The 57,671-nt window shown below is 70.4% G+C and carries 51 protein-coding genes and 2 pseudogenes (1 of these 53 running past the window's edge); 40 read left to right on the forward strand and 13 right to left on the reverse strand.

Annotation, left to right across the window (positions count from 1 at the left end):
• Positions 1–94 precede the first annotated feature (94 nt).
• The 3 genes and pseudogenes from ACWEQL_RS00005 to ACWEQL_RS00015 all read left to right on the forward strand — a co-directional run.
• Positions 95–949, forward strand: a pseudogene (locus ACWEQL_RS00005) (IS701 family transposase); the annotation flags it as partial.
• Between the two features lie 493 nt (positions 950–1,442).
• Entirely contained in the window at positions 1,443–2,087 is a 645-nt protein-coding gene (locus ACWEQL_RS00010; protein WP_452147801.1) for a hypothetical protein, read from the forward strand.
• 971 nt (positions 2,088–3,058) lie between these two features.
• Positions 3,059–4,381 carry an IS4 family transposase gene (locus tag ACWEQL_RS00015; protein WP_452147802.1) on the forward strand — a complete coding sequence of 441 codons (1,323 nt, stop codon included), beginning with the start codon at positions 3,059–3,061 and terminating at the stop codon, positions 4,379–4,381.
• A gap of 574 nt (positions 4,382–4,955) precedes the next feature.
• On the opposite strand, the gene ACWEQL_RS00020 is transcribed toward ACWEQL_RS00015, so the two are convergent.
• The 4 genes from ACWEQL_RS00020 to ACWEQL_RS00035 form a co-directional block, all read right to left on the reverse strand.
• A complete protein-coding gene (locus ACWEQL_RS00020; protein ID WP_452147803.1) occupies positions 4,956–5,912 on the reverse strand; it encodes a hypothetical protein in 957 nt (318 codons plus the stop codon).
• 14 nt (positions 5,913–5,926) lie between these two features.
• Positions 5,927–8,014: a hypothetical protein gene (locus ACWEQL_RS00025; RefSeq protein ID WP_452147804.1), complete on the reverse strand. Its 2,088-nt coding sequence runs from the start codon at positions 8,012–8,014 to the stop codon at positions 5,927–5,929.
• Positions 8,015–8,383: 369 nt separating this feature from the next.
• Positions 8,384–9,289 (reverse strand): phosphotransferase family protein, encoded by a 906-nt coding sequence (locus ACWEQL_RS00030; RefSeq protein WP_452147805.1) that lies wholly within the window; start codon positions 9,287–9,289, stop codon positions 8,384–8,386.
• Positions 9,290–9,322: 33 nt separating this feature from the next.
• The gene (locus ACWEQL_RS00035) at positions 9,323–10,498 is read right to left on the reverse strand and encodes an XRE family transcriptional regulator (protein ID WP_452147806.1); all 1,176 of its coding nucleotides are present in this window, start codon (positions 10,496–10,498) and stop codon (positions 9,323–9,325) included.
• A gap of 435 nt (positions 10,499–10,933) precedes the next feature.
• Between ACWEQL_RS00035 and ACWEQL_RS00040 the strand changes: the two genes are divergently transcribed.
• Positions 10,934–11,458, forward strand: a complete 525-nt coding sequence (locus tag ACWEQL_RS00040) for an ATP-binding protein (RefSeq protein WP_452147807.1) — start codon at positions 10,934–10,936, stop codon at positions 11,456–11,458.
• Positions 11,459–11,583: 125 nt separating this feature from the next.
• Here the strand turns inward: ACWEQL_RS00040 and ACWEQL_RS00045 are convergent, their stop codons facing one another.
• Positions 11,584–12,069, reverse strand: coding sequence for an SAM-dependent methyltransferase (locus ACWEQL_RS00045; RefSeq protein WP_452147808.1), 486 nt, complete (start codon positions 12,067–12,069; stop codon positions 11,584–11,586).
• A 72-nt stretch (positions 12,070–12,141) separates the two neighbouring features.
• Positions 12,142–13,521 carry a Tat pathway signal protein gene (locus ACWEQL_RS00050; protein WP_452147809.1) on the reverse strand — a complete coding sequence of 460 codons (1,380 nt, stop codon included), beginning with the start codon at positions 13,519–13,521 and terminating at the stop codon, positions 12,142–12,144.
• 260 nt (positions 13,522–13,781) lie between these two features.
• On the opposite strand from ACWEQL_RS00050, the gene ACWEQL_RS00055 reads away from it, so the two are divergent.
• The 12 genes and pseudogenes from ACWEQL_RS00055 (at position 13,782) to ACWEQL_RS00110 (ending at position 23,902) form a co-directional block, all read left to right on the forward strand.
• Entirely contained in the window at positions 13,782–14,312 is a 531-nt protein-coding gene (locus tag ACWEQL_RS00055) for a hypothetical protein (protein WP_452147810.1), read from the forward strand.
• Positions 14,309–15,259, forward strand: a complete 951-nt coding sequence (locus ACWEQL_RS00060) for an ATP-binding protein (RefSeq protein ID WP_452147811.1) — start codon at positions 14,309–14,311, stop codon at positions 15,257–15,259. The genes ACWEQL_RS00055 and ACWEQL_RS00060 overlap by 4 nt, the downstream gene beginning before the upstream one ends.
• A 23-nt stretch (positions 15,260–15,282) precedes the next feature.
• On the forward strand, positions 15,283–15,675 hold the full coding sequence (locus ACWEQL_RS00065) for a roadblock/LC7 domain-containing protein (protein ID WP_452147812.1): 393 nt from the start codon (positions 15,283–15,285) through the stop codon (positions 15,673–15,675).
• 489 nt (positions 15,676–16,164) lie between these two features.
• Positions 16,165–16,359 (forward strand): annotated as a pseudogene (locus ACWEQL_RS00070) (DUF5999 family protein); the annotation flags it as partial.
• Positions 16,356–17,261, forward strand: a complete 906-nt coding sequence (locus ACWEQL_RS00075; protein ID WP_452147813.1) for an SAM-dependent methyltransferase — start codon at positions 16,356–16,358, stop codon at positions 17,259–17,261. The pseudogene ACWEQL_RS00070 and the gene ACWEQL_RS00075, both read left to right, overlap by 4 nt.
• Complete coding sequence (locus ACWEQL_RS00080) at positions 17,258–17,911, forward strand: hypothetical protein (RefSeq protein WP_452147814.1); 654 nt, start codon at positions 17,258–17,260, stop codon at positions 17,909–17,911. Before ACWEQL_RS00075 ends, ACWEQL_RS00080 begins: the two co-directional genes overlap by 4 nt.
• 114 nt (positions 17,912–18,025) lie before the next feature.
• Positions 18,026–19,948, forward strand: a complete 1,923-nt coding sequence (locus ACWEQL_RS00085) for a glycoside hydrolase family 15 protein (RefSeq protein ID WP_452147815.1) — start codon at positions 18,026–18,028, stop codon at positions 19,946–19,948.
• Positions 19,949–20,300: 352 nt separating this feature from the next.
• Positions 20,301–20,498, forward strand: coding sequence for a hypothetical protein (locus ACWEQL_RS00090; RefSeq protein WP_452147816.1), 198 nt, complete (start codon positions 20,301–20,303; stop codon positions 20,496–20,498).
• Complete coding sequence (locus tag ACWEQL_RS00095) at positions 20,495–20,623, forward strand: hypothetical protein (protein ID WP_452147817.1); 129 nt, start codon at positions 20,495–20,497, stop codon at positions 20,621–20,623. The genes ACWEQL_RS00090 and ACWEQL_RS00095 overlap by 4 nt, the downstream gene beginning before the upstream one ends.
• Before the next feature lie 26 nt (positions 20,624–20,649).
• Positions 20,650–21,147: a helix-turn-helix transcriptional regulator gene (locus tag ACWEQL_RS00100; protein ID WP_452147818.1), complete on the forward strand. Its 498-nt coding sequence runs from the start codon at positions 20,650–20,652 to the stop codon at positions 21,145–21,147.
• 288 nt (positions 21,148–21,435) lie between these two features.
• The gene (locus ACWEQL_RS00105) at positions 21,436–22,425 is read left to right on the forward strand and encodes a hypothetical protein (protein ID WP_452147819.1); all 990 of its coding nucleotides are present in this window, start codon (positions 21,436–21,438) and stop codon (positions 22,423–22,425) included.
• Positions 22,426–22,882: 457 nt separating this feature from the next.
• Entirely contained in the window at positions 22,883–23,902 is a 1,020-nt protein-coding gene (locus ACWEQL_RS00110; protein WP_452147820.1) for a sporulation protein, read from the forward strand.
• A gap of 26 nt (positions 23,903–23,928) precedes the next feature.
• On the opposite strand, the gene ACWEQL_RS00115 is transcribed toward ACWEQL_RS00110, so the two are convergent.
• The 6 genes from ACWEQL_RS00115 to ACWEQL_RS00140 form a co-directional block, all read right to left on the reverse strand.
• Entirely contained in the window at positions 23,929–25,296 is a 1,368-nt protein-coding gene (locus ACWEQL_RS00115; RefSeq protein WP_452147821.1) for a tetratricopeptide repeat protein, read from the reverse strand.
• A 166-nt stretch (positions 25,297–25,462) separates the two neighbouring features.
• Positions 25,463–26,359 carry a glycosyltransferase family 2 protein gene (locus ACWEQL_RS00120; RefSeq protein WP_452147822.1) on the reverse strand — a complete coding sequence of 299 codons (897 nt, stop codon included), beginning with the start codon at positions 26,357–26,359 and terminating at the stop codon, positions 25,463–25,465.
• 154 nt (positions 26,360–26,513) lie between these two features.
• Entirely contained in the window at positions 26,514–27,026 is a 513-nt protein-coding gene (locus ACWEQL_RS00125) for an HD domain-containing protein (RefSeq protein WP_452147920.1), read from the reverse strand.
• Positions 26,957–27,115 carry a hypothetical protein gene (locus ACWEQL_RS00130; RefSeq protein ID WP_452147823.1) on the reverse strand — a complete coding sequence of 53 codons (159 nt, stop codon included), beginning with the start codon at positions 27,113–27,115 and terminating at the stop codon, positions 26,957–26,959. Before ACWEQL_RS00130 ends, ACWEQL_RS00125 begins: the two co-directional genes overlap by 70 nt.
• Before the next feature lie 22 nt (positions 27,116–27,137).
• Entirely contained in the window at positions 27,138–27,284 is a 147-nt protein-coding gene (locus tag ACWEQL_RS00135) for a hypothetical protein (protein ID WP_452147824.1), read from the reverse strand.
• 533 nt (positions 27,285–27,817) lie between these two features.
• Complete coding sequence (locus ACWEQL_RS00140; RefSeq protein WP_452147825.1) at positions 27,818–28,069, reverse strand: hypothetical protein; 252 nt, start codon at positions 28,067–28,069, stop codon at positions 27,818–27,820.
• A 205-nt stretch (positions 28,070–28,274) separates the two neighbouring features.
• Here ACWEQL_RS00140 and ACWEQL_RS00145 point away from each other — a divergent pair, with 205 nt between their 5' ends.
• From ACWEQL_RS00145 to ACWEQL_RS00175, 7 genes are all read left to right on the forward strand, one after another.
• Positions 28,275–29,534: a methyltransferase domain-containing protein gene (locus ACWEQL_RS00145; protein WP_452147826.1), complete on the forward strand. Its 1,260-nt coding sequence runs from the start codon at positions 28,275–28,277 to the stop codon at positions 29,532–29,534.
• A gap of 131 nt (positions 29,535–29,665) precedes the next feature.
• Positions 29,666–30,382, forward strand: a complete 717-nt coding sequence (locus tag ACWEQL_RS00150) for a uracil-DNA glycosylase family protein (RefSeq protein WP_452147827.1) — start codon at positions 29,666–29,668, stop codon at positions 30,380–30,382.
• An 86-nt stretch (positions 30,383–30,468) separates the two neighbouring features.
• Positions 30,469–31,248, forward strand: a complete 780-nt coding sequence (locus ACWEQL_RS00155; protein ID WP_452147828.1) for a nucleoside 2-deoxyribosyltransferase — start codon at positions 30,469–30,471, stop codon at positions 31,246–31,248.
• A 168-nt stretch (positions 31,249–31,416) separates the two neighbouring features.
• Positions 31,417–33,201: an AMP-binding protein gene (locus tag ACWEQL_RS00160; RefSeq protein WP_452147829.1), complete on the forward strand. Its 1,785-nt coding sequence runs from the start codon at positions 31,417–31,419 to the stop codon at positions 33,199–33,201.
• A complete protein-coding gene (locus ACWEQL_RS00165; protein ID WP_452147830.1) occupies positions 33,198–34,334 on the forward strand; it encodes a beta-ketoacyl synthase N-terminal-like domain-containing protein in 1,137 nt (378 codons plus the stop codon). The genes ACWEQL_RS00160 and ACWEQL_RS00165 overlap by 4 nt, the downstream gene beginning before the upstream one ends.
• Positions 34,331–35,344, forward strand: coding sequence for a beta-ketoacyl synthase N-terminal-like domain-containing protein (locus ACWEQL_RS00170; protein ID WP_452147831.1), 1,014 nt, complete (start codon positions 34,331–34,333; stop codon positions 35,342–35,344). The genes ACWEQL_RS00165 and ACWEQL_RS00170 overlap by 4 nt, the downstream gene beginning before the upstream one ends.
• Positions 35,341–36,342: a thioesterase domain-containing protein gene (locus ACWEQL_RS00175; protein WP_452147832.1), complete on the forward strand. Its 1,002-nt coding sequence runs from the start codon at positions 35,341–35,343 to the stop codon at positions 36,340–36,342. Before ACWEQL_RS00170 ends, ACWEQL_RS00175 begins: the two co-directional genes overlap by 4 nt.
• Positions 36,343–36,416: 74 nt before the next feature.
• On the opposite strand, the gene ACWEQL_RS00180 is transcribed toward ACWEQL_RS00175, so the two are convergent.
• Positions 36,417–36,806, reverse strand: coding sequence for a hypothetical protein (locus ACWEQL_RS00180; protein ID WP_452147921.1), 390 nt, complete (start codon positions 36,804–36,806; stop codon positions 36,417–36,419).
• A gap of 628 nt (positions 36,807–37,434) precedes the next feature.
• Here ACWEQL_RS00180 and ACWEQL_RS00185 point away from each other — a divergent pair.
• The 17 genes from ACWEQL_RS00185 to ACWEQL_RS00265 all read left to right on the forward strand — a co-directional run.
• Complete coding sequence (locus ACWEQL_RS00185) at positions 37,435–38,556, forward strand: phosphotransferase enzyme family protein (protein WP_452147833.1); 1,122 nt, start codon at positions 37,435–37,437, stop codon at positions 38,554–38,556.
• Positions 38,557–39,457: 901 nt separating this feature from the next.
• Positions 39,458–39,616: a hypothetical protein gene (locus tag ACWEQL_RS00190; protein ID WP_452147834.1), complete on the forward strand. Its 159-nt coding sequence runs from the start codon at positions 39,458–39,460 to the stop codon at positions 39,614–39,616.
• Positions 39,613–40,509, forward strand: coding sequence for an aminoglycoside phosphotransferase family protein (locus ACWEQL_RS00195; protein WP_452147835.1), 897 nt, complete (start codon positions 39,613–39,615; stop codon positions 40,507–40,509). Before ACWEQL_RS00190 ends, ACWEQL_RS00195 begins: the two co-directional genes overlap by 4 nt.
• A 46-nt stretch (positions 40,510–40,555) precedes the next feature.
• Positions 40,556–41,104 (forward strand): NUDIX hydrolase, encoded by a 549-nt coding sequence (locus ACWEQL_RS00200; RefSeq protein ID WP_452147836.1) that lies wholly within the window; start codon positions 40,556–40,558, stop codon positions 41,102–41,104.
• 40 nt (positions 41,105–41,144) lie between these two features.
• Positions 41,145–42,341 carry a hypothetical protein gene (locus ACWEQL_RS00205; protein ID WP_452147837.1) on the forward strand — a complete coding sequence of 399 codons (1,197 nt, stop codon included), beginning with the start codon at positions 41,145–41,147 and terminating at the stop codon, positions 42,339–42,341.
• Positions 42,342–42,401: 60 nt separating this feature from the next.
• A complete protein-coding gene (locus tag ACWEQL_RS00210) occupies positions 42,402–44,417 on the forward strand; it encodes an ATP-binding cassette domain-containing protein (protein ID WP_452147838.1) in 2,016 nt (671 codons plus the stop codon).
• The gene (locus tag ACWEQL_RS00215) at positions 44,414–44,992 is read left to right on the forward strand and encodes an AAA family ATPase (protein ID WP_452147839.1); all 579 of its coding nucleotides are present in this window, start codon (positions 44,414–44,416) and stop codon (positions 44,990–44,992) included. The genes ACWEQL_RS00210 and ACWEQL_RS00215 overlap by 4 nt, the downstream gene beginning before the upstream one ends.
• Positions 44,989–45,210, forward strand: a complete 222-nt coding sequence (locus ACWEQL_RS00220; protein ID WP_452147840.1) for a hypothetical protein — start codon at positions 44,989–44,991, stop codon at positions 45,208–45,210. Before ACWEQL_RS00215 ends, ACWEQL_RS00220 begins: the two co-directional genes overlap by 4 nt.
• Positions 45,211–45,279: 69 nt before the next feature.
• Entirely contained in the window at positions 45,280–45,525 is a 246-nt protein-coding gene (locus ACWEQL_RS00225) for a hypothetical protein (RefSeq protein ID WP_452147841.1), read from the forward strand.
• An 84-nt stretch (positions 45,526–45,609) separates the two neighbouring features.
• Entirely contained in the window at positions 45,610–47,064 is a 1,455-nt protein-coding gene (locus ACWEQL_RS00230; RefSeq protein ID WP_452147842.1) for a site-specific integrase, read from the forward strand.
• 68 nt (positions 47,065–47,132) lie between these two features.
• The gene (locus ACWEQL_RS00235; protein ID WP_452147843.1) at positions 47,133–49,001 is read left to right on the forward strand and encodes a hypothetical protein; all 1,869 of its coding nucleotides are present in this window, start codon (positions 47,133–47,135) and stop codon (positions 48,999–49,001) included.
• Positions 48,998–51,310 (forward strand): hypothetical protein, encoded by a 2,313-nt coding sequence (locus ACWEQL_RS00240; protein ID WP_452147844.1) that lies wholly within the window; start codon positions 48,998–49,000, stop codon positions 51,308–51,310. Before ACWEQL_RS00235 ends, ACWEQL_RS00240 begins: the two co-directional genes overlap by 4 nt.
• The gene (locus ACWEQL_RS00245) at positions 51,310–51,726 is read left to right on the forward strand and encodes a hypothetical protein (RefSeq protein ID WP_452147845.1); all 417 of its coding nucleotides are present in this window, start codon (positions 51,310–51,312) and stop codon (positions 51,724–51,726) included. The genes ACWEQL_RS00240 and ACWEQL_RS00245 overlap by 1 nt, the downstream gene beginning before the upstream one ends.
• Before the next feature lie 398 nt (positions 51,727–52,124).
• Complete coding sequence (locus tag ACWEQL_RS00250) at positions 52,125–54,332, forward strand: hypothetical protein (RefSeq protein ID WP_452147846.1); 2,208 nt, start codon at positions 52,125–52,127, stop codon at positions 54,330–54,332.
• On the forward strand, positions 54,332–55,471 hold the full coding sequence (locus ACWEQL_RS00255; protein WP_452147847.1) for a hypothetical protein: 1,140 nt from the start codon (positions 54,332–54,334) through the stop codon (positions 55,469–55,471). The genes ACWEQL_RS00250 and ACWEQL_RS00255 overlap by 1 nt, the downstream gene beginning before the upstream one ends.
• 2 nt (positions 55,472–55,473) lie before the next feature.
• Entirely contained in the window at positions 55,474–56,742 is a 1,269-nt protein-coding gene (locus ACWEQL_RS00260; protein WP_452147848.1) for a hypothetical protein, read from the forward strand.
• Positions 56,743–56,840: 98 nt separating this feature from the next.
• Positions 56,841–57,671: the 5' portion of a TRAFAC clade GTPase domain-containing protein gene (locus ACWEQL_RS00265; RefSeq protein WP_452147849.1), read on the forward strand. It continues 297 nt past the right edge of the window; 831 of the gene's 1,128 nt are visible here — the first part of the coding sequence; it begins with the start codon at positions 56,841–56,843; its stop codon lies off the right edge, out of view.

Here is a 57,671-nt window from a genome sequence, read left to right on the forward strand (position 1 = left end):
GATCGCCCGCCCGGACCCTCGAGCAGCTCCAAGCCCTTCTGCCCGAGTCCGCCGACAAGGGAGATCAAACCTGACAGTTATTCAGATACAAGCCCTGGGCAAGGTCGGCAACTGCCAGATCGGCGTCAGCGTCCACGCCCTGTCCGACACCGCCTCCTGTCCGTTGTCCTGGCGCCTGTTCCTGCCCGAGTCCTGGGACGGACCCGAGGCGGCCGCACGCAGGGCAGCCTGCCGGATTCCCGAGGACGAGCACCACCGGCCGAAATGGGCCTTGGCCCTGGACATGCTCGACGAACTCGCGGGCACGGGGCTGCGGCCGGCCGTGCTGGTCGCGGACACCGCCTACGGCGCCAACGCCGACTTCCGCCGCGGCCTGGAGGACCGCTTCCTGGCCTATGTGCTGCAGGCCAAGGGCGAGATGACCGCCTACGGTGAGGACGCCGAACCGCACCGGCCACCCTACGGGGGCCTGGGGCCGCGGCCGTTGCCGCGCTACCGCACCCGACCCGTCTCCTTGTGTGAGCACGTGCTGGCCGCCGGACGCGGCGCGGGGCGGAGCCTGACCTGGCGCAAGGGCTCGAAAGCGGCGATGAGCTCGCATTTCGTGCTCCTGCGGGTGCGCCTGGCCGGGCGGCGTCCCAAACCGGCCGCCGACGGCACGATCCCCCTCACCTGGCTGATCGCCCAGTGGCCCGAGGGCGAGGCGGAGCCGGTCAAGTACTGGATCTCGAACCTGCCCGCCGACATCCCCGCCAAGGACCTGGTCCGGCTGGCGAAGTCACGCTGGCGGATCGAGCACGACTACCGCGAGCTGAAGACCCGCCTCGGGCTGGACCACTTCGAGGGCCGCTCCTTCATCGGCTGGCACCGCCACGTCACCCTCGTCAGCGCCGCCCACCTCTTCCTCACCGAACAGCGCTCCCTCCCAAAAGCCCTGTCCAGGGCCTGACCTTCGGCCAGGCCCTGGAGCTCCTCCAACACCTCATCGCCACCTGGACCGGCCACTGCCCCACCTGCCGACAACCCCTCCCATGGCAGACCTACGACACCACCTAACAAAGCACTACTAGTGCGGGCAGACCCGCATGTGCTCTGACCTGCGACGGGGAGTTTGGCGGGGCGAAACTCACCGGCCTTGCGGGGCGGAACTCACCAGGCTTGCAGGGTGCGGTGCGCGGCTGCGCAGTCGGCGAACCGCCTGCGCGGTTGCGACTGCGCCGGTTGCAGTCGCACCGGCTGGCCTGCGACGGGAAGTTTCAGCGAAGCGAAACTGACCGGGTACCGGGGCGGAACGGCCGCGAGTTCGAACGGCCGCCGGTGCGGGCACGGGCAGGGTATGGGCGAGCGACGCACCAGGAGCCGGCCGCCCCGGCCGACGAGGCCGAGGCACGAGACTGACCGGGGAGCTGCGCACGGCGATCGAGGAGATCCGCTCCGCCGTCATGCTGCTCGCCCGCCGGGTGGGTGCGCGAGCTCGCGGCCCGGCACCGCCGGACGCTGGAGCGGGCCGCCGACGCCATCGAGCAGGCCACCAGCCGGGCGGCGACGGCCGGCTCGTCGAGGAACTCGCGCACGACCTGGCGGCCGACACCCTCACCCACAGCGCGGGCACCGACGGCGCCCTGCCGCAGCTGGCGACGGGCGAGCGGATCGCGCTGATCGCGGTCTGCGCGCTCGCCGCAGCCATGCCCGGCACGGTGCTGAACGACCTGACGCGCGAGCTGCCCGCCCTCGCCGACACGATGGACGCCGCCGTCCAAGCCAGCCGCACCGCCCACCCGGACACCGGCGAACTGGGCGACAACCCGGCCGCCGACGCCGTCGAGCGGGCCGCGGGGCGGGAGGTCGTCCCGGGCGGCGGGGGGCAACTGGACGAGGAGCTGGCGTACGACCTCAGCGCCGACGTCGTCACCGGCAGCGTGGTCGCCGATGGGCTGCCGGGGCTGTCGATGGGCGAGCGGATCGCGCTGGTCGCGGTCTGCGCGCTCGCCGCCTCGGTGCTGGGCGAGCTGGAGCGCGAGCTGCCCGTCCTCGCCTCGACGATGCAGGCCGCCACCGACGCGGGCATCGCGGCGGGCCCGCAGTAAGGTCCGCCACGGTGCCCGGCTGGCAGCAGCGGACACTCAGCGGATTGCTAGGGTGATCGCCAGTCAGGGGCGGCTAAATTATGGGGGATCCGTGAGCTCGCAGTATGGAAGTGACCGACCGCACGGTGAGCCGCAACCTCTGCCCGCTCCGCCCGGTGCGCTCGTCCCTCACCAGCCGAAGTGGGCATGGTGGGTGGTGGGGATCGCGATCCCACTGGCGGGCATCCTCGTCACAGTGCTCGCGAGCCGTCCGGGAACCAGTCCCACTGCTGCGTCTCCCGCTGCCGCAGCATCCTCGACGAACACACGGACGGCTTCAAGCGGCCAACCCCCGCCATCGGCCATCGGGTCGGCGCAACCCAGCCCGACCCAGCCGGCGCGGGTGCTCTTCGGGCCGGGAGAGGTGGTGGTGGATCCCTCAGACAGTAGTTGGAGCAGCGGAAACATCGAATTGGACTCCGCGCCGCCCTTCGGAGTGCCTGGCCCTGGGTCAGACGTGTCCATCGGGTTCACTACTGGTACCCCGTCCCTCACCAACTGGAGTTCCGGCCCGACGATCGCCCCGTGGCCCGGTGACGGCCCGGATCCTGACGAGAGCCAGTGCGCCGAGCAGGTTCGCAAGCACGGCACCTACAACGGCGGTTCGATGCCGAGAGGTGCCCGATTCTGCGCCCAGACCCGGGAAGGACGAATTGCCTTCCTCCGCGTCACAGTGAGCCCAATCGGCCGCGCCCCTCTCCACCTCCGAATCACTGTGTGGGACCTGCCACAAGGCTGAGCCAGTTAGCAACAAGCGCGGCAGCCCGGGACGCCCTGCAGGGTCGTTTCAAAGTCAATGCCGGGAAGATAGGGCCGTGAGCAGGCTGTCAAGCCGTTGGGGGAAGTTGATGTAGGGCGGTGGGTCTTGGCGTAGGACGGGAGTTGACCAAGATGCCCTACCTGCGGGAGCTGTGTTGCCCACTCAATCTGACGTGCCCACCTGCGCCGAATCCGGCCGAGGCGCGTTCGCGGCCGGGCATCTCGGCGAGCTGACGCAGATCATCACACCGGCTGTGGTCGACGAGGTGTTGAGGGCGACGCGTCGGGTGGAGAAGCGGGTCCGCAAGCTGCCGTCGCGGGTGGTGATGTACTTCGTGCTGGCCATGGCGCTTTTTCCTCGCGAGGGGTACCGCGGCGTGTGGGCCTTGCTGGTCGCGGGCCTGGCAGGGGAGGTCTGCGATCCCTCCGCCGCCGCGTTGCGCCAGGCCAGCCGCCGGATAGGGCCTGAACCGCTCGCCCTGCTATTCGACCAGCTCAAGGGCTGTACGGCCTCAGCGGAGACCCTCGGCGCGTGGTGGCGCGGGCTGCGAACGGTGGCCTGGGACGGGACCACCCTCGAGGTGGCCGACAGCCCGGCCAACGCCGCGTCCTTCGGCTACTACCAGGCCCGTCGAGCATCGACGTATCTGCTGGTTCGGCTCACCGCCCTGGTCGAATGCGGGACCCGGGCTCTGGTGGATGTGGTCACAGGGCCTGTCACCGACAGTGAGAAGAGCCAGGCCCAGCAACTCTGCGGGGTACTGCGACCGGGCATGCTGCACCTGGTCGATCGCGGCTCCGACGGCTTGGAGCTGATGCGACAGGCCGTCGGCACGGGGGCGCATCTGCTGTGGCGGATCAACGCCGGCCGCATCCTGCCCGCCATCCACGTGCTCGACGACGGAAGCTGGCTGTCCATGGTCTCCACGCCCACCGGCCGCAACCAGCTGGTGCGCTGGGTTGACCGCGACCGACGTCGCGGGATGCCTCCCCAGGTCCATGGTGTCGCCGTTCGGGTCATCGAATCCGACATCACCGTGACCGACCGGGCCACGGGAACCTCGCGCACCAGCCGCTTGCGCCTGGTGACCACACTTCTGGACCACCACCGTTACCCGGCAAGCGAGTTGGCTGCCCTGTATCACGAGCGATGGGGGGTCGAGACTGCCTATTACGGGTTGAAGGTCACCGCGCTCGGCTCGGGAACCGTCCTGCGCTCCCATCACCCGCGCGATGTATTCCAAGAGCTGCTCGGACTGTTCATCGTGTTTCAGGCCGCTCGGCGCACTGCGGCGCAGACCGCCACGGCGGCCGGTCTCGACCCGGACCGGATTTCACTGACCGTCACACTCCGTACCGCTCGCCACACCGTGATCAACGCCGACCTGCGCTCCACGCGGAGGTCGGCGCGACACCACGCATCACCGCTGCCACCCTCAACCCCCGAGCTCTGGGGCCCAAGCAGCGGCGTCCCCGGATCCTTCCCCGCCGCGTGAAACGCAGCCAGTCCAAGTTCGCCTACAACGAGACCAGGAACGACAAGGTGCTACAGAGAGCAATGACTACGATCACTGTCGCCCCCTGCCTCGGCCCTTGACAGTCTGCTCACGGCCCTATCTTCCCGGCATTGAGTTCAAAGACGTCCTGTGCGAGGCCCTCGCGCGCGGCGAACTGATCCCCGCGCCATAGCGCACGGCGCCGCACAGGCACGCCCCGTTCTACTCTGGCAAGCCGAGCAGCCGAAGCAGGAGGCCGAGGCCCTCTCGAGGACGGCTGGCCGGGACCAGCCCGGCCCGACCAACCGCCACCTCGCCAGCGCGCCGGGCAGCGGCCGCGCCCGCCGCTGCGGCAGATGCCCGAGGGCGTGATCGATGTGGAGTCCGGGCAACCGTTCGATGAGGTGAGGGCCGGGTGGGATGTGAGTGACCCCCTCGAGCCGGTACGGCCTGAGGAGGCCGCGTGATGCACGGGTGTCCGGCCGCGGCGCGGCCATGGTCCCCGGGGGCCGGGCCCGGCGTAGCGCGGGCACCCGCGCCACGCATCGTGCCGCCCCGTCGACGATCCTCTGTTTCAGATCAAGGGGAAAGGGCGTTCGGAGACCTTGGGCCAGTCCTTCGCGTGAAACGTCGGGGGCTGGTCCTTGCCGGGCCGGGGCGGGTTGAGGGTGCGCACCGTGGCGCAGTCCGGGCTGAGGGTCATCGTGACTTTCCTACCGGTCAGGGTGATGGCGTCGCGGCCGATAGCCACGGCGCCCTTCGTCGGTGCGCGCATGAGACGGTCGAGGACACGGTGCAGGGCCTCGCACCGGTGCTCCACGGGTACGTTGCGGAAGTACGGGCTGTTCAGCGCTTCGGCATGGAACACGACGTGGGGCAGGCGGGCTACGTGGCGGATCCGGGCCTCGTTGGTGATCGGCCGCCGGCGTACGGGCTCGGGAGCCGGGTTGCCGCGCCGGTCGTAGTAGCCGTCCGGCAGCAGCGGCCACGTCGGCACGGGCAGGGCCGCCGCCCGTCGGGCCGCAGCCTCCTGTTCCTGCACACGCATCCTTTGCTCGTGCGCCACACGCCGCTGCTGCTGCGCCAGTTCGTTCGCCGCACGGCGCTGCTGCCGTTCCTGTTCGCGGCGCCGCCGGTCGGCCAGGTCGCGGCGGAGGTCCTCGAGCGGCACATGGGCGTCGTCGAACCAGGAGTGGCCCGGGCTGCTGTAGCCGAGGACGTGCCTGGTGGCCAGGTCCAGGAGGAATGAGTACGCGACTTCCCCGTCGGCCTTGGGGCTGCGGGCCCGCACGATCCCGCCCGCGTCGCGGGCGAGGCGTCCGACCTGGAGGAAGCGTTCCAGGAGCCGGCGGACCTCGGCGACGGCGGTTACCTCGGAGACGGTGTGCGCGGCCATGTACTCCCGCTGGGCGTGCCGCGTGACGGTTACAGTGCGGGCGAACTCCTCCGCGTCCTGCTGGGAAAGGACCTCGAGCGGCTGCCATGTCCCGGGCGAGGAGCTGGCGTTCGGGGCGGGGGTGAAATCGTCCATGCCTGGCACCCCTGTCAACCGGTCGGTGCGGCGAGCCGCAGCTGGCGGACGACCACATGGGCAAGCCTGTTCGCAGCAACCGCGGCAGGCCCCGACCGGTGGCTGATCAGCTCAGGCGAGTCGAAGAGCCGGCCGAGCTCACTAAGCCGCGGCCATAGGGCCAGGTCGACAAACCCGTCAGGCAGGGCGTTTCGCACCTCGACAGTCCTGTGGTGCGGGAAGGCCCCGTCGGGACCGGAGAGGGCGAGCACACAGTTGGTGTCCGGCCGGGTGCGTACCGCGTGGGCGAGGGCGGCTGCGATCTCCTCGGCGGGCCGAGGGTGATGCCGCTGCTCGATCAGGTCGGACCAGCCGCTGACGAGGTCGTCCCCGGCTTCCCGGGCCGCCACCCAGACAGCGAGCTTGTCCTGGCACAGCCCGGAGCCCCAGCGGGTCACGGCATCGTCCGCGACCTCGTCCAGCAGGCCAGCGAGGGATCTGTCCGCCCGGGAGGTCAGCTCCTCGTGGATCTCCGCGAGTGGGCGGGTCAGCCACTCGTCGACGACGGCCGTCCACAGATCGCCGTGACGTCGAAGACCCTCCTCGGCGAGGAACTCGACAAACGCCCGCTGACGTTCGCGGCCCCGCAGGTCCGTGGGGTCGGGGAACTCCCGCTGCAGGTTCTCGTTGACGGAGGTGCTCTCCTCCCAGGCCTCCGACCACCAGGACTCGACGTCCTCGGCATCGGACCGGTCGTAGGGCAGGTCCTCGACCTCAGGCGCTTCGTTGCCGTCGCCCTCGGTCACGAAGTAGGCCCAGTCCCACGCGAACTCCACGTTCAAGACGTTGAGCAGGCGCTGCCGGTCGGTGGTCGCCGTGGGCGCGCGATGGAAGTAGCCGGTTGCGCGTGCATCCATCCAGTCGAAGAACCGGACCTCCTCGGGCCGCAGGTCCACCTGCTCGGTGTGCCCCCACATCGAGGGCCGGTACTCGTCGAGCAGGACCGCAACGTCGGCCGACGACGTGAGAAGGCGGTGCTGGAACACGTGGCCCGCATCCACCACAACAACATCGAACTCGCGGCGAGCGGCGGTGATCTGCTGCTCTGCGATCTCCCGGGTCAAGGACCCGAGCATGATCGGCTGCCTGAGCACTCCCCCCGGCAACTCCGTCCACGTCCCCGGCTGCGGCGGCTGCACGCGGAGGACGGCGAACACGCCCACCGGGTCGTCTCCGGCGAGAACCACGACCCTCACACCCGAGCGCGCGAGGGCCCCGGCCAGAGCGAGCACCATGGTGGTGCAGCCCCTGCCTCCCTTCCCATCGCCCGCGGTCACGGCGACAACACCGCGCACCTGCTCCCCGCTGTCAGGGACCACCGGCCGCGGTGCCAACCGGTCGGAGCGAGGCCCGCTCAGCTCCTCCTGCGTCGGCGGACGCAACCGCCACGCAGGAGCGCCGCCCTGGAACAGACCGGCCCGGCGCAGCGCGCAGCTCCACAGCGCTTCGTCACCGTGCAGCTGCGCCGTGAGCGCGCGCCAGGCGGCGACCTCGGACGGATGCTGGTGGTCGAGGTCCCACAGCGGGGTCAGGCCCGCCTGCTGGACGGCGTGCGTGGCGGCGGCGAGGTCCTCCCGGGCAGCGGCCACGCTGGCGCGGCGGCTGGGAAGCACGTCCAGGGCGGCGTGCTCGCCCGGGCGCCTCAGCCACAGGTAGGGGCTGGCCCGGTCGATGAACGCCCGCAGCCCGGGCACTCCGGCAACGGTGCCCTCGGTGGTCAGGCTCGGCAGCAGACGTGCCAGCACCTGCCCGTGGAGTCCGGCGGCCGGCAGGAGCAGCAGCTCGTCCAGTCCGGGGGTGGTGCCGGCCAGGCCGAAGAGGACCGTGCCCGGGGTGGGCAGAAGGTCGGACGCGGGCCGGGCGAGGGTGAGGAGTACAGCGGCTTCCAGGCGGATCTGCTGCGGATCGTCGGCCTCTGGGACGAGGCCCTGAAAGAGACCGTTGCGGCGGAGCCAGTTCAAGGCCTGGGTGTACGACTCACCGGTGTACCGGCCGCGCAGAGCGGCGGTGGTGTTCTTGGGCATGAGAGTTCCCGACTGCGGCACGACGCCCCGGACCAGCATGCCGCGCAGGCGTGGTGGTCATCGCACTGACGAAGCGTTCGCCTCTTTCCGTCGCGGGAGCGCAAGCGGGTCCGGGCCGCGGTGCGCAGACGGGGGCAGCAGTGGCTGCCGACCCTCAGGGTACACGCATCCGCCTCTGAGTCCGGAGACATCAGCGAAGACGCCCGCATGCCCATCCGCCGCGGCACGAACCCATCGCGCCGTTCACGGACATCGTCGACGCCGTCCGCACGTTGCCGCCTGCGCACCACCCGCCTCCAGGCTCGGGGAGCAGCAGCTGTGGTTGCCACAGCCCTACCGGCGGGCCAGAAGCAGTCGACGCCCGACCGGGACCGGGCGAACTTGGCCCAACGCTTGATAGTTTCCGTGTCAGAGGATGCTCCACAGCTGTTTGGTGTCACCGCGTGCGACCTGGCTGATGCGACGTCGGACCTCGTCGAGCGTTGTGCTGCCGGGGAGTGCCCGTTTGGCGTTGGTGGTGATCATTCTCAGTTCGCGCAGGGCGGCCAGGACCGGATAGCCGGGCCAGTCGGTGATGTCGAGGCCGTATTGGTTGGCGAATGCCTCGTAGTGTGCCTGGCCGTGTCCGAAGCGGCGGCAGTGGATCTCGATGGTGGTCAGGTCCCACTCCGGCTGGCCGAACGCTGCGGTGTCCCAGTCACACAGGACGGCCCGGCCGTCAGGGGTGTGCAGTGCATTTCGGTGCTGCGGGTCGCCCTGAATGACCGAGGGCTTGAGCAGGTAGGTGATGTCGCCGAGCTGATCCGCGAGGCCGTCGGTCATGCGGCTCAGGAGGTCAAGCTCCTTGTTGGTGAGCACTTCGGCGGCGGCCAGAGAGCGGCGGATGGCACCGACCGTGTCCACGGCCGGTAGGTGAACCGGCGGATTGGTCAGCTGGTGCAGGGCCCGCAGGGGGGCCGCGAGCTGCTCGGCGGCTACAGGGTGCTGAGGCTGGGGAAGGTAGGTCCAGATTGTGGCGAGGTGGCCATCGAGTTCCACCGGCTGGGGCACGGGGTGGAGGCCGACCGTTGGAAAATCCAGCTCAGTGAGCCAGGTGACCAGGGCGGTCGTCCGGCGGACTGCTGCGGACGGTGTGCCTAGTCGGGCGATCTTGAGGACGGCCCTGTCGGCGGGCAGATGGTAGACCGCGTTGGTGTGGCCGCGGAGCAGGACGGCGCCGTCGGGATCGAGGCCGGCCGTGTGGCAGACCTGCTCGAAGACGGAGGCGAGGTGTGTGGCCGTGTACCCGCCGGCGGAGACTGCGGTGGTAGACATGGTGGCCAGGGTTTCGTACGGCACAGGCCTGTGTCACGCCCGGCCGACGGGCAGAGCAAGGGCTTGCGCGAACTGCCTGGCAGGACGTCCCGCTTGGAGCTGTTCGGGCAGTATGTCGATGACGTCCTGGGCCCGGGCGCCGAGGATCGCGGTTCGGTGCGGTCCGGGTACCTCGCTGTAGGTGTGCGCGGCCAACTGCAGGGCATCGGTCGGGTTGCGCTCGGCCACCAGGCACATCGCCTCCTCGAGCCGCAGCAGCGCCGGGTCGATGCCGCCGTGCCCCTCCGGGTAGAGCGCAAGGGCTTGCTGCTGTGCGTGCCGGGCCTGGCTGGTCTCGCCGATCGCGGTGAGAGCACCGGACAGGTAGAGCCACAGACGCCGCTCCGGGAAAGCCCAGGCGTCGTTCTCCCGGCCGGGATGGCAGTGCTCGAACAGCTCATGGGCCAGGCGGATCGCCGCCTTCGCTCCGTCACGGTCTCCGAGACGGGCGAGCGCCCGGGCCTCTGCCGCGACGGCGAAGACCGAGGTTGGGCCAGGGCGGCCTCGGCTCAGCAGCCGGGCCTCCCTGGCCAGCTGTGCGGCCGCCGTCAGGGGACCGTAGTAGTAGGGGAGCATCGCCGCCTGCACACGGACCCGGGCACGAAGCTCCGGGTTGCCGGCGTCGTCAGCGGCCAGTCGGGCGGTGCCGTACCAGCGCTGGGCGTCGGGCAGTCGGCCGAGTTTCATCATCGCGTCAGCCACCAGCGTAGAGGCAACTGCCGTGAGCTCCGACAGGCGGCACTGCGCCGCGGCGGGCTGCCGCTCGACGGCCAGGGCCTGGATGTCCTCCAGGTCTCGCAACAGGAGCTGGATCATCTGCTCCGGCGGGGCGGTGACGTAGAGGCAGCGGGCACTCTGGAGCCGCTCATCGAGCAGGTCCAGCTCGCCAGGGCTGACCGTGGTGTCGGCAAGGGTGCGGTTGATCGCACGACGGGTACGCTCCGCAAGGTCGTGCATGGGGTCCCGCTGCGCCAGCCCGGCCGGTGGGGCTGACAGCCGGGCCTCCGCCGTGGGGCCTGCCAGGCCAAGGCCACTGGGCGTCGATTCGTAGAGCCGGCACAGCAGGCGAACGGTGTGCTCACGGGGACGTACACCGAGATCCTCCCACCCGCGCAGTAGTTCCTTGGTGCCCCGGAAAGGCTCCTGGCCGGCCTTCTCGGCGAGATCCACCAGGTGCCTGATGGCCTGCGGGCGGCTCCACCCTCTGGCCTGTCGGTGGGCGTGGAGGTTGCTGACCCCGCAGCACTGCCGCAGAGCGGCCACGAGAGCCAGCAGTCCTCCCCTGGAGACCTCCTGCGATTGCCGCAACCGCACTGCGCACTGCCGGCCGTGACCAGTCGTCATACCGGCATTGTGAGGGTCACCAGCACCCGATGCGCAGGCCGCGGAGAAGTTCCTTCCGAAACGGCGTGACTTCGCTGCCGAAAGTGAGTCGTGGCCTGGAAGCGGCACAACTTTCGGCCCAACTTCTGCCGTCCGGCCCGGCTTTGCCCGGTTGTCACGCTCTTCCGTCGCGACGAGTCTTGCCGAGCCCGAACAGGAGCAGGCCGCTCTCGGTCATCAGCTCCGGCGTTCGTGCCAGTCGGCATCTCGAAGGAGGACGGCGTGACACCCATCATCTCTGCCAGAGCAGGCGGCGCCTTGCTCGGCCGCGAATGCGCCGGTGATCGGCGTTCTGGCGGGGGCCGAGGCCGAACCGAAGTGCTCGCACTCGACCCCGACGAGCAGAACGTCCAGGGCGCTCGATCGTTTGCCGCAGAGGTTCTTGCGACCTGGCGCGTGAGCACCCGCATTGCAGAGTGTGTGCCGTTGGTGGTCAGCGAACTGGTCACCAACGCGATCCGCCACAGCCCCGAACGGCCGACCGATTTCAAGATCCAACTTCGGATCGCGTACAGGCCCGGTGTTCTCGCGATCGGGGTATCGGACCCGCACCCCGGCACGCCGGTGCTGCGCTCTGCAGGGCCCGCGGAGAGTCACGGACGGGGCCTGCGGTTGGTAGAGGCCTACTGCGACGAATGGACCGTGCTTCGCACCGCGGACGGCGGAAAGCAGGTCTGCGCCTTCTGGGCCCTGCCCGATCCCTCGTCGCCCGTGGGCCGCGACACGGCCACGCCGCTCGCAGACTGACTCCGCCCGTCCCCTTCTTCGATGATCGCCTTCAGCAAAGGGCAACGATGACCTCATCCCGCAGGCGGCTGCTCCCGGCGCCGTCTCGGACGGTCGCCCCCGCTCCCGTTCCGGGCACCGATCGTCTACTTGGGCCGATCGGCAGCGTCACACCAGTAGCTCGTGAGCATCTCGCCCGGCCAGGCGGGCTCCGTCACCTCACCGCGCGGCCCCATCTCGGTGAAGTACGGCGCAATGTCGATCACGGGCGTTCCATCCACGGCATCCAGATCGGTGACGTGAAGGTCCCGCCCGTCGACCCGCAGCAACCGCGGGTAGGAGATGGCCATCTGGTTCGGCCTGCGGTGATTGCGGTGGACGAAGGTGCCGGTAGCCGGCCACCGAGCGTCCCCACGCGGACTGCGGGCGTGGAGCTGAACGTCCTCCGGCGAGGCGAGGTGGAAACGCCAGGTGACCACCACGTGGGAGAACTGATCAAGACCCTGAACGGTCTCCAGGGGATAGTCCGCGTTCAGCCGGATGATCGACTCGACGCCGCCCTGGTAATCGTCGGCCACCTGGGGGTGGCCTCCGACCACGGTCGCGATCGGTGTGATCAGGATCGGCTGCACGGGGGTCTCCAATCTTGCCAGTCCCACGGGGCTGGGCCGGGCTTGTGCCAAGGGCTCTGTGCGGGGTCGTGGTCAGCCTACGGTGCGAAGGAACTCTGCTGCGCGGTGGTCCAGCTCGGCCGCGGCGCTGCCGCCACGTGCCCGGACCGGGGACAGGACCTGGCGCATCCGGACCACCGTGTCGCGGGCACGGCCGGACTGGATGCCTGCATCGGTCATCGTGTCCAGTGCCTGGTTCCAGGTGGCGCAGGCTGCATCGACGTGCCCTCGGCGGACTTGGACGTCGCCCATGTATCCGAGGGTTACGACGCGGGTGCGGGTTTGAGGAAGCGGCCGGCTGCGGACACTGTCAGCGAATTCGGCCTCAGCCGTCTTGAGGTCGCCCAGGTCTCGCAGGGTGCAGGCGGTCTCGTGGGCGAGGCTCGCACGGCTGAAGAAGCCGACTCGCCCGGGCTCGTCCTGGCCGCCGGTCGCATCGGCCCGGTCGAGATCCTTTTCGGCGCGGGTCAGCGCCGCCATGGCCTCCTGGCTGCGGCCAGCTGCGGCCAGGGCCCGCGCGTGGACGACGCCGAGGAGTGCGCGTTCCCTGGCGCTGGCGTGCCCGTAGCGGCGGGTGTCGACGGAGGCTTCGGCGTAGTTCAACGCCTGGCGGGGGTGGCCGAGGTCGACCGCCTGGTGGGCCTGGGCGCGCAGGATGTGCCCGGCCAGGGCGGGGTCGTCGGCTTCGGCGGCCAGCGCCAGGGCGACAGTGAAGCTGTGCTGGGCCAATGCGTGGGCTCCCGAGTCGAAGGTCATCCAACCGTCCATGTAGGTGAGTTCACCAGCGGCGGAGAGGAGCTCGCGGCGCAGCTGGTCGGTGGGGATGCGCGCGGCCAGGTAGGTGGCGACGTCCGTGTGCAGGTAGGCGCGCAGGGCGGCGCGGCCGGCACCTCCTCCGAGGCGCTGGTCGCGCGAGGAGAAGAAGATCATGGCCTCCCTGAGGCTTTCGACGTGCGCCGCGGTGATGACGAGCGACGAGACGGGGGTGCGGCGGCGGGCCTGTTCCGGGCGTTCCTGCCACCAGCGGGCCGGAGGAAGTACGCCGAGCGCGGAGTATCCGAGCATCTGGCGGCGGCTGATCATGCTGCTGTCCCCGAGATCTACGAGTGCGGAAACGGTGTCGACGTCCCAGCCTGTCACCGTGGTGTGCTCAGCGGGACCGGTGAGGCCGATCTCCGCCGGTGTGACCGGTCGCCCGAGTCCCCGGGCGAGCGTCTGGCACAAGATAGCCGGGGCCCGGCCGCTTGGCTTCACTCCGCGCAGCCACTGGGAGATGTGAGAGCGGGTCACCGACTGGAGCTCCTCGGCGCCCTCTTCGTGGGCGATGCGCCGCAGGTGGCCGGCCAGGCGGTCCTGGGACCAGCCCAATTCCTTGATGACGGCCTCGAGCCGTGTGTTGCGTGTCAGCGCCACGGTGCGCCCCTTGTACTCGAAACGATCTTTAGCGGCGTTAGCAGCATTCGCGCTCGCTGGGGGATTCCCACCAGCTGTGACAGGCGGTTTGCTCACAGTCATGACGATATTCCGCGTCACCGTACGGCGGGGCCGGATTTCTCGAGATTCGACGGTACCTGCTCGGGGCGCCGTCAGGCCCTTCTTCGGTTGGCCCGAGCGGGAGTTGACGGCCTCATGAACTGCCCACCGTGTCTGACACGCGCCACCCAGGAGGGACGATGACTGAGACGACTCGATCGCTGCGGCTGTCGGCGCCGCGCCCGGCAGACCGGCGGGCCACCGTGTACCGCCCTGCGTCGGCCGTTGCCGAGCTGGGGCCGGCCGCTCGGGCAGGCGGAGCCGTGCTGGCCCAGCCGGGCGTGGGGGACGCGGGTGCCGAGCCGACGCTTGGAGCGCTGCTCGCGGGCGAGTTTCTCCGCCTGGCCGCTCTGATCCACGCGGCGGAGGTCTCGGTGTCCGGGCGCGGCGGCTACATGTGGTGGGAGAAGGCCGCCGAGGCGGCTGACTCGGCGGTGGCCTTTCTGTGCGACGTCGTCGCTCGGCACGGATGGCCGGGGGCAGCGCTGATCGGGCCGGAGGCCTGCGAGGCGGTGCTGTTGATCACCTCCCGCGCGCGGCCTGACGCTCGGCGGCCGCTGGTCGTCGCCCTCTCGCGGGCCGTGTCCCTCGGGTCGGTGCCGGCGTGGCATCTGCAGCGACTCGGGGCCGTGGCCGAAAGCTGGTCGACCAGGTCGGAGGTGCCGGCATGACGCGCCTGGGACTGATGCGGGGCAGGCGTCAGCGACCTGCGGCGCCGGCCGACCGCGCCGTGGAACTGGAGGTCCCAGCTGTAGCAGGATCGGCGGTCGAGGAGTACGTCCGCACCGAGCTGCCCCACGCGCTGCGACTCGTCGAGGCCGGCAGTGCCGTCCCCCTGCTGGAGGACAGGCAACTGCGGCCCGGGACCGCCCTGGCGATCGGACAGCTGACCGCCGCGCTCAACCGGACACGGAGGGCGGCAGCCGAAGACGTCCTCCAGACCGTGCTTCCTCTGCTGGAGGTCCTGGCCGCCCAGTTGCCGCACGGTCCGGCCGGGGTCGCCCGCATCCAGGCCCTGCCACCGGGGACCGCTTTGATGCTGCGCCTGGCCACCCGGGCGGTGGTACTGGCCGGCGGACGCTGGCCGGGCCTGTGCCGCGAACCCGAGCCGATCGGCGACATCGCCGCTACCGCGCTCGCCGGGGTGCCGGGCGCCTCCCGGGTCCAGCTGGAAATCGGTGCCCCGTACCTAATCACCGCGCCCGCAGTGGAACCCCTCCTTGCCGCGACGGCCGAACTGGCCGACAACGCGCTGCGAGCCTGCGGCCCGGAGGCGCACAGTCCCGTGCTGGTGGCGACCGGCAGGATCGACAACGGCGTCCTCCCCGTGACGGTCGCCGACACCGGCCCAGGACTGAGCGCGACGGCACTGGCCAGCGCGCAAGCCGTCGCCCAACTGCGCCGCGGCGTATACACCGCGTCCCAGACCGCCCTCGGGCGCGGCCTGGGACTGCGCACCATCGCCGCCGCGGCCATCAGCGCGGACTTCCGTGTCGACATCCACTCAGTTCCCGGCCAGGGAACGACAGCCCGTCTCCTACTCCCGGCCCGTCTCCTGATCGACCCGACCGATCCCGCTGCGTACGCGGACCCGTACACCGCGGCCGCACCTCACTGACCCCAGGAAGGAACCGAACCACCATGACCACTCAGGTTGAAGTGCCTTCTCTTTCCAGCGCCGAGTTGCTTACCACCATCGAGCAAACCCCGGGCCTGCGCGCCCTTGTGCACGTCAGCTCGGACGGCATCCCGCTCGCTCACGCAGGCGACGCCTGCGGACACGACCTCGACAGCCTGGCCGCGCTGGCGAGCAGCCTGTACGCGCTTGGAAGAAGCGGCGGCGAGTTCGTCGGTCCCGGCGCGCTGCCCCAGACCATCCTCATCGACTACCCGCAGGGCCCGCTGGTGGTGGCCTCCGCGCCCGGGTCCGTGCTCGCCGGCCTGGGAGGGGAAGCAACGGACCCCGGAGACCTGGGCCTGGTCCTGACGAAGCTCGCGAGACGGCTCGACCTTCGGAATCCCGTCGTGGTCTAGCCGCTCGCGCCCCCGCCCCTCACCCGCTTCCCCACACCATCCCCCTCCCCGTCCTTACCAACCGCTTCCGGAGGTCCGATGCCGCACCTCACCACCCCGAACCCCACAAGCACCACTACAGCTCCGGTCATCGCCGTCCTCACCGGCCGCACGGGCAGCGGGCAGACCACGATGCAGATCCTGTCCTGCGGCGTGGCGGTATCCACGACCACCTACCCGGACGGGGCCTGGGTCGCCGTCCACGGTCCGGGCCACCCCGGCGCTGCCGTGCTGGTCGACCAGGCCCTGCCGAAGGGGTTACGGATGCCCGGCTACGTCCAGGTCGACGGGCGGCCCCTCCTGTCCGAGGACAGCGTCGACAGGCCGTGGACAGTGCGCGCCTGCACGAAAGGCAAGCTGGCGATCGTCACCCGCACACCCTCCGCCGACAGCGCCGTGCTTCGCGTCCAGCTCACCGTCCCCGCCGCCCAGGCCCGGGAGGAGGACCACTGCAGTCATGACCCGCGGTGCCCCGAGTCCTGCGCGTCGGATGCCCCGGCGGCCACCGCCGTGGCGTCCCACCCCGAACAGGGCTGGAGCCTGCTGTGCAACGGCACGCTGCTGTTCGAGGACAGCGGTGCCGTGCTGCCGGACGGCCGGATCCTTGAGCCCGCCAGGACAACCAGCCAGGAGCGTTCGACGTGACCAGGCCCGATCTTCCCCAAGCCCCCGCCAGGGGACGCCTGGCCGGCGGGGCGACGGTGCACATATCGGCGCCCGGCGCACAGACCAGGGGACCAGACGGGATCGCCCGCGGCGCGGTCGTGCTGCGGGATCCGGCGCAGCGATCTCGGCTTCGCCCGGACGTCGCCGCCTCGGCCCGGGTCTCCAACGCGTTCCTCGGCGGGAAGGACGCCTTCCCCGTCGACCGGGACGTCGTTCAGCGGCTGTGCGAGGCCGATCCCCACTGGGCCCGGGATGCGGCAGCATCCAGGGCGGTGCTGCTGGACCTGGTGGCGGCCGCTGCAGCCCGGGGCGTCGACCAGTTCGTGGATCTTGGCTGCGGCCTGACGACCGGTGCGGCCGGTAGCCCGCTCGCGCCGATCCACACCGTCATCCTGCCGATCCGCCCGTCTGCGCGGATCGTGTACGTGGACGCCGACCCGATGGTGATGACCCACGTCCGGGCGCTGCTCCACGCACCCGCCCCGGTGCAGATCCGCCACGTGCGCGCCGACCTGACCTCACCAACCGGCCTGCTGCGGGAACTGCGCCGGAACGCGGACCTGGACTGGCAGCGTCCCGTCACGGTCGTCCTCGCGGACGTCCTGCACGAGCTGTCCGACCCACAGGCCCGAACGCTGCTCGCCGCACTGCACCTGGTGCTACCGAAGGGCAGCGTGCTGCTGCTCAGCCATCGCGGCCACAGCGAAGCCGACCGGGATGCGCGGGTCGCCGACCTCCTCAGGCAGGCCCGGCTGCCGTGGCATCCACGCGGCCGCGACGCCGTCGACACCCTGCTTGTCGGCTGGGAGCGCCTGGCGCCGGCGGAGGGCGACGACACGGGCGGCATGTGCACGGTGGCGGTGTCCGGAGGGACGAGGTGACCGGCGCCCCGATCCTGACGGTTCCGCGTATCACCCGGTGGAGCGAGGAGGAGTACGACAACAATCTGACGGCCCGCACGGGCGCTGACGGACGGCCGGCCGGGATCGCCTACCCCCTCGAGCTGCCGTCCGACCGCGTGAACGGCGTGCTCGTCCTGCGGTGCACCGGCCAGGCCGCAGGGGTGCCGCGCTGGGACAGCCCCCACCCCGGCCGCCAGCACCACCTGATGCTGCACCTCAGGTGCCGGGTGTGCGGGGAGCCGGCGGACCGCACCGAGGCAGGCGGGCTGTGGCTCCTCCCACGCCCCACGACCCCCGGCGGCCGCCCGCGCACCCTCGATGCCGCCTGGCCGGAGGGCGCCGTCGTCGAACACCCGCCCATGTGCGCCCCACACGCCCTGTCCTCACCCGCCCACTGCCGGGCCCTGGACGGCGCACTGCTGGTACGGGTCCGCGAGGCCCCCGTGTGGGGATTCGCCGGACTCCGGTTCCCCTCACACCCGAACGGGCCCGCGCCCGCACGCGGCCACTTCGAGGTGGGTGACCCGGCCCTTCCCTGGGTCGTCGCGACCCACCTCCTGCGCACCCTCACCGGCTGCACCCCGCTGACCGCAGAGGACCTTCGCGCCGAACTCGCCAGCCGCCGCTGACCCCGCACGGCTGCGCAATCCCCGCGGCCCCGGCCGCTGCCGTCCGGGCCGCCGACCCCCTCTTCCGGCCCCGGGCCGCTCCCACCCACCCACCCGAACGGAACAGCCACCATCGTGCCGAACACCTTCGCACCGCCCGTCCCTGCGCCGAGTACCCCGCTGGAAGAACTCGTCCCCCTGAGCGACAACAAGACCGCCGTCCTGCTGAGCACGAGCGGGACCGTCGAGTACGGCGCCGACGCGATCGGCGGCACCCTCCACTTTGCCCGGCTACTGGGTGACCAGCGGCACGGGCAGTGGAGCCTCGCGCCGGCCAGCGCGGGCCGGGCCGACCGCAGCCGATGGGACGGCGACAACCTCGTCCTCACCCAGGAGTGGGACACCCCGCACGGCACGGTGCGGATCATCTCCTTCATGCCGCCGCAGCCCCTCAACGGTGCTCCCAGCCGCCTCCACCAGATCGTCGAAGGCGTCACCGGCACCGTGGAAGTGCACTCCGTCTTCCACCCCCGATTCGAGGACGGGCGGCTGCCCGGCCACTCGGACACCCTCGAGCGCGGCGACGGCCGGCGCGCAGTGCGCCTGTCCGCCGGACCTGTCACCCTCCTCCTCGACGGCCCCGAGCACTACCTCGACGCCTTCGGCCGGTGGACGGCCCGGTTCACCGCCGCCGAAGGCGGGCGGACCGCACTGACACTGACCATCGACCACCCGACGCCCACCGCGGCCAACCCGCCGGACGCCGACACCGACCTGTACGTCACCCGACGTGACTGGCAGCGGTGGACCGCCGAACTCGCCTACGACGGCCCCTACCAGGAACCGGTGCGGCGCAGCGCCGTCCTGCTGCGGGCCCTGACGATCCGCGGCACTGGGGCTGTGGCGGCGGCGTTGACGCGCAGCGTGCCGGAGGACATCGGCGGGGGACGGAACTGGGACTACGAGGCGTGCTGGCTGAGGGATTCGGCGCTGACGATCCTGGCCCTGGTCCGGCTGGGCCTGCTGGAGGAGGCGGCGCGGTGGCGGCGCTGGCTGCTGCGTGCCATCGCCGGGGACGTGCAGAACCTGGCGATCATGTACCGGCTCGACGGTTCGCGGACGCTGACGGAGCGGGAGTTGGACTGGCTGCCCGGCTACGAGGGCTCCCGGCCGGTGCGGGCCGGCAACGCGGCCGCCGACCAGGTGCAGAACGACGTCTTCGGCGAGGTCATCGAGGCGCTGGTGGCGGCCGAGCGCGCGGGCCTGCCTGCGGACACGGACGTGGATGCCCTCATGGCGGCGCTCGGCGAGGAGATCGTGCGCATCTGGCGCAGGCCCGACGCGGGGATCTGGGAGGTCCGCGGGCCGCAGCGGCGCTTCACCCACTCTGCGCTGCTGTGCTGGCAGGGCCTGCACCTGCTGGTCGAATGGGCGCAGGACCGCGCGGCGGCCGGCGCCCCGCCCGTGAACACCTCGACGGTCGCCCGGTGGGTGGCCGAGCGGGACGCGATCAAGACCGACATCCTTCAGCACGCCTACAACCCCCAGGTGCGGGCGTTCACCCAGTACTACGGCGGCCGCGATCTGGACGCCGCGGTCCTGCTGATGGCCACCAGCGGCTTTCTGCCTCCCGACGACAAGCGGCTGATCGGCACGATCGACGCCGTCCAGCGGGACCTCACCGACGCCGCGGGGCTCGTCCGCCGCTACCTGCCGGACCCGAGCGGGCGGGTCGACGGGCTCACCGACGACGAGGGCGCCTTCCTCGCCTGCTCCTTCCACCTGGTCGAAGCGCTCGCCTACATCGGCCGCGCCGACGAGGCCCGCACCTTGTTCGAGCGGCTGCTCGCGCTGCGCGCCCCGCACGGCGTGCTCACCGAGATGTGGGACGCCCGGAACCGCCGACCGCTCGGGAACCTGCCGCAGGGCTTCCCGCTTTGGGCGTTGATCGGAGCCGCTCTCACGCTCTCCGCCGCCCCCAGCACGGGCGAGGGGATCACGCTGCCCCGTCAGCGCACGCAGGACACCGCCCAGGACGCCGTGGCAGCGGCCGCGTGAGCACCGCACACTGTTCCGACGGCGCCCCGGCGGCCGCAATGCCGCCCGCGCCGCTGCTCAACGCCACCGAGCTGGCACTGCTGCGATACGTGATCCTGCCCGGCGGCCGCCGCGCCCGCCTCGCCGTCACCGGGCTGAGCACTGCGGACATCAAGGACGCCGAAGACCGGGCGTGCTGCCTGGTCTGCGCGGCGAACCTGGTCCAGACCGGCGCGCTCGCCGCCGCCCACCGTCTACTGAGCGCCGACCAGGTAGGAATCGGGCAGCTCCTGCCCCAGCCCCTCTCGGCCCGCCGTACCGAGGCGCTCGTGCTCGCTGCCGGGGGCACACCGCCGCCCAGACCGCGAAGGCCATGGGCGTTGCGGAGCACACCGTCACCGCGTACTGGCGGGCCCGGGAACTCGGTGTCCGCACGCCGGGGCAGGCCGGCTACGCCGCCATCGCGGCCGGTCTGCTGACCCTCGACCGGATTCGCCCCACCTTCCCGGCCCTCACCCTCGCCGCCTACCTTGGCGGCGACCGGCCGGCTACGCCGAGGGAGAGCACGTGACCACCAACCTGACATCGCCCACCGGCGCGCACCCGCCGGTGCGGGCGGAACACATGCGGCACGTCCAGCACACCGCACCGGACAGCACCGCCCTGCCCTCCAGCTCGCGGGCGGTGAGGTCGTGACGCCCATCACCCAGGCTCCGGCTACCGTGGTCCTTCCAGTGCTGCCCGCCCTCGACGCGGACGACCTGCAGCTGGTGCGACTTGTCCTGACTCCCGGGCCGTTCAAGGCCCGGGCGCGAGCGGTCGGCATCCCCATGGCGCGGATCAACGGCGCGCCGGGCCGCGTGTGCGACCTCCTCGGCGCAACGCACCTGCCGCAGGCTGGCGCGATCGCCGCCGCGTACTGCCTGTTCACCAGTGCCGACCTCGGCCTGCCCGAGCTGCGCGGCCCGTTGCACCTCGCCCCCCGGAAGCGGGCCGCAATGGAGCTGCTCATCTCGGGGCTCGAGGACTTCCAGATCGCCGAGCAGCTCCAGCTGTCATCCGACACGGTCCGCGGCTACCTCACCGACGCCGTGACCGATCTCGCCTGCCCGCGCCGGCCCCAGGCCGCGTTCACCGCGATCGCCTCCGGCACCCTATCCCTGTCGGCGATCTCCCCGCTCTACCCGGACGTGCGCCTGCCCCTCGGATCGGTCCGGTGACCGCCAACTTGATGCCAGCCCGGCCCAGCGGGGGCGACGTTGCGCATTACCGCGTCCCTGAGCGGGGGCCTGGACGGACCGAGATGTGCAACCGCCTCGGCACCAGCGAGAGCACGCTTCGCACCCACGTGTAGCGGCTCAGACGAAGCTCCGAGCCCACACACACAGCTGGAAGTCGTCAGCAAAGCAACAGCTCACGACCCTTTTCCTAAGCCCCAGCCCTGTGACCAACGCGCCGGCCACCACCATACGGCGCGGCCTTCCCCCTGCTCGATGAAGGATGATTCCTTGCCCACCCGTACCACCGCCGACACCGACCGGTGTCACTCCTTCGAGACCGTCGTGGTCCTCACCGCCCCGGACGGCCGGGTTGCTCTGCGCCCGGCCGGAGAGCACCTCGAACCGTTCGGCACGACCGTGAGCAGCGGGGAGAGCCCGCACGACGCGGCCGTGCGCGCGCTGCTCGGACCGGATGGACCCCGGGCGGTGCCCGGCCGGCTGCTGGCCGTCGACTGGACCGCTCCCGCCCCCGCGGGCACGGGACGTGCGGAGATCGCCCACCTCTACGAGGCGGAGTCGACCGCCGCCCGAACAACCGAACTGGAAGCGGGCGGCCAGGTGCGGTTCATTGCGCCGGGCGACCTGGGCGTCCTTGACCCGCAGTGGGCCCGCCGGCTGCTGGCCGCCCTGCACGCCCGCGTGGAGAACACCGTCACCGAGCTTGACCACGGCAGGCCCCGCCATCCTGGTGTGCTCGACCGCTACCGCATCCTGGCCAGCCGCACCCAAGCCGCAGAGGGCAAATGGATGACCGGCGAGCGTTGGGACGGGACACCGACACACGTCCGGGGCTGGCTGTTCGCGCCGGACGGCCGGGTCCTGCTGCTCCACGACCCGGCCACCGGCCGAACCGACCTGCCCGGCGGAGCAGGGGGAGAGGATCCGACGATGGCGCTGGGCGCGGTAGCCGCGGCCACAGCCCACGCGACGCTCAGCCAGGACCGCGAGGTCGTCGGGCACCACCTTCTAGGCGACGAAGCGACGGCCAGCGTGGCGGCACGGCTGCGGGTCCTCGGCCCGCTGGTGCCGGCGCCGTGCGCGCCGCTGCCGATCCGACTGCTGGCCACTCCTATCCAGGCCCAGGAGCTGATGCCACATGCAGCGATTACGCGCTCCGAACTGCAGGCCGTTTTGCACCTGGCTCACGCGGAGTTCGAGCTTCCTACCGCGGATCGCCGACCGGTCACCGAGGTCGCCGTAACCGGCGGCGTCCTGTGAAGCGCGGCACCACTGTACTGGCGGCCCCCAACCGCGAGGGCTGCGACGAGGCGACCCGGAGGAGAGTCGGGAAACGCATCACCTATCGAATCACGGCCGGTTAGGGCATTCCATGGCATCCCAGCGATCTACGCCGAACACGCGGCTCGGCGCGCTCGTCGTCGAGTGCGAGGTCTCCCACAGGGAGCTCGCGCGCAGGGTAAACGAGCTGGGTGCGGCTGCCGGACGACGAACCTCGTACACCCACACCCACGTCGCTGCGTGGCTGGGCGGCGCGACACCGCGGCGGGCGGCGCAGGAGTGCATCGTCGAGGTGCTCGGCAACCTCCTCGGCCGGACCGTCACCCTTTCGGATGCCGGTTGGGGCGTCCCGCCGGTTTCGGGGACGGACAGCGGGTTGGATTTCCCCCACGACCGCGAGGCCGCCCTTGCGGGCGCCGTGAACTGCTGGAGAAATGTGGACCGTCGCGACCTGTTGCTGACGGCGGGAGCGTCCTTCACCACGTCGGCCTTCCGCTGGCTGGCCGACCCGGCCGACGAGCCGGCCGCCCGCGCCGGAACGGTGCGTGTCGGTCCGGCGGACGTGGAGCGCCTGTGGACGGCGGCCGCCGAGGCACAGGCGGCGGACTCCCGCTTCGGGGGCGGTGCTTGGCGCCGCAGCCAGGTCATGGACTGCCTGCGGGGAGCCGGACCGCTCCTCGACGGCGCCTACTCGGCTTCGACGGGGCAGGCTCTGCACACGGCGCTGGCCGAACTGTCCAGGGTGGCCGGCTGGGCGGCCATGGACGCCGGGGACCGCGCCGCCTCCGACCGGCTGCTGATCCAGGCGCTGCGGATGGCCCGCGCGGCCGGCGACGTGGAGATGGGCTGCTACGTCCTGGCGACGATGTCCCTCTCCGCGTATCTGGCCGGCCGGTGTGCGCAGGCCGCGGAGATGGCGTCCGCCGCCTATGCCCGTGGCCGCGGGCACGCGGCCCCGAGGGTTCTGGCGTTCTGCAAGCTGGCAGAGGCCCGGGCGCTGGCCAAGCAGGGCGACGGGCCCGGTGCGGGAGCGGCCCTGGCCCTGTGCGAGAGCCTGCTGTCGGGGCTCCGGCCCGGGTCTCACGACCCCGGGTGGATCTCGTACATGACCCCCGCGCGGATGGCCACCGACGCTGTCGAGGTGCATCGGGACTTGGGCCTGACCCGGGCGGCGATGGTGTGGGCCGAGCGGGCGGGGGCGATGCCGGTGCAGCGCTTCACCCGGGCGGTCGGCATCAGGCGCGCCGTACTGGCCGGCGTCCACCTGATCGACGGGGACCTCGAACCCGCGCTCGCGGACGCTCACGGTGCGGTGGACATCCTGGGTGGGGTTCGCTCGCCCCGTGCCCATGCCTACCTGCACGACGTGGTGGGCCGGCTCGGCCGGTGGCGGGACGAGCCCGCGGTGCGCGAGGTCGTCCACCGGGTCCGTACCGAACTACCTCCGGCCGTCTGACCGTTCGCTCCAGTGGCCGGGCCGCTCTACGAGGTTGCGGCCAGGCGGGTGACGCGGTGTGCGGCGTCGGCTGCGCCGCGGATCCTGCACCGCGCATACATCGCCAACTGCGGTCGCATGCTAGCAAGTTCGCGGCTGGTGCGGTGGGAGGCCACGCCGTCCATCAGGTCGAGACTGCGGGTGAGGAGGTCGACGGCCTCCTCGTGGCGATCCTGTGCTGCGACCGCGCGGGCGATGTTGGCGAGGGTCAGCGCGCGGGTGCGGCGGTAGGCGTGGTCGGTGCGGTCCGCCAGGGCGGCGCGGTAGTGGCGCTCGGCGGCGGCGTGGTGGCCCATCTCGGTCAGCGTGCGGCCGGTGTGGGAGGCGACAACGGCGTCGGTGGGGCCGGCGGCGGCCGCGTAGGAGGGCAGTGCGTCGGTTCCGGTGCGGGCGGCCTCCCGGGCGGCGTCGATCAGGGCCGAGGCGGCACTCGGGTTGCCGCCGGCGCCCTGGGCGCGGGCGGCGGTGATGAGCAGCAGGGCCTCGGTGCGCTTGTCGACGCGGCCGCGGGTGCGGGCGAGTGCGGCGTCGGCGAGGTCGACGGTGCCTGCGTGGTGGCCGAGGTCGAGGGCCTGGTGGACGAGGGCCCGCATGCCCCAGGCGGCCTGTCCGGTGCGGTCGTCGGGGTCGGCCTCGCGGGCGAGGCGGACGGCGAGCCGGTAGTGGTGCTGGGCGGCGCCCTCGCGACCGGCATCGTGGCACTTGAAGCCGATGAGGGTGGCGAGGTCGGCGGCGGCCGCGAAGGCGTCGGCGCGGGCGCGGTCGTTGGTGTAGGTGCCGTGCAGCATGGGGGCGACGACGTCACTCAGGAAGGTCCCGGCGACGCTGAGGCCGTGCCCGCCGCCCAGGAGCTCGTCGGAGGCCCGGAAGGTGGCGGTGAACTGGCGCACCGCCGTGGTCTCGCCGCTGCCGATCCGGCGTCCCGGGCCGCCGGCGGGCAGTGCCGCGGCGGTGCGGGGGGCGGGGGCCAGCGGGGTGATGAGGCCTGCGGCGGAGAAGCCGAGGGCGAGGAAGTCACGGCGGTCGTGCACGAGGAGCCTTCCGGTTTCGATTGCGGCGGCCGCGAGGCCCAGGAGCATGAAATCGGTGCTCGTGTCCTCGCCCAGGCCGATCTCGGCGACCGTGACGGGCCGCCGGAGTCTTCTGGACAGCGCCTCGGCGACGTAGGCGGGGGTGTTCCCCGCGGGGACGGCGCCCGAGCTCACCCAGGCGTGGACGGCCGAGCGGGACGTGCCCAGCCGGACTCCGGACTCGGCCGCGACCGCTCTGGTGGCGCGGGCCAGCGCTTCGAGGGTGAGGCCGGCCTCGTCCATCACGTCGGCCAGCTGCTGGTTGGGTGTTCTGGGTGTCGCCACTGTCCGCCCCCCGGTGGTCGCGCCACCGACGGACCCGGTCGGTGGTGACCACGCTAGCGCCGCGGCGCACTCGCGGTCCGCGACTCTGCGAAAGCACCGCATCACCTTCCGCACAGGGGAGTTGTCGGGGCGTGTGGCCCGGCGGAGGAACCGGGGCGGGACGCGGTTAGACCACCGGGGGGCGCCCAGCCAGGGTCAGGCGCCACGCGGTGGCCCAGGAGATCGGGCTCCGCTCGCCGTGGCCGCCGCGCAGTCCTTCCCACAGGCCGGAGAACCACGGGAGCAGCGTGCGCGGTGCTCGCCGGGCCCGCAGCACGGTAATGGCGACCCAGGTGGCGATGTAAACGGGGACCAGGGGCGCGGGTAGGCGCCGGTAGGCGACCCAGACCCGGTTGCGGGCGACCAGGCGCTGGTAGAGGGCGTGGCGGGCGGGATCGCTGGCGGGGTGGTGGACGACCACCTGCGGCGCGTAGTAGCCAGTCAGGCCCGCGTTCCAGCACCGCAGTGCCAGGTCGAACCCCTCGTGGTAGAGGAAGAAGTGCCCGGGCCACCCTCCGACCTGCTCGAATACCTGGCGGCGGACGAGGACGACGCCTTCGGCCATCGCCGCGACGGTGCCGGGCCGGTCGGGGTCCGCGGTGCGCAGCCGGGGCACCCAGCGGCGGACGGTCACCCCGGTGTCGGGGTCGGCAATCCGGGGCTGGACCCAGGCGGCCGCGGGGTGCCGCCGGGCCTCCTCCACGAGGCGGGCCAGGACATCGGTGCCGGGCAGGACGGCGTCGTTGTCGAAGAAGAACACGAACTCGCCACCGCCGCCGGCTTCCGCCAGCGCCCGGGCGCCGATGTTGCGGCCCTCGGGGATGCCCACGTTCTCCGGCAGCGCCAGGATCGTCACGCCGGCGGGGACGTGCTCGGGCTGGACGCCGTTGCCGACCACGATCACGCGCAGGTCGACGCCCTCCTGGGCGAGCAGGGACCGCAGCGCCGCCACCTGCTCGTGGCGGTCGTTCATGGTCAGGACGACGGCATCGACCGCGGCGGGGGCGGTCTCGGTGGGGCTCATGAGCGCTCCGGGGGCTGGGTGCCAAGTGGCGGAAGGGGTGGGGCGGTCCGGTGTGCATCAGTCAAGCTCCGCGTGCCGGGCCGGGGGTAGGGGGTGGGGATCGCGCGTGTGTTCATCGCGTTCATGATCGCCGCGGGCGGCGCCGGGGAGGGGCTCAGCGGGAGGCCGGGACGCGGAGCAGGCCGTGCTGCCACTGCGCCGGGTCCATGGTCTCGGCAGTAGCAGCCAGACGCTGAGCGGAAGCGGTCCTCAGTGCCTCGCGGCAGCGCCGGACCTTGCCCTCCACCTGGTGCCCTTGGCGCAGCAGGCGCAGTCCCTGCAGGTAGCAGTCGAGCTTGTCCGCGTCGTGGGCGCACCTGGCCTCGGGGGTGTCGTCGTCCTCGAACTCGGCGATCGCGCCGAGCACGACGGCCCGGACGCCCGGATGCGCGGCGGCGACCTGGTCGGCGGCCACGGCGCGGGGATCGGAGGCGGTGACGTAGCGGCGAGTGACGGGTGCCTGGTCGCCCGTGCGGGTCTCGGGCACGTCGTGCAGGACGCACAGCAGAGCGGTGCGGCCGGTGTCCGCGCCCTCCATCGCCGCCAGAGCGGCGTCGATCACGGCGGTGCTGTGGCTGTGGTCGACAACGCTCTCGGTCGCCGCCGGGGGACGCCGTCGTAGCGCCAGCCGGTGCGCGGCAGATCGGCCAGCTCCCGGACCTCGAACAGGAAAGCGACGGTTGCCTCGGTGGGCGGTTCGTGGGTCTGTTCGGTCACGTCGTGTGCTCCTGCAGGTGCGTCAGATCGTCTGCTGCAGACGGTAGTGGACCAGTTCCAGTGCGCGTGCCGATACCGGGGAGACGGCGCGCAGGCCGAGGAGGTCGGCGGTCGAGGAGAGCAGTTGTCGGGCGGTGGGGGGCGAAGGCCAGCCGCAGTTGGAGGTCACGCCGCCCTCCGCGCGTACGTCCGCCGGCGGCTATCGCGACCCCTTTTTCGATCATGAACACGATGAACGTGTCCGTGCCCTCCGCCCCCTGCCCGGACGGGCGGTGTGTCGGGTTCACTGGGACGACCGCAGCGCGCAGTGACACAAACCCGAACCGCGGGTGAGTTCCCGTCATGCTCGCTGTCACTTGCCGTAGTTGTGGAAAACTCGCAGGTCAGGGCGACCGCGCATCTCGTCCCGCTCAGGGGCGCCAGATGCTTCCGGCCACTCGAACCTGCTGTCGGATGCTGCCCGGAGAGGGAGGGAGCAAGGGTGGGCACCGACCCCCGGCCGGCCCGGCCCGGCCGAAGGACGCCCTCATCGAAAAGTGCCCCCCAAACGTGCCTCCCGCCGAGGGCCGATCTGTTGTGTGCTTATTCCCCTGAGCGCCCGGGTGCTGGTCGATCGCCGCAGGGCCGGCAGTGGAGTGTGCCCACCGGACCTGCACCGGACCGACAGGGGACGAAGCACGACTCCCGATCGCTCGAGTGCCGTCACCTCCAAGGAGCCTTGATGGACCATTCCACCCTCGCGGTGTCCAGCGGTAGCCGCGAGCCGTTGACGAACCGGCCGCACTCGCGCTGCTCCTTCGAGCCGCCGCCCCCGAGGCCGAGCACCGCCGTACCCGCCCCAACGAGCTGCGTCAGCACCTGGAGCAGCACCTCGCCGGGCCGGTCGGGATCGAGCGCCTCGACGGCCGGTGGGCGGTGGCGGACCCCTCCGGCCTGGCGCACGAGAGCCGCCACTGGCCGCAGCGGCTGAGCACAGCGAACCGGACTGCGAGTTCGTCGGCGCAGCGTACGCGGCCTTGCGAGCCGAGCCGGTAGAGCGCGGCGGGCCCCGCTTGAGGGACACGGCGTCCGTGCTGTGCCGTGCATCCCCGGGCCGAGCCGGCCTGCCCACGTTCCCGAGAAGCGATGACGCCCCCGTGCGTGCCGCGCAAGGTGAGAAATGGAGGCCCAGATGAGCCCAAACCGTACTCGTTGGATGAGACATGCCCTTGAGGCCGCGCAGAAGGCGCCGCAGTCAGGCCGACGGGTCGGCGTCGCGCTCGTTTCCGAAAGCAACGAGCTGATCTGCTCGGCCTTCGAGGGCGAAGTGCGCGGCGCATCCTGGTACCGCTCTCTGCGGGGCAAGATGCGCCAGCTCGGGACATCCAGCGCGCGCAGTGTGTTTCTGACGGTCAACACCCTGTCCGCAGACCGGTCGTTCGAACTCGCCGAGCTCTTGAAGGAAGTGCGCGTCGACAGGGTGTACATCGGCCTGCCCGACCCCGCGCTGTCGAGCTACCTCGACGACGACCCTGTCACCGCACGGGGTCATGTACACCGCTTCCCCGACGACCTGCAGCGGGAGATCCTCGAGCAGAACCGGGACTTCTACGCGGCGAGCGAGCAGAACATCGACCGCAACCCCCATTACTCCGCGCACCGCATCAGCGAAGCCGTCTCCACCGGGCTGGGATCGAGGGGGTTCGCTCTTTCCCGGAGCGACGTGAACGCGAACAGGGGCAGGGGTGCGCTCGCTTCTCTCCTCTGCCAGAGGTACGGGATCGGGAGCGAGGAGGCCGATCGCGCTGTAGGCGGCGCGCTGTCCAAAGCGTTCGACGCGAAGTACGGCTCCTACGACTACGAGGTCGACGCCCGTGCCGCCAACCCGGGGTGGGCGGACGACTTCATGTCGGTCTACAGGAGTGCGTCCGCGATGCCTCTGCCTGCCGTCGACGTCCTCAACGTCGGTGTCGGCGCCGGTGTCGAAGCGGCAGCCCTGTTCTCGAACTGCCCGAAGATCACCTTCGTCGACATCGCGGAACGCGGCCTTGCGAATATCGGCGGACGCATTCCCTCGTCTAGGACTCTCGTCTCGGGTGCCGAAGACCTGTCCGCACTGCCGGACGACAGTTTCGATCTCTATGTCTCCTTGAGGACGTACAACTCGTCGTTCTTCGACACGTCCGCAGCTGCCTCGGAGGCACACCGGGTGCTGAAGCCCGGTGCGGCGATCATCGTCTCCGTGGCCAACGGGTTTCTGTACACTCAGCGCGGCTGCGTCATACCCGGACTGATCATCCCCGGCACTGAATTCGTCGATCTCTACCGCGGGATGGACACGGCCGATCTGATCGGCGCGGAACTCGATCGTGCCGGATTCAAAGATGTTCAAATCCACCCGAAAACTACTGAGATCTACCTGACGGCTGTCGCCACCTGACGTTTCCATCCTCCCTCCAGCCGGTCGCGCCTGCGGCGTCCCGCCGGTTCCGGAGGAAGGCCGAATCGCGGGCAGCCAGGGTGCGACCGAACCGGTCCCCGAGGGGCCGGCGTGAAGGAAAGGCTTCTGCAATGGCCGCGCGAACGACTGTCGCCCATCGGATCCTGCAGTTCAACGAGGGCCTTGCGGGCACGACACTTGAGGCATCTCCCGGGTTCGCGGTCATCAATCCGTTCAACGGGCCCCAGAGGGACCGGATCCGGGAGGTGACGACGGCGTTCTACGGCAAGTACTACGGCGACGACAAGCCGCGCCGCCTGGTACTGGGGAGCTCGCCCGCCCGACGCGGCACGGCCGTGACCGGGGTCCCGTTCGAAGACGCCAGGCTCCTCGAAAGCGAGACGGGAGTCGACGTCGACGGCTACGCGGTCAGCCGGCCATCCGCCGGATTCCTGCACGACGTCATCAGCCGCTACGGGGGCCGCGAGAGGTTCTACGCCGACTTCGTCATGAGTTTTGTGTGCCCCCTCGGCCTGGTGAGAACGAAGGCCGAGGGGAAAGAGGTCAACTGCAACTACTACGAGAACAAGCAGCTGCTGGAGCTCCTTCGCCCTTTCCTCGTGGAAACCCTGGAGCGGCAGCTGGCATTCGGAACCGACACCTCGGTGTGCTACTGCATCGGCAGCGGCGAGAACTTCAAGTTCCTCACGAAGGTGAACGAGGGCCAGCGCTTCTTCCAGAGCATCGTCCCCTTGGAGCACCCGCGTTTCATCACCCAGTACAACCGAGGCAGGGAGGAGGAATACGCCGAAAAGTACCTCAGGGCCTTCCGTGGACAAGGCGAATAGTCGGCACGCCCCCGGAGCGCCCGTCCTCTTTCAGCTGAGGCCGTAGTACCCCAACGCGTCGGAACGAGAAGAAGGAGAGCAGTACATTGGCGGCAGAAGGCAGGGTCCTGGTCCACTTCGACGCGGACCGCGTGAGCGTTTTCCGCTCCCGGAGCGGCGAGTTGGAACTGCTCGACAGGGAGCAGCTCGCCATCGACGGCAGCCTCGCCCCCGAGGCGCTGGCCGAGCGAGTCGGCGAGTTCTGCGCCGGCCTCAAGGAGTTCCAGGAGGTCGTCGACAACAAGGGAACCCGGCTGTACGCCACCGGGGCGTTCCAGCAGCTCCCGCAGGCGGACGCGGACGTGCTGGTCACCAGCGTCTACGTCGACACCGGCCTCTATTTCAACATCGTCGGGCCCGAGCTGCAGCGGTTCTACCTGAGGGCAGGCATGTCCGCGTGCGGCTCGAACGACATGATGGAAGGCGTGATCCGGCGGGAGTTCCGGACGGCTGTCGTCTGCGGCAGCTTCCAGCAGTCCCTCGGGGACATCGAGGACACCGTCGCCCGTCTGCGCGAGCGCGGCACCGACGTGCTCAGCCCGCTGAGCACCAGGATCAAGCCGGAGACCGCGGGCACCGACTTCATCCTCTTCGAGTACCAGGACCTCCTGAAGAACGAGCGCGACACGTGGCGGCACAAGTGCGTGCACATGGACGCGTTCCGGCGAGCCGACGCCGTTGTCGTCTGCAACCCCGGCGGGCCCGTCGGCAAGGGCACGATCTTCGAGCTCGGCTTCATGGCCGCGATCTCCAAGAGGGTCATCTTCACCGAGGAGCCCCAGGGCGTCTCCATCCTGTTCCCTTGCGAGGTCGGCCTCGGAGCCTGAGCGCTCCCGCCGAGCGCTGCGGCATCCCGCCCCGTTCTCTCCCCTCCCGGCCGGAACCCAGCGATGCCCCGGCCGGCGCAGCCCCGGGAGTAGGTCTCCGCCTCCTCCGCCCTCTCCTTCCCACCAAATCCCCCTCTCGGCCACGAAGATACGGAAAGGACCCCGCCGGTGCGCGACGCAGAAACCACCGACACAACGCGCGACAAGCTGCGAGAGATCGTGGCGTCCGTTCTGGAAGTGGACAGGGAAGACGTCGAGCCCGGCGCCCTGTTCTACGAGGACCTCGGCATGAGCTCCCTGGAGAAGGTCGCGGTCGCGGCCGCGGTCGAGCGCGAGTTCGGCCCCCTGTCCGCCGAGGAAGCCGCAGCCCTCACCAGCCTGGACGCCGCGGTGTGCGTGCTCGGTGAGAGGGCGGCAAACCCCCAGGGCATCGACCTGATCGACCACCTGGTGGCGGGTCATGTCTTCGCCGGCCGGGGCGGACAGACCAGCTACCTCGACCCCCAGGCCGGGGAGATCACCTACGCGGGCCTCCTGGAGGCGGCACGCGGGTACGCGGGCGCCCTCAAGGCCGCCGGTGTGCCCCAGGGCGCCCGCGGCCTCCTGGTCGCCGACGACTCGGTGGCAACCGTCGTCGCCGTCCTCGGCCTGTGGTGGCACGGCTGCGCCCCGGTGGTGATCAGCCCGGTGCTCACGGACGACGAAGTCCGCTACGTCGCCGCGGACTGCGCCGCAGCGATGGTGCACCTCGACGCGGCCCCCACGCGGCAGCGCGCCTTGGAGGAGCTGTTCGCCACGGCCACCCGCTTCGCCGGCGCCGACGTCCGCGCTAGCCTGGCGGCGGCCGAGCCGGGCCCCGCGCGGCGTCCGGGGGAAGCCGGGCCCCCGGTGGTGTGGAGTGCGGGGCGTGAGGCGCTGGTGCAGTACACCTCCGGGAGCACCGGCATGCCCAAGGGGGTGCGGCACTCGGCGGGTGCGATCGCGGCCATGGTCGACGGCGTCGGCACGGCCTTGGAGCTGACGCCCGAGGACACCGTGCTCTCCAGCGCCCGGATGTCCTTCGGGTACGGCTTCGGCGCTTCCGTCCTGTGCCCGCTGGCGGCTGGCGCCCGCGTCGCGCTCGTCCGCGGCCCGGTCGACGTCCACTGCTTCGCCGCCGCGATGCAGCGCCACCGGCCCACCGTGCTGTTCTCCGTCCCACGGCTATACGCCGCGCTGCTGAACGCCCCCGGGACGGAGCTCGCCTCCGGCTCCGTGCGGCTGTGCGTGGCGGCGGGCGAGAACCTGCCCGCTCCGCTCGGCGAGCGGATCCGCACCGCGTTCCAGGCCGGGGTGCTCAACGGGCTCGGCGCAACCGAGGTTCTCCACATCGTCGTCGGCACGCCGCCGGACACCGGGTGCCCGGGCACCTTCGGGGTCCCGGTGCCCGGGATCACCGCGACCGTCCGGGACGCGGACGGTACGCCCGTCGCCGACGGTCAGGAGGGCCGGCTGCACATCGCTGGCCCGACCGTCGCCCTCGGCTACATCGGCCGCCCGGAGGCCGCCGCGCGCACCTTCGCCGACAGCGGCGCTTACACCGGCGACGTAGTGCGCCGCGCGCCGGACGGCACGTTCACTCATCTGTGCCGCGCCGACGACCTCCTCAACCTGGGCGGCTACAAGGTCGTGCCGAGCGAGATCGAGAACGTCATCCGCGGCACGGCGGGGGTCCAGGACTGCGTGGTGGTCGGCGGCCGCGACGCCGACGGCCTGGAGCAGGCCGTGGCGTACCTGGTGGCCCGGCCGGGATCCGACGAGGCCGTGGTGCGGCGCGCGGTGACCGCCGCGATCCGTGGCGGCCTCGCCGCCCACAAGCGGCCCGCCCGGCTGGAGTTCCTCGGCGAGCTCCCGACCACGTCGACCGGCAAGCTGGCCGCCTTCGAGCTGAGGAAGGCGGCTGCCCGACCGTGACCTGGGACATCACGGGCATAGCCGCCGTCGCCAACATCGGCGCCAGCCCCCACGAGATCTTCGCCGCACTGTGCGCGGGCCAGGAGAGCCGCACCCCGCTGAAGGCATTCGACCCGGACAAGTACCGGGCGGCCTACGCCTACGAGATCGACGACCGGCCCAAGAACGGCGGCGACATCCCGCGGCGCGCCACCCACTGGCTCACCACTGTCGTCCGCCAGGCAGTCGCCGACGCGGGCCTGGGCGAGGACCTCTCCCAGGTACCCGTGCTGGTCGGGACCACCATGCGCGAGCAGCGCAGCCTCGAACTGTGGTGGCGCGACGGCGCGGACGTCGCCCTCGAAGACCTGCACTTCGGCACCGCCCTGAAGGCGGCCTTCGGAGCGTCCACCACATACACCTTCGCCAACGCCTGCTCCGCCACGCTGTACGCGCTCGGCATGGCCACCGACATGATCGAGGCCGGCACGGCCGACACGGTCGTCGTCGCGGGCACCGACGCCGCCACCGAGAGCGGCTTCGGCACGCTCGACCGGGTGCAGAACGACATCCCCGACGCGCTGCGCCCCTTCGACGCCACGCACAAGGGCATGCTGATGGGTGAGGGTGCGGCGGCCGTCGTCGTCCAGCGCGCCGGCACCGGGAGCGGGCCCGTGCACGCCCGGGTGCGCGGGGTGGGTATGAACTGCGACGCTCACCACGCCACCGCGCCCGACCCCGACGGCATCACCCGCGCGGTGCTCGACGCCTACCGCAGGGCGGGGGTGCGGGCCCGCGACATCGACCTGGTGATGCTGCACGGCAGCGGCACCCCCCTCAACGACCAGACGGAGTCGGGCGTCCTGCGCCACATCTTCGACGGCGCGGGACCCGGGCCGCGGATGACCGCCATCAAGGCGATGACCGGCCACACCCTGGGCGGCTCGGGACTGCTCAGCCTCGTGATGGCGGTGCTCGCCATGAGGGAAGGGACGGTCCCCCCGGTCCTGGGACTCGCCGATCCGATCCCCGAGGCCGCAGGACTGGGCCTGGTGCAGGGCTCCCCCGCCACCGGCGACCTGGCCATCGCGCAGATCAACGCGTTCGGTTTCGGAGGGATCAACGCCGTCGCGATCGTGGAGGCAGCACGATGAGCACGACGAGCACCGCACGCTCGAGGAACCCGAACGTCCGGGAGGTCGTCGTCACGGGCATCGGACTGGCGCTCCCCGGTGTCGCGACGTACGGCGACCTCCTCGGGCCCCTGCCCGTGGTGGGCGGCTTCGACCCGGCCACCGGACTCAGCGGACGCGAACTGCGCCACAAGGACCGCGCGTCCCGGCTCGCCCTGCGGGCCGCCGAGTCCGCCCTCCACGACGCGGGCCTGACCGACGCCGACGCCACGTTCACGGGCACAGGCGATGCGACCGCCGTCGTGGTCAGCACCAACCTGGGCAACGCGAACAGCGTCTGCGCCGCCACCGACACCATCGCCAGAGAAGGCGTCAGGGGCCTCAGCCCGCTGGGCCTGCCCCAGACCTCGAGCAACGTCATCGCCGGCTGGGTGGCCATCCGCTACGGGCTGCGCGGCCCCAACCTCACGGTCTGCAACGGTGTCACGAGCGGTCTGGACGCCCTGGCCTGGGCCCGGAACCTCATCGCGTCCGGGCGCGCCGAAGCAGCCGTCGTCGTCGGCGTCGAACCGGCCACCGATGTGGCGACGAAGCTGCTCGGCGAGCCGTCTACCGACGCGGCGGTCGCCGTCGTCCTCGACCGGGCGGACGCAGCCGCTGCCCGTGGCGCACGGCCTCGCGCCACGATCACCGGCTATGCACGGGGCCGGGATCTCGCTGCGGCGCTGACCTGCGCCGGTGTGGCGGAGGAGGAATCCGTCGAGCTGTGGCTCGGGGACGAGGCGGGTGCCGGGCTGGGCCTGCTGCTCGCAGCCACGCGCCGAGTCGACCTGGAAGCCCAGCTGGGCCCGCTGTCTGGGGCGCTGGGCGTCCTGCAGTGTGCCGCCGCGGCTGGCCACTTCGAGGGCGGCGCCACCGGGAACGTGCTCGCCACGGCCGGAGGCCCTCGCCACGACGCGGCAGCCGCCCTGCTGCTGACCCCTGACCGACCACTCGTCCATCCCGCGCAGGAGCTGGGGGAACACTCATGACCAGTGCGACCGTGACCATCGAGGATCTCCGCGCCCTGATAGCCGGCGTCCTGGAGATCGAACCCGAGGAGGTGACCGATGAGGCGCACTTCACCGACGAGCTCGACATCGACTCGTTGCTGATGCTCGAGATCTCAACCCGCGTGGAGAACGCGTACGACGTCCCGGAGAACACCGTGGTCATCAGCGGTGCCAGGACCCTCGCCGAGCTGCACACCTTCGTCGTCTCGAAGCGCGTCGGCCAGACGTCGGTCGGCCCGGTCATCCGCCCGAGGCCGCTGAGCGACCCAGCGGCGCGCCTGTTCCTGTTCCACCACGCCGGCGGCTCACACCTGCTCTACCGGGGCTGGGCGGAGCACTTCCCCCAGGACTGGGAACTCTGCCTCCTGGAGGCCCCCGGCCGAGGCCAGCTGCAGACACTCCCGCTGATCGACGACTGCGACCGGCTGGTCGACTACTTCCACACCGCCATCGCTCCCCTGCTCGACCGGCCCTTCGGGTTCTTCGGCCACAGCCTGGGCGCCCTCATCGCCTACCAGCTCACCCGCCGACTCCACCACGAGGGGGACCCGCTCCCCACCTGGCTGGGTGTGTCCGCCTACGGCGCCCCGCGGGTCGAGGCCGGCACCGACGGCCGCCCTCACCTGATGTCCGACGACGAACTGCGCGGCTGGCTGCGGAACGTAGGCGGCAGCACACCGCAGCTCCTCGACAACGACGCCGCCTGGCGCACGTTCGCCCCGGTGTTCCGCAGCGACTTCAAACTCCTGGACACCTGGGCCCCTCCCCGCGACCCCGAGCCCCTGCCCGTTCCACTCTCGGCATTCGGAGGCCGCCACGACAGGCTGATCGGCGAGGACCGTCTGCTCTCCTGGCAAGCGTTCACCACGCACTTCCGCGGACCCGAGCTGTACGAGGGCGACCACTTCTACTTGATGGACCACCAGCGCCCCCTCGCTGCCGCCATCACGGCCGCGATGCGTTCCGCCGCTGCATGAGCTCGCTCCCACCACCCCACCTGCTGGATGATCAATGCCTATGGGGTGCCCGTGGAGGGCGCGGGGACGGGTCCTCAGGCGTCGGGATCGACTTCGGGGTGCGTGAACCGCACGGGCCTACCCAGCGACCGGGCGTAAGCGATCTCGGCCCGGGTGCTGTCTCCGATGTAGTCGCCGACCACGAGCACCTCATCAGCAAGCAGGATCTTCGACCGGTGCAGCTCGTCAAGTCGAACCTTCAGCGCCTGAGCCTCGACAGGATCGGACCACAGTGCGTTCGGCGACTTCAGGTCGCACCCCGGCTTGACGACAATCCTTCCGGCTTCGGTCTCGCGCACATCGGCCTCGGCCATCTCAGCCATGAAACGAGTGGAGCCACAGATCGCGACGATACGAGGGAAACCCAACTGCTTCTTCGCCTCGGCGAGCTTGTCCGCGGGAGTGATCACTTGCGGGTATGACACTGGTTCCTCCTGGTGGTGCGGCCCGAGGGATGCCTGCGGAGACGAGAACGAAGGCATCCAAGATCACCTTCTGGTGAACGACGTGGACACCCGCGCGCCCGCACTCTATGCGACGAGCATCCCTACCTGGTGCCGCAGCGCCCGCCTGTCGGTCCTACGTTCCGCCTGTGCGATGCCAAACCGGTCACGCTCGCCACGAAAGGCCGGTGTCGGTTGCCGCGTTCACCGTCTCGTTCAGCCGGCTCACGCGGCAGGGCGCCGCGGTGTCGGCTTGGTCGGCCGGTTTCCTGCTGGCAGTTGGTGGCGGTGCCGGGTCGGGCTCGGGTACTGCCACAACCCGAACGAGGGAGGCGCGATCACATGACCGCATTGACGGAGTGCTGGCCATCGGCGATCTTGCAGCCCCGCTGCACCCGGCGCGGCCGGACGCGGCTCGCTGAGCACCTGCCGGCCGCCGGACCGGGGAACCGTCGCGCTCGGCCAGCTGCTGCAGGCCTGCAGCCGAGGTGTCCACCCCACGCTCACCCCGCACATCGCCCACCGGGCCGAACACCTCACCGGCACCCCCGTGCCGCGTCCTGATCGCCCCGGCCACCTGCCGCCCGCTCATCATCCGACCGCTATCGCTGTGCGCTTCGACGAGGAGACCATGTCCACCGCATCTCACCAGCCCGCCACCAAGCCGGTCGCCGCGCCCTCCACACCCGGCCGCACCGCGGAGGGGGAGCGGATCGCGGCGGTCGCCGACACGCTGGTGCTCGCGTACGGACTGCACCCGGCAGAAATATCGCGAATCCCGGAGGGCACTGCAACGGACAACTACGCCATCGTGGACCAGACGGGCCGTCGGCACTTCGTCAAGGTCTATCGCGCTCGAGAGGGCTTGGATCTGGAGCGGGCGTCGGTCGAACTGTCCGAGTACGCCGCCGACGGAGGTGTCGCGACTGCGCGGGCAACCCGCACTCGCGAGCACGAACTCCTCACGACCCACGGCCGCCTGCCGATGTCACTGTGGTCGTACGTGCCGCACACCGAGACTGCCGAGGGCAACCTGACTGGAGCGCGGTGGGCAGCGGTCGGCGCAGCGATGGGCCGTCTCCACAGCCGACTCGCCACTCACCCCGCCGCCGCACCCAGTCTGGAACCCGGTGCCGCAGTGTGCGACGTGGCCGCCGCACGTGACCGCTTCGAGAGTCTGATTCTCGCGTTCCAGAACAGGCCCAGGCTTGGAGAGTTCGAGATGTGGGCGCTGCAGGCGGCGCGTGAGCGGCAAGCCGTCTTCGGGGACGTCGAGCGCATCCTCGCTTCACTTCCCCAGCTGACGGTCCAGGTCATGCACGGCGACCTGGCTGGTCCCAACGTCCTGTTGAAGAACGACGATGTCGCCGCGATCGTGGACTTCGGACCACCCACACCTGGGTACCTCGCCTGGGAGATCGTGCGTCTTGGCTGCGACCCCAAGAGCGTCCTGTCCAACGGTGTGGAGAGCTGGCTCAAGGGATACACCGATCTCGCCCTCGCCTATCGAGACGCCAACCCCACGGCGCCCGCGGACGACCTCTTGTCCTCGCTCCGTGTCGGCTGTGCAGCCATGCTCTGCGCGACCTTTCCGTTGTCGGCACCAGTGGAACGACCGCACCTCGTCGACGCCGCACTCGAGTCCTACGCGCGGGCACGGCACGAGGCAGCTCTGATGCTGCTGGACAGGCTACCTGCCTTGGAGGAGGCCCTGCGTGACACTCTTCGCTGAGTTCATGACCCTCATGGTCACGCAAGCCGCAAGCCCGGACAACGAACCCGCCTGTCCGGGCTTGCTGTAGCAGCAGGGCACTCAGAGCCGACCGAGGGCGCGAAGGCCGGCGCGCCGAGCTCGGAGTGGAGCTGGGCGGGATCACAGGTCTCGGCCTCGGGGTGCGGGGCGAAGGGACAGGGTCGGGACGGCGTGCGGTGCGCACAGAGGCCGCAGCATCCGGGGGAGACGACTTCCTGAAGGAACATCTCCTGCCGGCCAGTGTCCGGTCCGCCGCCAGCGACGGGGCGCCATCCTGACCTGCCCGCTGCTCCGCAGCGATCCCACGAGCTCGATCCGACCGACCTGGAGCGCCCCGTGACCGATACCGACCAGCACCTGCCCTTCGACCTGCTCGCCGACGGATCGAACGCAGTACGGCCAGGGCACCGGCGCTTCTGCCGAGTCCCGGGCTGGTGCGTGACCGCCCGCCCTCCAGGCCGGAGCCGCGGGCCGGGAGGGCGGTGAGCACGGCAGGTCGTCCGGCAAGTCTCCCTCCCGACCGGGCGGGTGCACACCTGCCTGGTCCGCCTCGACGCCACCGGCCCTTCCCCGTTCCCACCCGCCTGACCGGCCCCCGACCGGTGAACCGTGGCCGGCCGACGCCCGCTGGACCGCCTTCCGCCGCATCTGGGGAGGAGGAGACCGGAAGGCACGCTAAATCGAAAAGTTTGTCTTCGTCCAGTCTTGCCGGGAACCTCCTGGCTTGATCGGGTGGCTCGAACAGCGGCAGGATCTCCAACCCGGAACCGTTCCCGACGAGGCATCAACTCCTGTTCAAGAAACAGTCATTGGCGCTTCCATGCAATGCGACGGCACCGGGTCGCGCTGTGCTCACCTTCCAGGATGAGGGGCTTTACGAATGATCGACTTCGAGGTGCTGACGACATCCGCCCGCCGCGAAGGAATCGAACGCTTTGGGGTCGGCGTCGTGGTCCGCGACCGCTCGGGCCGGGTCCTGCCCGCCACCTCGTTCCCGTGCGCACCGCGCCCCGTCCCGTTCGGAGACCCGATCCGATGACCGACTCCTCGCTCCCGCCCAAGCTAGTCGCCTGGGTCGCCGAGCACCTGCCTGGCTCGGTGGAGGCTACGGATTGCTCCTGGCCGAGGGCCACCTCCCGAGTGTGGCGCCTCGACCGCCCCGACGGCGGCGCAGCGTTCCTCAAGATCAGCCCGGACGAGGCTGCGTATGCCCGGGAGGTGGCCGGATACGTTTATGCCTCCCGCGTCCTGGCACAGGAGCAGGCGCCGCGGCTGCTGGCCGGTGAGCTACGGCTGCGCGCGCTGCTCACCTCGGCGCTGCCGGGCCGCGTCGTGCGTGACCTGCCGCTGCCGTGCGCGGCGGAGGTGCGGTTGCACGAGGACGCCGGACAGCTGCTGCGCCGCTGGCACGACCATTCGGGCACAGGAGCTGCCGCCGACCGTGCGGCGGTGCGCGCGGCGATGGACGCCCACGCCCAGGAGGCGGACGAGTGCCGGACCGCTCTCGCGGGGCAGGTACCGGACGAGGTGCTCGCCCTCGTAACCGCCGCGGCCGCCGAGATCCCCGGCCTGGCCGACAGGCTGCCGCTGCGTTTCCTGCATGGCGACTACGCGACCCGCAACTGGCTCGTCGACACCGCCACCGGCCGGCACGGCCTGATCGACTTCGAGGCATCCCGGTACGGCCTGGTCGTCGAGGAGTTCGTGTGGCTGCTCGGGGCGCTGTGGCCGACGCGCCCCGACCTGCGCGAGTCCTTCCTCACTGGCTACGGCCGCCCGCTCGACGCCGTGGAAGAGCGGCTGCTGATGCTGCTGACCATCCGCCTCGGCGCCTCCTACCTCCACACCGGCCTGCGCAAGAACCGCACTGACCTCCAGGAGCGCGGCCGCCTCGCCCTCGCCCGCACCGCCGCCCACCCGGCCTGCACCTGAACCGCACCCCCGTCTTCCCCGCCCGCCCCCGACCTTGAGGAGACCAGTGTCGACCACCGATGACCGCACCGCTGCTGCCGGATCGCCCCCGCGCGGGCCGGACGGCCACCTGCCGCACGGGAATCCGGACGCCTACATTCCCGCGCCGGCGGACGACCCCGTCACCCTCGTCGTCGGAGTTCACCTCGTCCTGACCGGCGGCGGCCGGGTGCTGCTCGGCCGCCGCCTCAACACCAGCTACGCCGAGGGCATGTGGCACACCCCGGCCGGCCACATGAAGTCCGGGGAGTCCGTCACCGCCGCCATGGCCCGCGAGGCCCTGGAGGAGCTGGGCATCACCATTGCGGAGGCCGACCTCGAACTCCTCCACGCCCTGCACCACCTGGACGCCGACGACGGCCGCAGCCGCGTCCAGCTGTTCTTCGGCACCCCGCGCTACGACGGCGCGATCCGCAACGCGGAGCCGCACAAGTGTGCCGAGCTCGACTGGTGGCCGCTCGGCGCCCTGCCCGCCGACACCGTCCCCTACACCGCGCACGCCCTGAACCAGATCGCCCTCGGCAGCCGGCTGTCCGTCGTCGGCTGGCCGACGTGACCGCACAGACCGCCCGGCCCGCGACCACCGGAGGGACGGCGTGAAGCTGAACCGGCACGAGGACGATCCGCAGGCCCCGGCCGACGCCCTGGTCACCGCCGCGCAGGAAGCACTGGTCGCGTTTCCCGCCGCCGTTGAGGCTGAGCCGGACTCACCCGGACCGTACGACGCGCGGGTGCTGGCGGCGATCGGCCGGGTGCCGCGGCACCTGCTGATCCCGCGCCTGCTCGCCCCGGTCGGCCCCGACCGGCCGGCACGCCGCTGGCGGCTGCTCGACCTGGAGGAGCACCCTGACCAGCACTTGGCCGTCTGCTACGGCCTGGAGCAGGTCGTGGTGCAGCTCGGCCGTCCGGCGGCCGTCCCGGCGGGCGGCGAGGCGTACGGGGTGCCGACGGCGCAGAGCTCCGCGATCGGCCTGATCGCCGCCGCCCTCACCGACCTGGCCCCGGGCCCGGGGGAGCGGCTGGTGGAGGTTGGGGCGTGCACTGGCTATCTGGCAGCGCTGGCCGCCGACCTGACGGGGCGGCAGGTGACGGGGGTGGAGATCGACCCGGACCTGGTGCGGGCCGCCGTACCGCGCCTCGCCGCAGCAGGCGCGGACGTGCGGATGGTCGTGCGAGACGGGCTGCGGGGCCTTACGGGCCGATGGGAGGCAATCGCCGTCTCCTGTGCGGTGCGTGGCCTGCCGGCCGCGTGGACCGGTGCGCTGGCGCCGGGCGGCAGGCTGGTGGCCACGGTGACGACCGGCGCGCCGGGCTGGGGCGCGAGCGCGCTGGTGCGCCGCGACGAGCGCGGGGTGCTGTCGGGGCGGCTGGAGTGCGGGCGCTGGACGCACGTGCCCGATCGCACTGCCGGGTGGCTGCCCCTGCCCTCGGGCGCTCCGGCCGGGCCGGGCCGCCGACGCAGTGGGGTGCTCGCGCCGCCCCGGGCGGAGCCCGGCTTCTGGACTGCGGCCGCGCATCTGCTGCCCGGGGTGCGCCGCCACTACCGCGCGCCCGGCGCGGAGCCGGACGCGGTGGTCCTGGTCGACGGTGCCAGCTCACGCGCGGAGGTCGCTGCGGACGGGTCGGCGGCCATGGAGTGGGGCCCGCAGGACCTGTGGGCGCAAGCCGAGGCGGTGCACGCCCGCTGGGCCGCGGCGGGCAGGCCCGCCGCGTACGGGCTGGAGTTCGGTTCGGCCGGGGCAGTGCGGGTGGTGGGCGGCGCGGGACTGTCCTGGGAGCTGCCGCTGCTCTGACCCCCCAACCGCGCCACTCTCTCCCCGTTCCGTGTCCGTGCCGATCACCGGAGGCCCCGCTTGACCGACTACACCACCACGACCGCCCCCGTGCCGGGGCCCCGAACCCCCGCCCTGCCGCCTCCGCCGGAGCGGATGCGGGCCGCGCCGACCGCCGGCGACCTTGGCGGGCAGGTCACCAAGGGCTTCTGGGAGCGGTTCGAGGGCGAGGCGTCCCGCACGGGGCTGCTGACTATTACCCGCCGCCTGCCGGCCATCGCCCGGCAGGTGTGGGGCACCGCGTGGCGCGCCGATGCGCGGGCGGCCGTCCTGGTCGCCGTGCTGCAACTGGCCTCCGCCGCGATGGCCTCGGCCGGGCTGATCGCCAGCCTGGGCGTGCTGCAGAAGGTGTTCTCCGGTGGTGCGACCGAACAGCGCATCCGCGCGGCGCTGCCCGCACTCGCCGTGGTCGCGGTGCTGCTGATGCTCCGCGGCCTGGTTGACACTGGTATCTCGCACTGGCAGGCCCGGCTCGGCCCCCGGGTGCGCCAGCAGCTGGAGGCCGAGTTCCTCGCCCTGACCAGCCGGGTCGCCCTCACCGCCGTCGACGACCCGACCTGGGCGGACGAGGTCCGCCGCGCCAACGACCGCGGCCTGTACTTCGCCAAGGACTCGATCGACAAGACGATCGAGCTCGCCAGCGCCTCTCTGGCGCTGCTCGGCGCGGCCGGCGTCCTGGGTGTCCTGCACCCGGCGCTGCTCGTGCTGCTGCTGGCCGCCGTCGTCCCCAAGGGCGCCGCGTCCGTGCACTCGATCCGCGCCGGCTACCTCTCCGCCGTGCGGCAGAGCTCGCTGCGCCGCCGGATGCTGCAGTTCTCCTGGGTTCTGTACGAGCGCGACACCGCCGCCGAACTGCGCGCCTCCAACGCCCAGCAGGCACTGCTGGACGAGCACCGCGCCCTGTCCGCCACGATCACCGACGAGGAGGTCGCCCTCGGCGAGCACCAGAGCCGCGCCGCCCTGCTCGGCCGTACGCTCGGCGGCCTCGGCATGTTCGCCACCTACGCCGCCCTCGCCTGGATGCTCGGCGCCGGCTGGATGCCGCTGGCCACCGGCGGCGCCGCCTACCTCGCCATCCAGGCCAGCCAGAGCGCCCTGCTGCGCCTGGTCATCGCCGCGCACAGGGTGTTCGAGAACGCCCTTTGGGTGGAGGACCTGAACCGGTTCGAGCAGAGCTGCAGGGCCCGCCTGCCCCGCACTGGTGCGCCCGCACCCACCGCGGTCAAGGAGATCGCCGTTCGGGACGTGCACTTCGCTTACCCGCAGGGCAAGCAGGCCCTGCACGGGGTAAGCCTGACCTTGCAGGCCGGGAAGAAGTATGCCTTCGTCGGCGCGAACGGCTCAGGCAAGTCCACCCTCTCCCGCATCCTGGCCGGGCTGTACGAGGCAACCGACGGCACCGTTCGTTGGGACGGCACTGACGTACGGGACTTCGACGCGGCGAGCCTGACCGGTCAGGTCGCTCTCGTCCTCCAGGACCCCGGGCACTGGCCGCTGTCCGCGCTCGCCAACATCACCATCGGCTCCGGCAGCATCACCAGTGCTGGCCCCGCCCGGGTGCTGCGCGCCGTGGCGGCCACCGGCGCCGACCGGGTGATCGCCGGCCTCGACCGGCAGTGGGACACCGTGCTGAGCCCCCAGTTCGAGGGCGGCGCGGAACTCTCCGACGGAAATTGGTCCAAGATCGCCTGCGCCCGCGGCCTGTACCAGCAGGCCCCGGTGCTGGTGATGGACGAGCCCACCGCCAGCATGGACCCCCTCGCCGAGGACCGGCTCTTCCGCGCCGTCCTCGACGAGTACGCCGCCCCCCACACGATCACTGTCCTGGTCTCCCACCGTCTGGGCCCCGCTGTCGCCTGCGACGAGGTGTTCGTGTTCGACCAGGGCCGGATCGTGGAGGCGGGTAGCCACCAGGAGCTGATCGCCCTTGGCGGCGTCTACGCCGAAATGTTCGAGACGCAGGCCGCCGCCTACCGCACCGGCACCCGGCCTGGGCCAGCCGCCCCGGCGGCCGGCGACGGAAGGAACGCGACGTGATCGTCTGGGTCAACGGGACGTTCGGCTCCGGCAAGACCACGCTCGCCCCCACCCTGCAGCGGGAACTGCCCGGGGCCGTCGTCGCCGACCCGGAGGAGATCGGCTTCATCCTGCGCCAGGTCTTCCCCGGCAAGTACCGCGACTTCCAGGACAACCCGGCCTGGCGCCCCCTGGTCGCCCACCTCGTCATCCACTGCCACCACGAGAACGACGGCCACCCGGTGATCGTCCCGATGACGCTGCTGCACCGCACCTACGCCGCCGAGATCCACGACGCCGTCCGCGCCGCCGGCCTCCCACTGCGCCACCTGCTGCTCCACGCCGCCCCGGGCACGATCGCCGCCCGCATCGACGCTGGCGCGGAATACCCCGGGGACAAGGCGCGCAGCGAGAAGGTCCGCGCGTTCCGCCACAAGCAACTGCCCCTCTACACCGCGGCCTACGCCGACTGGCTCGCCGCCGACGCCGAGACGATCGACACCTCCCGCCTCACCCCGCGCCAGGTAGCGGACCGGGCGCTGGCACTCCTTCGCGCTGGGGTCCCCGATCGCGGCCCGGAAGCGGGCGGGCAGTGACGGGCCGCCACCGGCGGCCGCCGGGGCCCCCACCGCCGGAGCACGCTACCGCCCTGCTGCACGCCGTCGGCACCGGACGGCCTGTCGAGGAGGAGGGCGTCGTCGTCTTCGATGGCAGCACCGTCCCCTACGCCTACCGCACCGTGCACTGGCCGGACGGCCGGTGCGAGCGCTACCTCGAACGCCTGGACCCGCCACCGCCGCCCCTGCCCCCGTGACCCCCGCCCCGCGCCGAGCAGCCCGAACCACCCCGTGCAGCACGACCGGAAGAAGAAGGAGCGGACGGCATGATCGAAGACTGGACCACGGAATCGTCGACCGAGGTCTACCGCGGACTGCGGGTGGTGGTGCGCCGCGACACGGTCCGGCGGACCGACGGCAGTCCGGGGACCTACGAGTACACCGAGTCGGTCGACGGGGTGCGCGTCCTGGCCCTGGACGACCGGGGCCGCGTCGCCTTGGTGGAGGAGGACGTCTATGTGTGCGGCCGGAGGCTGCTGATGTGTCCCGGCGGTTATGACAAGGGTCCGTAGAAGTCTCAGCGTCGGCGAGAAGGGATGTTGTAGATCCACGATCTTGGTTAGGTTCACTGATCACCTGTTGTCTCAAGGAGAGCAGTGGACTACTTCTTCACATCGCGGGACCGAGTCCGACGCAGCTTCGAGCCGATCGCAGGCGTCGATCTCGACGCAGTTCTGTACGTCACCGGCCCCCGGGCCCTGGCGGACGGGACACCGTTCTTCCTCGGCCCGGACATGCGGCCGCTGGAGCCGCACTCCTCCTTCTTCCACGAGATGGCCAAGACTCTCAAGGCGTCATCGCTGCAGGACTACGCGTACGACTTCCTTGCCCTCGACGACTTCCTAACCAGCCTGGACCCGCCGAGCGATGTCCTGGCGGCCACTGAGGACGACCTGCTCGCCTACCGCAGGTACTGCACGGAGCATCGGGACGAAACGATGGCGCCGGCCACCTGGAAGCGCCACCGGGCGACGATCAACAACTTCTACGACTGGGCCGTGGACGCGAAGCTGCTGGACCAGCGGCCCTACTTTCGCAAGGCCAACGGTCGCGACGTCCTGAGCTGGGGGTCGACGTCCGAGCTGGATATCCGTCACCTGACCTTCGAACAGTGGTCGTTTCTGGACAGAGTCGGGCTGCGTGGTCTGCTGCCGGACGGGACGGTGGACCGGTCCTTTCGCAACGCCCATCCGCTACGGAACAGCGGGGGCGGCAACCTGGCCATCACCACCGGGCTGCGGCTGCGCGAGTTCCGGGCCCTGCTCGACATCGAGGTCGGGGCACCGCGGCGCGACGGGGCCGCGGGAGAGGTCGAGCTCCAGGCGATAGCCAAGTTCGGCCTGCCCCGGACCGTGGAGATCCAGGACCGGACGCTGCGCGAACTCGACTGGTATCGCAGGAGCGAGCGAGCCGCCACGGTACGGAAGGCGGCGAAGAACCTGGCTCGCCGCCGAGACGAGCTGTACGTCGTCGACGACATCGACCTGCGGGTGATGAAGGTCCGCGGTCGGCAATTCGGCCGGCGTAAGACCTGGACGATCAAGGCCATGCCGACGGAAGTGCGGCGGGTCGCCGTGACCGAAGGCGACCACGGCCTGGAGCCGATGGCACTGTTCGTGGGCCGGAACGGCCTGATGATCAGTGCCCAGCGTTGGGAGCAGATTTTCAACGATGCCCACGCGCGCGCCTTGCGGACCATCGCCGAGTACGACCTGCCGCTGGAGATGCCGCGCAGGGTCAGAATCCACGACACCCGGCACACCTTCGCCGTCTACATGCTGGAGCTGCTGACCGAACTGCAGCGGGCGAAGGACGCCGAGGAGTACGCCCGCAGCGGGCGGGTCGCGCCGTACGCGGCCGACCACATCGCGCGCAACCCGTTCCTGACGGTCATGCGGCTGCTCGGTCACCGAAGTCCAGGGTCGACGATGAGGTACCTGACCTACAAGCGCTCGACGAACTTGCTGGTCACACAGGCTATCAACCAGTGGAGTGAACAGGACTCCACCTACGCGCAGTTGGCCGGCCACCACGCGGGACGGTGGAGCTGATGCCCCGCCGAGGCGACCGACGTCCCCACTCCGGCACCAAGGCGCCTGTGCCTGCCCCTGTGGCGCGCGTGGGCATTCGCGAGATCACCTTCGTCCATCGCGGCCTGCCCACCAGGCGGCGAGTCGATCCGTCCGCCTTCGCCTGCCGGGCGTTGGCAGCCGAACTCGCGGACGTATGGATCGACTACCACCACAAGAACGCCTTGAAGACGCAAGGGCCCTACCCGAAGGCCGTCAAGTCCTTCGCGGCCTTCGTCTCCACCCACCTGCCGACGCTCGGGCTGGACCCCACCGAGATCCGGCTGGACGACGAGCGGTTCGATGTGCCCGCGCTGATCTACGCCTGGGAACAGGACCAGCTCGGCCGCTACCCCGAGCAGTCCGGGGAGCCCTGGGCCCAGTCCCGCGCTCTGCTCTCGCTCCTCAGCCACTGGGCGGCGCGGGCGCCTCGGGTCCCCGAGCGGCTACGCCGGCGCGTCGAGGCGCCTCCGGGCGTGCACAAAGCGACCTACCAGGTGTTGGACGAGTTCAGCAACGCGGAACGCGCCGCACTGCAGAGGGCCGCGCAGAGCGATGTCCGTGAGCTGGAGGGCCGGCTGGACCGCGGCCGGGAGCTTCTCGCTGCCGGGCTCGACCCGAACCAGGCCGGCTGGCGGGAGCTGCCGAACCTCGTGTGGGCCGCCCAGCACGGCCTGGCCAGGATCGACGTTCTGCGGCAGCACCTGCCTGCCCACACGGAGAACTGGCCCAAGCCGCTGAGGGACTTCCTCGCTGAGATACCGGGTGACCGCGGTTTCTCGGGCCTGGTCCGGGCGCTGCACCGGATGCTATTCCCCCAGGAGATCGATCTGCTCCCCTTTCGGGTGTTGCTGTTGCTCGTGATGACCGACTGCACGCCGGAGGAACTGCATGCGCTCCAGGTGCCCGATGTGGAGTTCAGCGCGGAGGGGGCCAGGGTCGTCCAGGCGAAGCACCGCGCCGAGCGGATCCGCGCGGACTTCCACCTCACCGACCGATCAGTCGCCTCTGCGGCCGGTGAGGACATGGTCTTCGCGGGCCGGGGCCGATGGGACGTCCCCGGCCTGCTGCGGCGCTTGATCCAGGTCAACGCGCTGACGCGGGAGACCTTCGGGTTCGCGCCGTGGCTGTTCACGGCGGTGGAGTACCGGCAGAGCCAGGGCATGGAGCCCCGTCATAGTCCGTTGCGCGACCCGGGGCGCCGCTTCACCGACTGGATCGCCGCGCACACCGGCCCCGGGGCGGCGTTCCCGGACGGCATCTCTCTTCCGCACGATGCGCGGCGGCTGCGCAAGACCGCCAAGACTTCCCGGGTGGTGGCGCTGGGAGGCACGCTGTCCGACCTGGCCGGCGACGACCACAGCATCCGCGTCTTCCGCGACCACTACGCGCACGGCACCACCGCGCACGTCCTGGCCGGCAGAGCGATGAACCGCGCTCAGAACAGGGTCTTCGCCAAGGTCACCCAGCAGCCGACACTCGTCCTGCCCGACGCACAGTCACAGCTCGGCGAGCCAGCGGTCGCCGCGGCCCTCGGCATCACCGCTGAGCAAGGTGTCGAACTGCGCGACGGCGAGCTCGACATGGGGGTCAGCAGCTGCAAGGACCCGCACAACTCACCGCACAGCGTGCCGGGCAAGCTCTGCCACGTCGCTCCGGCCATGTGCATGGCCTGCGGCAACGCGGTGGTCTTCGTCTCCCAGCTGCCACAGCAGCTCTTACTGCACGATCACATCGAGCACATGCGCCAGGTCCTGACGCCGCCGACCTGGGAGGCCGTCTGGGGCCGCCAGTCCCGTGCTCTCGCCGACGTGTTCGAGGAGTGTGCTGACCATCTTCCTGCCGCTCGGCGACTCATCGCGGAGCGCGCGGTGACCTTGAATCTGCCGCTGGGCATGCGAACGGAGTACCACCGATGACCCTGCCCGCTCCCACCCGGGTGCTCCGGTCAGCGATCTTCGCCGAGGACGAGCCGGTGTACGCCAATCTGCCCGGCCGCCTCGCACACAAGGAGATGCCGGTCTTCGGCCGCGCCGACATGTGGCCCGGCGACTGCATCCGTCGGCCGGCGAACAGGGTGCCCGGGGCGTGGTGCTGCTCCTTTCCTTCGGACCCGCGATGGAACCTGCTGGCCCGCGAGATCTCCTTCGCCATGCTGAACCCCCAGCACCCCGCCCTGCAGGCCGCCGGCATCTTCCTTCCTCCGGGCACCTGGGGGCTGAGCACCACGAGGGCCTTTGGCTCCGCCCTCAACACGCTGCGCGAGTGGGCCGACGAGCAGCACATGCCGGCCGACTTCGGCCTGTGGCAGGTCGAGGACTGGCAAGGGTTCATCGCGGCCAGAGCGGAGATCACCGCCCCAGGGACAGTCCGCCGCACGGTCGCCGCGGTCCGCCACCTGGTCCTCTTCTCGCCCGTCCTGACCGGGGTGCCCACTTTGGAGGACCCCTGGCCGGGCAAGTCGGACTCCGCCGTCGCCCAGTGCCCGTGGACGGACGAACTGTCCACTCCGACGATCGCGCCCGAGGTGTGGTGGCCTCTACTCCGAGCCGCCTGGGCCTACATCGAACGCTTCGCTCCCGAGATCCTCGCCCGCCACGCCCACGCGACAGAGCCGAAGCGAGAACGTCGGATGCGACCCCGGCGACTCGATGCTCTGCTGGAGGAATGGCTCGCCGACCCCGGTTCCCGCGTCCCGATCAACGCGCACCTGGCAGGAACCCCCGACGAAGGCCGCCCTCTGTGGGCGACGCTGAGCCGCGAGGTGTCGAAGAGCCGCAACCCGAGCCTCTTCGTCCCAAGGAGTGCTGCCGGGCGAGCGCGCCGCCAGCGGGTCGAGCTCTGGATCCAGCAGACCGGCCGGACCGTCTCCCAGAGCCCGCGGCAGCGCAAGGACCACGTCGTTGAAGTGCGTCCCCCGCAGCGCCTCTCGCCGGCGGAGCTGGACGAGATCCTGCGTCGCTGGCTGGACGACCCCGCCAGCCTCATCCCGCTCCGATCCCCCGACACGCAGACCGGCGAGCCCGCAGAGCCGGACTGGAACGAGGTGGCCAGGCTGGTGTACGAGGCTGAGTATTCCGACGCCTTGAGCCTCGGCGGCAGCCACCACCGGGCCGCCGCACGACGCGCCTGGGTACGCCAGATGGTGGCCTCAACTCCCGAGCGGACCCGCCCGGTGGACACCAGCCAGACCCCGAGAATGGTCAGAGCGGCCTGCTACATCTGGGTAGCCGGGTTGACCGCGATGCGCGATAGCGAGATCTTCGAAATCACCCGCGGAGCCGTCACCCAGTACTACGGCGCCACCGCCGTCGCCTCCCGGCAAGTCAAGCACGACGACTCCCGCCCGCGGTCCCACTGGTGGATCATCGACGCCGTCGCCCAGGCGATCGCTGTCGCCGAGGCGCTGTCCCGCCACGACACCAGGGTCTTCGGCGCGATCAACCCCGCTTTGGGCGACGGCTTCAGGCCGATCCGGGACATCGAGGACTTCATCACCCTCGTCAACGCGAACCGACACCTCACCGGCCTGGACGAGATCCCCGCAGGGCTCGTACGGCCCCACATGTTCCGCAAGACGATGGCCGTGATCGCAGCCCAGGAGCCGGACGGAGAGATCGCCCTGGGGATCCAGCTCAAGCACGCCGCCCGCCGAGCCCTAGCCAACCGCACCACCCTCGCCTACGGGAAACCCGACGCGAGGTGGGCCAAGGAGTTCGACAACCAGCTGCAGAGCGCCGCCGCCCGCAAGCTCGTCTCCCTCCTCAAGGCCCGCCGCGTCGGCGAGACGATCGCGGTCGGCCCGGGGGCCGCACGCTTCCACGCCGGACTCGACAAGGTCAACGCCGTCATCGACCAGAGCCCCGTCCTGCGGGCTCAACTCGCCGACGAACGGTTGGAGATCACCCTGCTGCGGGACGAGTTCGCGAACCTGCACCTCGGCACCGTCAACCACTGCCTGTGGAACGCGCCCACCGCCGAATGCCAGAACCAGCTCCCCGCCGAACAGCGCGGCCAGGCCCCACTCCTCGGGGCATGCCAGCCGTCGCGCTGCCGCAACTCCGTCCTGACCCTTGCCCACGAGCGCATCTGGCGTCTGGAGGAAGCCGACCTGCTCACCCTTCTGGCCAAGCGCCTGTCCAAGCCGTTGCGCGAGCAGGCCGAGACCCGGCTCGCCGAAGTCCGGGCCGCCAACATCCAGTTCGAGAAGCTGAGGGAGTCCGTCTGATGCCGGTGTCCGCCGCCACCGAGATGAAGCTGCGCGAGGCCATGGCCCGGCTGCTGGCCGGCCAGCCCCAGCACACCGACGGTGCGCTGACCAAGGAGAACCTGGCCCGCGAAGCCGGGGTCAGCCACGCCACCGTCCACCGCGCCGAGGCCGTCCTCGCCGACTGGGACGCGCAGGTCGCCCGGCCGGTGCTGCGAACCCCAGGCGAGGTCCAGCGCGACAAGACGATCTCCGAACTGCGCAAGCGCCTCCGCGAAGCCACCGAGCGAGCCACACAGCTCCAGGGCAAGCTCGACGCGCTCGCCACCGTCACGGCGAATCTGTACCACGAGAACCGCGAGCTCAAGGGGAAACTGTCCAAGCACGGGCAGAGCCGCATCGCCGCCTTGCCGGCGAGCGGGTCGTGGCGGGAGTGAACGCCGACCTCAAGCACAGGGGGTGGCAAGGCTGCAGGACGGGGGTTCGCCATCACTTCGAGACGGCTGAACCCGGAGCCGAGGGGCTGGGAGCGTCCTCGACCGGGCCATGTTCGCACCCAAGTAGCCTGTTATCGCCTGGGAATTGACAGGTACTGACTCGCCGTCAGCAGATCCGGCACCCGATGTCGATACAGAGAGCGTCCCCTGCACTCAACCCCTGTGCAGCGGCACCCGCAGGCTATAGCCTCTGCCTGGGACCAGCGGGGGCGCGGAGCGCGGTTCGCGAGTATCCGGTAGAGACTTCTCTCCATCCTCTCTTAGCGGGGGTTTTGTTGACGGTTTCGGATGGCTCTGAGGTTGCCGAGCAGATCGCGCGAATCCTGCAACTTCGGGCGATGAACCTGCCCGCGATTCGGAATCAGATCTCCGCATGGCTCGCCTTCCAGGACCGACTGCGAGAGCTCGAAGGCGTCGTGTCCGACCTCCCCCCTGATGCCACTCTGCAAGGCGACTCCCTGCTTCCGGCCGTGGACGCCGACGTCCAGCTGATGGGTCAGGTGGTCGCCGACGCGTTGAGCAGGCTCCAGCAGATGGAACGGCGCTTCGCTCGTTCTACGGTCAACGTCGGAGTCGCCGGTGACGCGCGTACCGGAAAGAGCACGCTTCTCCAGTCCGCGTCAGGTCTCAGCGACGCACAGATTCCCACCGGTCGGGACCTCCCGGTGACCGCAGTGCGCAGTCGGATCACGTCGACCACAGGGGAGCCGCGGGCAACCCTGCACCTGCGCACCTACGAGGGATTCCGACGTGACGTTCTGGCGCCCTACCACGATCGCATCGGGCTGGGGCCAGCGCCGCGGACGGCGTCGGAGTTCTCGGCGATTCGGTATCCGGAGGCTCCTCCGGACAACGTGGGCGAGGAGAAGGCCTCGACCACCCGGAGCTCGCTGCTCAACGAGCTCGTGGAGATGCAGCGCGCCTTCCCAAGCTTCCGCGAGCTGCTCGTGGGAGGCACCCGGGAAGTGCCGATCAGCGAGCTGGCGAGCTACGTGGCCTACCAGCCTGCTGAGGACCGTGCCGCGGGGGTCGAGCGTGCGCAGCGTTACATGGCAGTCGAACACGTCAGCGTTATGGCGAACTTTCCGAACGCTGACGCCAGGCAGCTGACTCTGGTGGACCTGCCCGGCCTGGGCGAGTTGTCTCCCCGGGTCACCGCCGAGAAGCACGCGGCCGCGCTGGAACGCGACGTGGACGTCGTCATCATGGTCAAGCGGGCAGCCCCCACGGTCTCGTTCTGGGGGGATCGTGACGCCAACGCGCTCGCGACGCTCGACCTAGCCAAGGGGGACGTGGCGAAGGTTGGCGACTTCGCCTTCGTCCTCATCAACCGGCACCCCGACGACCTCGGACGAATCCCGGTGCTCAGGCAGCACATGGCGGAGAACCTGCGGCTCCAGGACGGTTCTGCGGTGGATGTCTTCGAGGCGGATGCCAAGGACATGACCGCAGTCAACCGAGAGCTCATCCCCTATGTCCTGGACTTCATCACCACGCGACTCGCCACGAATGACCGGGCAGTTCTGGCGGGCCTGGAGACGGCTGTCGGGTCCTGTGCGGCGTCGGTCTCGGCCGCGATGGACCGAATCTGGCAGATAGTCGGCCGCTCGACGGCGGGCCAGCACCAGGACGACCTGCTCAGCGCCGAAGCCGACCAGCTGCGGGCGCTCGTCGCGCAGGACCTTCAGACGCTGCTGCGGTCACTGACGGCCGAGGCTCGCTCGGGGAGCGTCGACAAGGACTATGAGATGGCCGTCATCTCCACCCATGAGACTATCCGAGCCTGGATCAACGAAGGTCTCGGCATGCAGGAGGGAACCTGGCTGATGCTGGCCGAGGCAGCCATCGCTCGCGATGGGCACGGTCTGAACTTCGCCAGCGACGAGCTGAACCGTACCCGGGTGGAGATCAGTCGGCGATTCTCCGCGGTCGACGGCCATTTCGCCGACCGCGTGGCCGAGTTCCAGAGCCAAGTGATCGGAATCCTCAGGGCTCGCTTTCCCGCCCTCCTGCCACCGGGCGACGACCCGAGAGTTGAACTGACCCGGTTCGCTGAACTGCTCGAAGACGCCGAGTACCCGTGCCCCGACCTCGCCGGAGCTGTTCGTGCCCTGGCACGGACACGCATCGACTTCAATACGCAGCTCTACCCCATCGTCCGGAGTGAGTTGCGGAGGATCGCACTCAGCGCCGTGTCCCCGGACACCGGGGAGTCCGAGGTCCAGATCAGGCATGTGTCGGGCCCCTCGGCAGCCGCGTCACTCCGGTCCCAGATCATGAGCAGGTCCAGGAGCGGTGCGCAGGACACCAGGAACGAGTTGCTGAAGGCCGATACGCGCCCCAATCTGATCATTTACGCGGTCGCCGAACAGTTTGAAGACGAGATCGTCCGCTCGGGCAGTGCGGCGCAGGAGTTCCGCAACGTAGTTCGCTCATACCGGGATGGTGGCGGCCCGGTAGAGCAGCAGGTCTCGTTCCAGCTGGCGCAACTTCGAAGTCTCACTCGCCATATGCAGAGGGAAGCTCGCAAGCTGGGGGGCGACTGATGGACGTACGACACAAGATCGGCCTTGTGGCGCCGAGCCAAGTGGGAAAGACCACACTTATCGCGTCGCTCATGCGCGACGCCCGCGAGATGTTGAACACCCCCGAGGCCGCCTTTGCTTCGCTCAGAAGCCTGGACCAGAGGCAGAGCACTGGCTTGTCCGCGTTGGTCAACCAGATCGAAGGGTCGATCCAGCAGGGAGAGCTTCGCCTTCAGGCGACGCCGGCCAGCATCGGCATCAAGACCTACGAGTTGCGTCTGACGGCCGGCGCGGGTGGACCCGCCGTGGTGCTGGACATCATGGACTACCCGGGAGGGCTTCTCACGGGTGATACCTACGACCAGGCGGGCTGGCAACGCGTCAATGAGCACATCGCGGCGAGCACTCTGCTGCTGGTGCCTATCAACGCCCCTGCAGTCATGTCGGCGGTCTCGTCACAGGAGAAGGCTTCTCTGGCGACCGTGCTGGCACTCGAGGAAATCCGAGACCTGATCGAGGTCTGGGCGAAATACCGCATGGTTGCAGCCGACTCCGAGCCGGGTGCCGTTGTGTTCTGCCCGATGCGCTGTGAATCGTATTTTTCTGACAACTACGGCCGCAAGGATTCGTCGGACGAGCTTCGCGCAAGAGTTTTCAATGCCTATGGGTCCATCTTTTCTCTTGTCCGCGAAATCGCTCCAAATGTGACGGTCGGATACCTGCCGATCGATACCCTGGGTTGCGTCGAGATCGAGGAGACTCGATGGGAGAGCAATCCCGATACCGGCATGCTGGACTGTCGTCCGACATTCCAAGCTCGTGCACCGTACAAGCTGGCGCCAAAAGCAGTCAGAAGCCTGCTGGTCCTGGTAGCGAGACTCCTCATGGAGGATATCGAAGCGTCGGCCGTCATTGATGTTACGGAAGCTACGGAGCTATATCGTGTAAAGGACGACGAGGCCAATCGCCGCTACTTCATCCTACGCCAGCTGTTCCGCGATTTCATGGGGACCACGGACGCGCTCCGAACCCAAGCGGAGGAGCGAAGGCGGGAAATGACTGCGGCACGCGACCGACTGGGCAAGCTCCGCGAAACGCTCGAGTTCCTGCGGAACTATGCGTTGGACAGCCGGTACAGTGCCTGGAAGGGAAAGGCGTAGCCGTGATCCAGATCCAGCTCCGGGGATGGGGCAGCACCGGCAGTGACTACAGGTTCATCGGAGAGCCGGTCGTCCAGTGGTGGAGCCAGCACCCCGCCGAGCCGTACCTGGCATGGGAGCAGCCGTGCTTCGTAGTGGAATCGGACGGCAGCGAATGGAAAGCTGCATTGTTCGACATCCAGGCTCACGACGACGGAGCTGGCCGGCGCACCCAGTTCATGCTGGCATTCACCGGAAGAAGTAGCGAGCAGGCGGATCGCACGCATTTGCTCCGGCTTCTGGCCCACTGGCTGCGTGAAGTGGGCGACGGAATAGCCGATTCCGAGGTCTCCCGGCAGTTGATGTCCAAGTTCGACGAAAATACGGTCACAAGACTGCGCCAGTGGAGCAAGGTAACGGGCGGCGTGCCATCTGATTCGGCCGACGCCGCAGGCCGAGAAGCGTACAACAACATTGCTGCCGCAATTCAGGCACTCCCTGATGTCGTCGATATTCATGAGGCGCGCATGAAGCCCGGATGCGCCGTCGGGCACGTGGCCGACGAAGCGTCACGATCCTCTTTTGTGCGATTCGTGAGTGAACTCACCAACGGGCGGCCGGGTACGGCAGTTCTAGGCTGGCAGGGCATCGGCGACCGAGCCGCTGCCACTTCGGCACTGAAAGTCCTTGCTGAACACTACCCGACTGCAATGATCCTAGCCCCGGAGGACGCCGAAGCATTCGCATACGAGGGCAGCATCAAGTTCCAACACAAACCTCAAAAAAAAATTCGCGACGACGACCACCGCTCAGCACATGGAGTGTTCGCCGCGGGAGATGACCGCGAGCCGGACCTTAGCCCGGCAGGGCCCGGAGGGAGGCAGCTGGCATCGCGTTCGCGCGGCAGAATGACGATTCGCTCAAGCGGCAGGCAGGAAGTCGTTGAGCTTGTTCCCCTCAGCGCCGGTCGCGGCTGCCTGAAACTGGCAGTTGCGGGCGGCGGCGCTGTCGAGGTCAGATCGCTCGACGGCGGCGTGGCCGAGATTACGATTCGTGTTGAACACGATTCGCCTCCAATGCGCATGCGATCCCGGGAAACCTACGATACCGGGAATACGGATTGGCTGACGATCAATGCCGAGGCCGATGGGACAGCTGTCTCCCTCGAGGTGCCAGTGTTCCTTGCATGGTGGGAGAGGACACCTGGCCGCCATGTCGCAGGGGGAGATAAGAATCTCCTGGACTGGGCTCGGGCTCTCGGAGGTCGTGGGCTGCGACTCTTCGGCGGCTGACCTACGGACTGCACAAGACCAAGAGGGCCGTCGGCGAGAAGACAAGGGCGCACGCTCGCAACGATGGCGGACTCGCTTCCTGGCCAGATCGGGAGATCGTGACAAGCTCCAATGTGATGCAGTGGTGGGACCAGGCCAAGGCACTTGGCAATGACCTGATGCGGGACGTCAAGGGTGGTGCGGCGATTCGGATCGCCATGGTCGGGCCAAGCCGGATCGGCAAGACCTCGTTGATGGCGTCCATGTTCTATGTCCTTCGTGACATCGTTGGTTCCGTCTCGAGCCTGCAGCTCTACGCCGATGACGACACGATGCGTCGCTTGAAGAACAAGCACAACGCGCTGGAGTCGCTCTTCGATGACCCGACCACCCTTGAGATCACCGGGGCGCTGCCGGGAGACGAGGTCGAGTCGGACTACCACTTCCGTATCGCTCGCGAAGGGAACAGTGAAGGTGTTCAGTTGACCGTCACCGACTGGCCCGGCGGGTGGCTTTCCTCGAAGAGTCCCAAGCGGGCGACCATGCTGGCGATCCTGCGGGGCAGTGACATCATCATCGCGCCCGTGGACACTCCTGCCTTGGTCGAGGCGCGTCAGGACTGCGACCACGGGGTCTCGAGCGACGACCGCATCCGCAAGGGCTGCTGGCACTGCCAGTACAACCAGCCCGACAGCGTCACATCCGCCGTCAGCCAGGGCCTGGTCGACGTCGGCCGCTTCTCCGAGGCGATGGTCATCTTCGTTCCGCTGCGCTGCGAGAAGTACGTCGGCAGTAACGACGTCGACCTCGTGTCGGCCGTGCAGCGTGGCTACCCGCGTTTCTTCGGCCCGGATCAGCCCGGTTCTCGGGAGAACGTGTGCGTGGTCATCGGACCGGCGCAGACGCTCGGCACCGTCCACTACGCCGGCCAGCGCTGGCGCCTCGGAAAC

The organism is Kitasatospora sp. NPDC004240 (genome assembly GCF_053603215.1).

Excerpts from the sequence above, each read along its gene's own strand:
- ACWEQL_RS00250 (WP_452147846.1), top strand. The coding sequence starts at position 52,125 with ATGAACCTGCCCGCGATTCGGAATCAGATCTCCGCATGGCTCGCCTTC.
- ACWEQL_RS00225 (WP_452147841.1), top strand. The coding sequence starts at position 45,280 with ATGATCGAAGACTGGACCACGGAATCGTCGACCGAGGTCTACCGCGGA.
- ACWEQL_RS00145 (WP_452147826.1), top strand. The coding sequence starts at position 28,275 with ATGGAGGCCCAGATGAGCCCAAACCGTACTCGTTGGATGAGACATGCC.
- ACWEQL_RS00170 (WP_452147831.1), top strand. The coding sequence starts at position 34,331 with ATGAGCACGACGAGCACCGCACGCTCGAGGAACCCGAACGTCCGGGAG.
- ACWEQL_RS00030 (WP_452147805.1), bottom strand. The coding sequence starts at position 9,289 with ATGTCTACCACCGCAGTCTCCGCCGGCGGGTACACGGCCACACACCTC.
- ACWEQL_RS00010 (WP_452147801.1), top strand. The coding sequence starts at position 1,443 with ATGCTGCTCGCCCGCCGGGTGGGTGCGCGAGCTCGCGGCCCGGCACCG.
- ACWEQL_RS00090 (WP_452147816.1), top strand. The coding sequence starts at position 20,301 with ATGGGCGTTGCGGAGCACACCGTCACCGCGTACTGGCGGGCCCGGGAA.
- ACWEQL_RS00175 (WP_452147832.1), top strand. The coding sequence starts at position 35,341 with ATGACCAGTGCGACCGTGACCATCGAGGATCTCCGCGCCCTGATAGCC.
- ACWEQL_RS00055 (WP_452147810.1), top strand. The coding sequence starts at position 13,782 with ATGACTGAGACGACTCGATCGCTGCGGCTGTCGGCGCCGCGCCCGGCA.
- ACWEQL_RS00255 (WP_452147847.1), top strand. The coding sequence starts at position 54,332 with ATGGACGTACGACACAAGATCGGCCTTGTGGCGCCGAGCCAAGTGGGA.
- ACWEQL_RS00240 (WP_452147844.1), top strand. The coding sequence starts at position 48,998 with ATGACCCTGCCCGCTCCCACCCGGGTGCTCCGGTCAGCGATCTTCGCC.
- ACWEQL_RS00150 (WP_452147827.1), top strand. The coding sequence starts at position 29,666 with ATGGCCGCGCGAACGACTGTCGCCCATCGGATCCTGCAGTTCAACGAG.
- ACWEQL_RS00245 (WP_452147845.1), top strand. The coding sequence starts at position 51,310 with ATGCCGGTGTCCGCCGCCACCGAGATGAAGCTGCGCGAGGCCATGGCC.
- ACWEQL_RS00065 (WP_452147812.1), top strand. The coding sequence starts at position 15,283 with ATGACCACTCAGGTTGAAGTGCCTTCTCTTTCCAGCGCCGAGTTGCTT.
- ACWEQL_RS00190 (WP_452147834.1), top strand. The coding sequence starts at position 39,458 with ATGATCGACTTCGAGGTGCTGACGACATCCGCCCGCCGCGAAGGAATC.
- ACWEQL_RS00060 (WP_452147811.1), top strand. The coding sequence starts at position 14,309 with ATGACGCGCCTGGGACTGATGCGGGGCAGGCGTCAGCGACCTGCGGCG.
- ACWEQL_RS00195 (WP_452147835.1), top strand. The coding sequence starts at position 39,613 with ATGACCGACTCCTCGCTCCCGCCCAAGCTAGTCGCCTGGGTCGCCGAG.
- ACWEQL_RS00020 (WP_452147803.1), bottom strand. The coding sequence starts at position 5,912 with ATGGACGATTTCACCCCCGCCCCGAACGCCAGCTCCTCGCCCGGGACA.
- ACWEQL_RS00025 (WP_452147804.1), bottom strand. The coding sequence starts at position 8,014 with ATGCTGGTCCGGGGCGTCGTGCCGCAGTCGGGAACTCTCATGCCCAAG.
- ACWEQL_RS00120 (WP_452147822.1), bottom strand. The coding sequence starts at position 26,359 with ATGAGCCCCACCGAGACCGCCCCCGCCGCGGTCGATGCCGTCGTCCTG.